Source organism: Allofournierella massiliensis, assembly GCF_004345265.1.
Taxonomy (GTDB): domain Bacteria; phylum Bacillota; class Clostridia; order Oscillospirales; family Ruminococcaceae; genus Allofournierella; species Allofournierella massiliensis.
Map to the genome: position 1 here is coordinate 1 of NZ_SLUM01000010.1, position 55,613 is coordinate 55,613.

55 protein-coding genes and 2 riboswitches (1 of these 57 running past the window's edge) are annotated in these 55,613 nt (G+C 60.6%); of the genes, 36 read left to right on the forward strand and 19 right to left on the reverse strand.

What is annotated here, in order from left to right:
* The first annotated feature begins 261 nt into the window (after window positions 1-261).
* The 3 genes from rfbD to EDD77_RS07070 all read left to right on the forward strand — a co-directional run bounded on the left by rfbD (window position 262) and on the right by EDD77_RS07070 (window position 3,152).
* Window positions 262-1,107, forward strand: a complete 846-nt coding sequence (gene rfbD / locus EDD77_RS07060; protein ID WP_058965188.1) for a dTDP-4-dehydrorhamnose reductase — start codon at window positions 262-264, stop codon at window positions 1,105-1,107.
* Window position 1,108: 1 nt separating this feature from the next.
* Complete coding sequence (locus tag EDD77_RS07065; protein ID WP_058965187.1) at window positions 1,109-2,389, forward strand: dicarboxylate/amino acid:cation symporter; 1,281 nt, start codon at window positions 1,109-1,111, stop codon at window positions 2,387-2,389.
* A gap of 79 nt (window positions 2,390-2,468) precedes the next feature.
* Entirely contained in the window at window positions 2,469-3,152 is a 684-nt protein-coding gene (locus EDD77_RS07070) for an HAD family hydrolase (RefSeq protein ID WP_058965186.1), read from the forward strand.
* 63 nt (window positions 3,153-3,215) lie between these two features.
* Here EDD77_RS07070 and EDD77_RS07075 read toward each other — a convergent pair whose 3' ends face one another.
* Entirely contained in the window at window positions 3,216-4,316 is a 1,101-nt protein-coding gene (locus EDD77_RS07075) for a mechanosensitive ion channel family protein (protein WP_058965185.1), read from the reverse strand.
* 171 nt (window positions 4,317-4,487) lie between these two features.
* Window positions 4,488-4,612: riboswitch (FMN riboswitch) on the forward strand.
* Between the two features lie 134 nt (window positions 4,613-4,746).
* On the opposite strand from EDD77_RS07075, the gene EDD77_RS07080 reads away from it, so the two are divergent.
* Window positions 4,747-5,382, forward strand: coding sequence for an ECF transporter S component (locus tag EDD77_RS07080; RefSeq protein ID WP_242868399.1), 636 nt, complete (start codon window positions 4,747-4,749; stop codon window positions 5,380-5,382).
* A gap of 58 nt (window positions 5,383-5,440) precedes the next feature.
* Window positions 5,441-5,536: riboswitch (SAM riboswitch) on the forward strand.
* A gap of 115 nt (window positions 5,537-5,651) precedes the next feature.
* Window positions 5,652-6,797: a methionine adenosyltransferase gene (metK, locus tag EDD77_RS07085; protein ID WP_058965184.1), complete on the forward strand. Its 1,146-nt coding sequence runs from the start codon at window positions 5,652-5,654 to the stop codon at window positions 6,795-6,797.
* Window positions 6,798-6,862: 65 nt separating this feature from the next.
* On the opposite strand, the gene EDD77_RS07090 is transcribed toward metK, so the two are convergent.
* On the reverse strand, window positions 6,863-7,762 hold the full coding sequence (locus EDD77_RS07090; protein WP_058965183.1) for a LysR family transcriptional regulator: 900 nt from the start codon (window positions 7,760-7,762) through the stop codon (window positions 6,863-6,865).
* A gap of 193 nt (window positions 7,763-7,955) precedes the next feature.
* On the opposite strand from EDD77_RS07090, the gene EDD77_RS07095 reads away from it, so the two are divergent.
* Window positions 7,956-8,972: a YeiH family protein gene (locus EDD77_RS07095; RefSeq protein ID WP_058965182.1), complete on the forward strand. Its 1,017-nt coding sequence runs from the start codon at window positions 7,956-7,958 to the stop codon at window positions 8,970-8,972.
* A gap of 118 nt (window positions 8,973-9,090) precedes the next feature.
* Here EDD77_RS07095 and EDD77_RS07100 read toward each other — a convergent pair whose 3' ends face one another.
* On the reverse strand, window positions 9,091-9,567 hold the full coding sequence (locus tag EDD77_RS07100; protein ID WP_058965181.1) for a pyridoxamine 5'-phosphate oxidase family protein: 477 nt from the start codon (window positions 9,565-9,567) through the stop codon (window positions 9,091-9,093).
* 288 nt (window positions 9,568-9,855) lie between these two features.
* Here EDD77_RS07100 and EDD77_RS07105 point away from each other — a divergent pair, with 288 nt between their 5' ends.
* From EDD77_RS07105 to EDD77_RS07155, 11 genes are all read left to right on the forward strand, one after another.
* Complete coding sequence (locus EDD77_RS07105; protein WP_058965326.1) at window positions 9,856-11,226, forward strand: MATE family efflux transporter; 1,371 nt, start codon at window positions 9,856-9,858, stop codon at window positions 11,224-11,226.
* A 54-nt stretch (window positions 11,227-11,280) separates the two neighbouring features.
* Window positions 11,281-13,494, forward strand: coding sequence for an SF1B family DNA helicase RecD2 (gene recD2, locus EDD77_RS07110; protein WP_058965180.1), 2,214 nt, complete (start codon window positions 11,281-11,283; stop codon window positions 13,492-13,494).
* Window positions 13,491-14,213, forward strand: coding sequence for a ComF family protein (locus EDD77_RS07115; RefSeq protein WP_058965179.1), 723 nt, complete (start codon window positions 13,491-13,493; stop codon window positions 14,211-14,213). Before recD2 ends, EDD77_RS07115 begins: the two co-directional genes overlap by 4 nt.
* A gap of 34 nt (window positions 14,214-14,247) precedes the next feature.
* Entirely contained in the window at window positions 14,248-15,270 is a 1,023-nt protein-coding gene (gene mreB / locus EDD77_RS07120; RefSeq protein ID WP_058965178.1) for a rod shape-determining protein, read from the forward strand.
* Between the two features lie 258 nt (window positions 15,271-15,528).
* The gene (locus tag EDD77_RS07125) at window positions 15,529-18,078 is read left to right on the forward strand and encodes an ATP-dependent helicase (RefSeq protein WP_132587354.1); all 2,550 of its coding nucleotides are present in this window, start codon (window positions 15,529-15,531) and stop codon (window positions 18,076-18,078) included.
* Window positions 18,079-18,095: 17 nt separating this feature from the next.
* Window positions 18,096-18,878, forward strand: coding sequence for an FAD-dependent thymidylate synthase (gene thyX / locus EDD77_RS07130; RefSeq protein ID WP_058965176.1), 783 nt, complete (start codon window positions 18,096-18,098; stop codon window positions 18,876-18,878).
* A complete protein-coding gene (locus tag EDD77_RS07135; RefSeq protein ID WP_058965175.1) occupies window positions 18,875-19,543 on the forward strand; it encodes a dTMP kinase in 669 nt (222 codons plus the stop codon). The genes thyX and EDD77_RS07135 overlap by 4 nt, the downstream gene beginning before the upstream one ends.
* Window positions 19,537-20,430, forward strand: coding sequence for a DUF2156 domain-containing protein (locus tag EDD77_RS07140; protein WP_058965174.1), 894 nt, complete (start codon window positions 19,537-19,539; stop codon window positions 20,428-20,430). The genes EDD77_RS07135 and EDD77_RS07140 overlap by 7 nt, the downstream gene beginning before the upstream one ends.
* Window positions 20,431-20,470: 40 nt before the next feature.
* Window positions 20,471-21,301: a GNAT family N-acetyltransferase gene (locus tag EDD77_RS07145; protein WP_132587355.1), complete on the forward strand. Its 831-nt coding sequence runs from the start codon at window positions 20,471-20,473 to the stop codon at window positions 21,299-21,301.
* A gap of 58 nt (window positions 21,302-21,359) precedes the next feature.
* Complete coding sequence (gene mltG / locus EDD77_RS07150) at window positions 21,360-22,493, forward strand: endolytic transglycosylase MltG (protein WP_058965172.1); 1,134 nt, start codon at window positions 21,360-21,362, stop codon at window positions 22,491-22,493.
* A gap of 84 nt (window positions 22,494-22,577) precedes the next feature.
* Entirely contained in the window at window positions 22,578-23,804 is a 1,227-nt protein-coding gene (locus EDD77_RS07155; RefSeq protein ID WP_058965171.1) for a peptidase U32 family protein, read from the forward strand.
* Between the two features lie 85 nt (window positions 23,805-23,889).
* Here EDD77_RS07155 and EDD77_RS07160 read toward each other — a convergent pair whose 3' ends face one another.
* Window positions 23,890-25,239, reverse strand: coding sequence for a hypothetical protein (locus EDD77_RS07160; protein ID WP_058965170.1), 1,350 nt, complete (start codon window positions 25,237-25,239; stop codon window positions 23,890-23,892).
* 137 nt (window positions 25,240-25,376) lie between these two features.
* Here EDD77_RS07160 and EDD77_RS07165 point away from each other — a divergent pair, with 137 nt between their 5' ends.
* Genes EDD77_RS07165 through EDD77_RS07180 form a run of 4 tightly spaced genes read left to right on the forward strand, consistent with a single transcriptional unit; the run spans window position 25,377 to window position 28,945 of the window.
* A complete protein-coding gene (locus EDD77_RS07165; protein WP_058965169.1) occupies window positions 25,377-26,252 on the forward strand; it encodes a carbohydrate ABC transporter permease in 876 nt (291 codons plus the stop codon).
* Window positions 26,249-27,100: a carbohydrate ABC transporter permease gene (locus tag EDD77_RS07170; RefSeq protein WP_058965168.1), complete on the forward strand. Its 852-nt coding sequence runs from the start codon at window positions 26,249-26,251 to the stop codon at window positions 27,098-27,100. The genes EDD77_RS07165 and EDD77_RS07170 overlap by 4 nt, the downstream gene beginning before the upstream one ends.
* A gap of 23 nt (window positions 27,101-27,123) precedes the next feature.
* Entirely contained in the window at window positions 27,124-27,825 is a 702-nt protein-coding gene (locus EDD77_RS07175; protein WP_058965167.1) for a hypothetical protein, read from the forward strand.
* Window positions 27,791-28,945, forward strand: a complete 1,155-nt coding sequence (locus tag EDD77_RS07180; RefSeq protein WP_132587356.1) for an ABC transporter permease — start codon at window positions 27,791-27,793, stop codon at window positions 28,943-28,945. Before EDD77_RS07175 ends, EDD77_RS07180 begins: the two co-directional genes overlap by 35 nt.
* Window positions 28,946-29,019: 74 nt before the next feature.
* On the opposite strand, the gene EDD77_RS07185 is transcribed toward EDD77_RS07180, so the two are convergent.
* Both EDD77_RS07185 and EDD77_RS07190 read right to left on the reverse strand, forming a co-directional pair.
* Window positions 29,020-30,015: an ABC transporter permease gene (locus EDD77_RS07185; RefSeq protein WP_058965165.1), complete on the reverse strand. Its 996-nt coding sequence runs from the start codon at window positions 30,013-30,015 to the stop codon at window positions 29,020-29,022.
* Window positions 30,016-30,067: 52 nt separating this feature from the next.
* Window positions 30,068-30,856 (reverse strand): efflux RND transporter periplasmic adaptor subunit, encoded by a 789-nt coding sequence (locus tag EDD77_RS07190; protein WP_058965164.1) that lies wholly within the window; start codon window positions 30,854-30,856, stop codon window positions 30,068-30,070.
* Between the two features lie 4 nt (window positions 30,857-30,860).
* On the opposite strand from EDD77_RS07190, the gene EDD77_RS07195 reads away from it, so the two are divergent.
* Window positions 30,861-31,145 (forward strand): sensor histidine kinase, encoded by a 285-nt coding sequence (locus EDD77_RS07195; protein WP_242868408.1) that lies wholly within the window; start codon window positions 30,861-30,863, stop codon window positions 31,143-31,145.
* 98 nt (window positions 31,146-31,243) lie between these two features.
* On the opposite strand, the gene msrB is transcribed toward EDD77_RS07195, so the two are convergent.
* The 3 genes from msrB to EDD77_RS07210 form a co-directional block, all read right to left on the reverse strand.
* Window positions 31,244-32,215, reverse strand: a complete 972-nt coding sequence (msrB, locus tag EDD77_RS07200; RefSeq protein WP_394326283.1) for a peptide-methionine (R)-S-oxide reductase MsrB — start codon at window positions 32,213-32,215, stop codon at window positions 31,244-31,246.
* Window positions 32,216-32,516: 301 nt separating this feature from the next.
* The gene (locus EDD77_RS07205; RefSeq protein ID WP_058965161.1) at window positions 32,517-34,862 is read right to left on the reverse strand and encodes an ATP-dependent DNA helicase; all 2,346 of its coding nucleotides are present in this window, start codon (window positions 34,860-34,862) and stop codon (window positions 32,517-32,519) included.
* A gap of 58 nt (window positions 34,863-34,920) precedes the next feature.
* A complete protein-coding gene (locus EDD77_RS07210; RefSeq protein WP_058965160.1) occupies window positions 34,921-35,988 on the reverse strand; it encodes a hypothetical protein in 1,068 nt (355 codons plus the stop codon).
* Between the two features lie 152 nt (window positions 35,989-36,140).
* Between EDD77_RS07210 and EDD77_RS07215 the strand changes: the two genes are divergently transcribed.
* Both EDD77_RS07215 and EDD77_RS07220 read left to right on the forward strand, forming a co-directional pair.
* Window positions 36,141-36,464: a hypothetical protein gene (locus EDD77_RS07215; RefSeq protein WP_058965159.1), complete on the forward strand. Its 324-nt coding sequence runs from the start codon at window positions 36,141-36,143 to the stop codon at window positions 36,462-36,464.
* 187 nt (window positions 36,465-36,651) lie between these two features.
* A complete protein-coding gene (locus EDD77_RS07220; RefSeq protein WP_058965158.1) occupies window positions 36,652-38,010 on the forward strand; it encodes an MATE family efflux transporter in 1,359 nt (452 codons plus the stop codon).
* Between the two features lie 89 nt (window positions 38,011-38,099).
* Here EDD77_RS07220 and EDD77_RS07225 read toward each other — a convergent pair whose 3' ends face one another.
* From EDD77_RS07225 to rpmB, 8 genes are all read right to left on the reverse strand, one after another.
* The gene (locus EDD77_RS07225; RefSeq protein ID WP_058965157.1) at window positions 38,100-38,471 is read right to left on the reverse strand and encodes a VOC family protein; all 372 of its coding nucleotides are present in this window, start codon (window positions 38,469-38,471) and stop codon (window positions 38,100-38,102) included.
* A gap of 43 nt (window positions 38,472-38,514) precedes the next feature.
* Window positions 38,515-39,183, reverse strand: a complete 669-nt coding sequence (locus tag EDD77_RS07230) for an MBL fold metallo-hydrolase (RefSeq protein WP_058965156.1) — start codon at window positions 39,181-39,183, stop codon at window positions 38,515-38,517.
* 34 nt (window positions 39,184-39,217) lie between these two features.
* Window positions 39,218-40,204, reverse strand: coding sequence for a diaminopimelate dehydrogenase (locus EDD77_RS07235; protein ID WP_058965155.1), 987 nt, complete (start codon window positions 40,202-40,204; stop codon window positions 39,218-39,220).
* A gap of 160 nt (window positions 40,205-40,364) precedes the next feature.
* Window positions 40,365-41,351 carry a YfjL-like protein gene (locus tag EDD77_RS07240; protein WP_058965154.1) on the reverse strand — a complete coding sequence of 329 codons (987 nt, stop codon included), beginning with the start codon at window positions 41,349-41,351 and terminating at the stop codon, window positions 40,365-40,367.
* Window positions 41,344-41,892, reverse strand: a complete 549-nt coding sequence (locus tag EDD77_RS07245; protein WP_058965153.1) for a zf-HC2 domain-containing protein — start codon at window positions 41,890-41,892, stop codon at window positions 41,344-41,346. Before EDD77_RS07245 ends, EDD77_RS07240 begins: the two co-directional genes overlap by 8 nt.
* Window positions 41,889-42,401, reverse strand: a complete 513-nt coding sequence (locus EDD77_RS07250; protein WP_058965152.1) for an RNA polymerase sigma factor — start codon at window positions 42,399-42,401, stop codon at window positions 41,889-41,891. Before EDD77_RS07250 ends, EDD77_RS07245 begins: the two co-directional genes overlap by 4 nt.
* Window positions 42,402-42,544: 143 nt before the next feature.
* Window positions 42,545-43,309, reverse strand: coding sequence for an esterase family protein (locus EDD77_RS07255; RefSeq protein WP_077138558.1), 765 nt, complete (start codon window positions 43,307-43,309; stop codon window positions 42,545-42,547).
* 149 nt (window positions 43,310-43,458) lie between these two features.
* Complete coding sequence (gene rpmB / locus EDD77_RS07260; RefSeq protein ID WP_077138557.1) at window positions 43,459-43,647, reverse strand: 50S ribosomal protein L28; 189 nt, start codon at window positions 43,645-43,647, stop codon at window positions 43,459-43,461.
* Window positions 43,648-43,908: 261 nt separating this feature from the next.
* On the opposite strand from rpmB, the gene EDD77_RS07265 reads away from it, so the two are divergent.
* The 6 genes from EDD77_RS07265 to EDD77_RS07290 all read left to right on the forward strand — a co-directional run bounded on the left by EDD77_RS07265 (window position 43,909) and on the right by EDD77_RS07290 (window position 48,164).
* On the forward strand, window positions 43,909-44,583 hold the full coding sequence (locus tag EDD77_RS07265) for a site-2 protease family protein (protein WP_058965151.1): 675 nt from the start codon (window positions 43,909-43,911) through the stop codon (window positions 44,581-44,583).
* Window positions 44,584-44,595: 12 nt separating this feature from the next.
* Window positions 44,596-45,315 (forward strand): segregation and condensation protein A, encoded by a 720-nt coding sequence (locus tag EDD77_RS07270; RefSeq protein WP_058965150.1) that lies wholly within the window; start codon window positions 44,596-44,598, stop codon window positions 45,313-45,315.
* Window positions 45,316-45,323: 8 nt separating this feature from the next.
* Complete coding sequence (gene scpB / locus EDD77_RS07275; RefSeq protein ID WP_058965149.1) at window positions 45,324-45,890, forward strand: SMC-Scp complex subunit ScpB; 567 nt, start codon at window positions 45,324-45,326, stop codon at window positions 45,888-45,890.
* A gap of 37 nt (window positions 45,891-45,927) precedes the next feature.
* Window positions 45,928-46,770, forward strand: coding sequence for a DUF2953 domain-containing protein (locus EDD77_RS07280; protein WP_058965148.1), 843 nt, complete (start codon window positions 45,928-45,930; stop codon window positions 46,768-46,770).
* Window positions 46,771-46,849: 79 nt separating this feature from the next.
* Window positions 46,850-47,245: a GerW family sporulation protein gene (ytfJ, locus tag EDD77_RS07285; RefSeq protein WP_058965147.1), complete on the forward strand. Its 396-nt coding sequence runs from the start codon at window positions 46,850-46,852 to the stop codon at window positions 47,243-47,245.
* 76 nt (window positions 47,246-47,321) lie between these two features.
* Complete coding sequence (locus tag EDD77_RS07290) at window positions 47,322-48,164, forward strand: pseudouridine synthase (protein ID WP_058965146.1); 843 nt, start codon at window positions 47,322-47,324, stop codon at window positions 48,162-48,164.
* A 101-nt stretch (window positions 48,165-48,265) separates the two neighbouring features.
* Here the strand turns inward: EDD77_RS07290 and EDD77_RS07295 are convergent, their stop codons facing one another.
* Both EDD77_RS07295 and EDD77_RS07300 read right to left on the reverse strand, forming a co-directional pair.
* The gene (locus tag EDD77_RS07295; protein ID WP_242868396.1) at window positions 48,266-49,663 is read right to left on the reverse strand and encodes a [FeFe] hydrogenase, group A; all 1,398 of its coding nucleotides are present in this window, start codon (window positions 49,661-49,663) and stop codon (window positions 48,266-48,268) included.
* A 218-nt stretch (window positions 49,664-49,881) separates the two neighbouring features.
* A complete protein-coding gene (locus tag EDD77_RS07300) occupies window positions 49,882-50,652 on the reverse strand; it encodes a heparan-alpha-glucosaminide N-acetyltransferase domain-containing protein (RefSeq protein ID WP_058965145.1) in 771 nt (256 codons plus the stop codon).
* Between the two features lie 261 nt (window positions 50,653-50,913).
* Between EDD77_RS07300 and EDD77_RS07305 the strand changes: the two genes are divergently transcribed.
* The 6 genes from EDD77_RS07305 to fmt all read left to right on the forward strand — a co-directional run.
* Complete coding sequence (locus EDD77_RS07305; RefSeq protein WP_058965144.1) at window positions 50,914-51,792, forward strand: YicC/YloC family endoribonuclease; 879 nt, start codon at window positions 50,914-50,916, stop codon at window positions 51,790-51,792.
* Between the two features lie 13 nt (window positions 51,793-51,805).
* Window positions 51,806-52,084 carry an extracellular matrix/biofilm regulator RemA gene (gene remA / locus EDD77_RS07310; protein WP_058965143.1) on the forward strand — a complete coding sequence of 93 codons (279 nt, stop codon included), beginning with the start codon at window positions 51,806-51,808 and terminating at the stop codon, window positions 52,082-52,084.
* Window positions 52,077-52,649 (forward strand): guanylate kinase, encoded by a 573-nt coding sequence (gene gmk / locus EDD77_RS07315; RefSeq protein WP_058965142.1) that lies wholly within the window; start codon window positions 52,077-52,079, stop codon window positions 52,647-52,649. The genes remA and gmk overlap by 8 nt, the downstream gene beginning before the upstream one ends.
* A gap of 34 nt (window positions 52,650-52,683) precedes the next feature.
* A complete protein-coding gene (gene priA / locus EDD77_RS07320) occupies window positions 52,684-54,936 on the forward strand; it encodes a replication restart helicase PriA (protein WP_058965141.1) in 2,253 nt (750 codons plus the stop codon).
* Window positions 54,937-55,009: 73 nt separating this feature from the next.
* A complete protein-coding gene (def, locus tag EDD77_RS07325; RefSeq protein WP_058965140.1) occupies window positions 55,010-55,540 on the forward strand; it encodes a peptide deformylase in 531 nt (176 codons plus the stop codon).
* Window positions 55,540-55,613: the 5' end (the start) of a methionyl-tRNA formyltransferase gene (gene fmt, locus EDD77_RS07330; RefSeq protein ID WP_058965139.1), read on the forward strand. 841 nt of this gene lie beyond the right edge of the window; 74 of the gene's 915 nt are visible here — the first part of the coding sequence; its start codon is at window positions 55,540-55,542; its stop codon lies off the right edge, out of view. Before def ends, fmt begins: the two co-directional genes overlap by 1 nt.

Genomic DNA, 55,613 nt, shown 5'->3' on the forward strand with positions numbered 1-55,613 from the left:
TACCAGCATTTTTATCCCCCCACACTATTATACCGCTTTCTTTTCCTCAATACGAGAAAAAGGCCACCTTTCGGTGACCTTTTTCGACAGGCTGAGAAGGAGCCCGCCGGTTAACGGCGGGCTCCTTCTGCCTGCAGTGTTGGAAAGCCTGATTTGACAGGAAGAAAGAACCGTTGCTATAATAAAAAGGATTGTATACGATAATTGTGTACAATAGGCGGACAGGCGGCCCGCATACCAAACAGCGAAAGGAGCTTAGCGATGCTGAAAGTATGGATCGCCGGTGCGGAAGGCCAGATCGGCACGGCGATAAACGAAATCCTGGATCCTCTGGAAATGGAGACCTTCAACACCGACCGGGCTGAACTGGATATTACCAATACTGACGAGGTGCTCAGCTTCGGCGAGATCAACCGGCCGGACGTGATCATCAACTGCGCGGCCATCACCGACATTGCCCTGTGTGAGCAGAACCCGGAGCTGGCCTATCGGGTCAACGCGCTGGGCGCGCGCAATCTGAGCCTGGTGGCCCGTAAGGTGGGTGCCAAGATGGTTCAGCTCTCCACCGACGATGTGTTCGACGGCCATGCCGAAAAGCCTTACAGTGAATTCGACGATACCAATCCCCAGACCGTATACGGTGCGTCCAAGCGGGCGGGCGAGAACTATGTGAAGGAGTTCACCCACAAGCATTTCATCCTCCGCAGCAGCTGGGTGTACGGAAAGGGCAACAACTTTGTGAACGGGGTGCTGGCCGCGGCCCGGCAGGGCGAAAGCCTGAGCGTGCCTCAGGATCAGTACGGCAGCCCCACCAGCGCAAAGGATCTGGCCCGGCTGATTCTGCATCTGATCCACACCAACGAGTACGGTACCTATCATGCCACCTGCAAGGGCGTGTGCAGCCGGTACGAGTTTGCCCGGGAGATCCTGCGTCAGGCAGGGCTGCAGGGGCAGCTGCGCGCCGCGGCCACCGGCGAGGCCGAGCATTATCTGGCCCGCCCGGCCTATGCTGTGCTGGACAATTTCATTTTGCGGATCATTGATCTGTACGAGATGCCCGACTGGCAGGCATCGCTGACGGAATATCTGAACGAAAGGGAGGGCTGAGATGGAGCGCGGCTTGAAGAAAACAAAAAAGATGGGTTTGACCACCCGCATTTTCATTGCACTGCTGGCGGGTGTTATCTTTGGCGTGGCACTGTGCTATCTGGTGCCGGACGGCTCCTTCAAGAATGATATTCTTGTGGAGGGCGTGCTGTATGTGGTGGGCCAGGGCTTCATCCGGCTGATGAAGATGCTGGTGGTGCCGCTGGTGTTCTGCTCCATCGTGTGCGGCAGCATGTCCATTGGTGACACCAAAAAGCTGGGTACCGTGGGTGTGCGCAGTCTGATCTTCTACCTGTGCACCACCGCCTGTGCGGTCACGGTGGCTCTGCTGGTGGGCAACCTGCTGAACCCCGGTGTGGGGCTGGATCTGAGCGTGCTGCAGAGCACCAATACCCAGGTGGAAAGCATGCAGGCCACATCGCTCACCGAGACGCTGCTCAACATCATTCCGGACAATCCCATCGGCGCGCTGGCCAAGGGCGAGATGCTGCAGATCATTCTGTTCGCCCTGATTGTGGGCGTGATTCTGGCGAAGCTGGGCGAGCGGGCCGAAACCGTGGGCAGCTTTTTCAGCCAGTTCAACGACGTGATGATGGAAATGACCATGATGGTTATGTCGCTGGCTCCGGTGGGCGTGTTCTGCCTGATCTCCCGCACCTTTGCCACCATCGGCTTCAGCGCCTTTCTGCCGCTGGCAAAATACATGGTGGCGGTGTTCCTGGCGCTGGGCATCCAGTGCTTTGTGGTCTACCTGAGCATGCTGAAGCTGTTCACCGGGCTGAACCCCATCAAGTTCATCAAGAACTTCTTCCCGGTCATGGCCTTTGCCTTCTCCACGGCCACCTCCAATGCCACCATTCCTCTGTCCATTGATACGCTGGCCAAAAAGATGGGTGTGTCCAAGCGAATCTCCTCCTTCACCATCCCTCTGGGTGCCACCATCAACATGGACGGCACCTCCATCATGCAGGGCGTGGCGGTGGTGTTCGCGGCCCAGGCCTTCGGCATCCATCTGGATATGATGGATTATATCACCGTGATCGGCACTGCCACCCTGGCGTCGGTGGGCACGGCGGGCGTGCCCAGCGTTGGTCTGGTTACCCTGACCATGGTGTTCAACTCGGTGGGTCTGCCGGTGGAGGCCATCGGCCTGATCATGGGCATCGACCGCATTCTGGATATGACCCGCACCGCGGTGAACATCACCGGCGACGCGGTGTGCACCACCATTGTGGCCCATCAGAACAAGGCGCTGGACAAATCCGTGTTTGAGCGTTCCTGAAAGCGGCGCGGGGCAGCCGGGGCTGCAAAGCAGTTTCGGCGCAGACTGGACGCGCTGAAAGCCGAAAGAGAGGTTTCGTATGATTCAGGCAATTTTTTGTGATTTTTACGGCACGCTTGTGCCGGAATACGGCCCCGCCTCTTACGAGGTGATCCGGCGCGTCTGCGAAAGCGGCAGCGAAAAGAACCCGAAGGCAGTGGTTGCCGCCTGGTGGAAACGCTACGGCGAAAAGCAGCAGGCGGCCTGGGGGGATACCTTCCGCACCCAGTATGAACTGGCGCTGGAAAGCTATCAGGAATTGCTGGAAGAGTATCATTCCAGCGAGGATGCGAAAGCGCTGTGCGATAAAATGGCCGAGCACTGGGCCGCGCCGGGCCTGTGTGAGGGCGCTGCGGAGTTTATGTCCGGGTGCGGTCTGCCGGTCTGGCTGGTGACCAACAGCGATACCGGATATGTGGAGCAGGCGGTGCGCCAGTGCGGTATTGTTCCGGCGGGCATCGTCACCAGCGAGATGGCCCGTTGCCCCAAGCCTCATCCGGGCATCTATCAGCTGGCGCTTGAGCTGTCGGGCCTTGCCCCGGATCAGGTGGTGCACATTGGCGATTCGCTGCAGGGCGACGCACTGGGCCCGGCGAAGCTGGGCATCCGTACCATCTGGCTGAATACCGAGGGCCGGCCGGTGCCGCAGGGCGTTACCGCGGCCGCAAGCCTTGCCGATGCGCTGGAGATTCTGCGCGGCTGGCAGCAGGCGGAAAAGCAGTAAAAAAGAATGCCTCCGGGCGGATTCCTAGTGTTGGGAAACCGCCCGGAGGCATTTGTTTTCCGGTCAGGCCCGAGGCGCGGAGGCCGGGGCTTTTTCGATGTAAACGCTGGTGGAGGGGAAGGCGAAGCTGCATCCGTTTTTGTATACCAGATCCATCAGATCCAGATTGATGGCTTCCTGAATCTTCAAAAACTCAGCCAGCGCGCCGGTGGTGGTGTAGAACTGAATCAGAATATCGATGCTGGAAGCGCCGAAGCCGGTCAGCTGCACCCGGATGGTGTCCTTGTGCACATCCTCCCGGGCGGCCAGCATGGCGCGGATGTCGGCCATCAGGCTCTCCAACTGGCTGCGGGTGGTATCGTAGGTGACGCCAAGGCTGAACTTGGCAAGCCGGCGGTTGATCTGGCTGTAGTTGATCATGGCATTGCTCACCAGAATGCTGTTGGGAATCACCAGAACCGAGTCGTTCAGCTGGCGAATACGGGTGGAACGGAAAGCAATATCCTCCACCTCGCCCTCACCGGCGGAGCACCAGATCCAGTCGCCAATGGCAAAGGGTTTTTCAAAAATAACCACAAGCCCGCCAAAGAAGTTGGTGGCATAATCCTTGGCTGCCAGAGAAAGAGTCAGGCCTACAATGCCCAGGCTGGTGATCAGGCTGCCCACCGGGAAGCCCAGCTCCTGCAGCAGCATCAGAATGGCGAATACCAGAATGGTGCCCTTGAGAACTTTGTTCAGAAAGTTGGCAACGGTGTTGTCCACATCCAGGTCCAGCTTGCCCCGCACATCGTGGAAGAGCACCGGCCCCAGGTCGCTGCTGCCGATCAGGCCCCAGGCCAGCAGGCAGATCATGGTTACCCGCAGCAGCTTGCTCATCAGGCTGGTCAGAGCGCCGCCCAGGTCTGCGGGCAGGGGAAGCAGAGCGCAGGCCAGGAAGATGCCAGTGGTCCATACCGCCACCGGTGCCGGGCGGGAAAAGCCCTTGGCCAGCACATAGGGGCCCTTCTTTTCCTTTTTGTTTAAAAGGTTCATCAGCCAGGGCATGATCTTGTGGCGCACAAGCCGACTGATCAGGTAAGATACAACGAACACAATCAGACTGATAACCAGCTGAAAGAGCGCGCCGTCGGTGTTCAGGATATATTCTGTGATTTTTTCGATCATAGCAGTGATCCGTCCTGTTGAATTTTTTATCCCGTGCAGATTGTCGAACACGGGTACATTCATAGTATATCACACACCCCGCTTTCAAAAAAGTTATATGCAGCTTTTGCAAAACAAAATTCACAAAACACTTGCATTTTTCAGCGGGCACGCATATAATAATGCTTAAGAAAGCAGTTTCAGGGCGGGGTGAAATTCCCCACCGGCGGTATAGCCCGCGACCATCCGGTGTTTCCGGGTGCTGATCTGGTGCAATTCCAGAGCCGACGGTATAGTCCGGATGAAAGAAACGGCAGCGTTTAGGTTTGTTGTTCGCCCTTTTGCAGGTGTATTCCATCTGCAAAGGGGCGTTTTGTTTTACCTGCCGGGCAACACACTGGGGCCGACTTTCCAAAATATGTTGGGCAATATGCCCGGGAGGAAAATGATTATGACAACCGCAAAAACCGCTGAACCCACCACCATGGCCCGCTCTACCCGGCGGGTACGCAACATGACCGTTACCGCCATGCTGTCTGCTGTGGCGGCCGTGCTCATGTTCTTTGATTTCAGCCTGCCCATGTTCATTCCCAGCTTCGTGAAGATGGATATTTCCGAGCTGCCCGCCCTGCTGGCCGCTTTCAGCATGGGCCCCGTGTCCGGCGTGGTGGTCTGCCTGGTGAAGAACATTCTGGCCGCCATCTTCCACGGCTCCACCGGCGGCATCGGCGAGGTGTGCAACTTTTTGCTGGGTGCAGCCTTTGTGGGCAGCGCCGGCGTGATCTACAAATACAAAAAGACCCGTATGGGCGCGGTAATCGCCGCTCTGGTGGGCTCTGTGGTCATGGCTGTGATCTCTGTGCCGGTGAACTACTTTTTGAGCTACCCGGTTTACAGCGCCATGTTCGGCGGCATCGACCTGATCATCGACGCTTACCGTGCCCTGCGCCCCAGCGTGAACGGCCTGCTGGAATGCCTGCTGATCTTCAACATGCCCTTTACTCTGGTCAAGGGACTGATCGTTTCGCTGATCACCTTCCTGATCTACAAGCCCCTCAGCCCGGTGCTGCACGGCCGTAACCGGTAAAGAAGTGCTTGACAGACCCTTTTGGGTGTGTTATAGTATGTCTCGAAAATTGAATAGCAACTTATCAAGAGTGACGGAGGGAACAGGCCCTGTGAAGTCCGGCAACCTGCATGATGCAAGGTGCCAAATCCTGCGGGAAACCGAAAGATAAGCGTAACGGCGCTCAAAGGCTTTCGGGCCTTTGGGCGCTTTTTGTTGCAGTTTCCGGCAAGTTGCTTTTCAGCCAAATCCTGCGCTTTGGGCGCATACAAACCAAGGAGGGCAACACCATGCCGAAATGTTTCTTTACTTCTGAATCCGTAACCGAGGGCCATCCCGACAAAATCTGCGACCAGATCAGTGACGCTGTGCTGGACGCCATTCTGGAAAAGGATCCCAATGCCCGCGTGGCCTGCGAGACCACCTGCTCCACCGACCTCGTGCATGTGATGGGCGAGATCACCACCAGCTGCTATGTGGATATTCAGACCATTGCCCGCAATGTGATCCGGGACATTGGCTACACCCGCGCCAAGTACGGCTTTGACGCCGACACCTGCGCCGTGCTGACCAACATCGACGAGCAGAGCCCGGACATTGCACTGGGCACCAACGATCAGGTGGGCGGCGCCGGCGATCAGGGCATGATGTTCGGTTATGCCTGCACCGAGACCCCCGAGCTGATGCCGCTGCCCATCAGTCTGGCCCACAAGCTGGCCAAGCGCCTGACCGAGGTGCGCAAGAACGGCCAGATGGCTTACCTGCGGCCGGACGGCAAGAGCCAGGTAACCGTGGAATACGACGACGGCAAGCCCGTGCGCGTGGATGCAGTGGTCATCTCCAGCCAGCACAGCCCGGATGTGGAGATGGAGCAGCTGCGCCGTGACGTGATGGAGCAGGTGATCCGCCCTGTGATTCCCGCTGAACTGCTGGACGAGAACACCAAGTATTACATCAACCCCACCGGCCGTTTCGTGGTGGGCGGCCCGCAGGGTGACTCCGGCCTGACCGGCCGCAAGATCATTGTGGATACCTACGGCGGCTATGCCCGCCATGGCGGCGGCGCCTTCAGCGGTAAGGATCCCAGCAAGGTGGACCGCAGCGCTGCCTATGCCGCCCGCTGGGTTGCCAAGAACATCGTGGCTGCCGGTCTGGCGGAAAAGTGCGAGGTCCAGCTGGCCTACGCCATTGGCGTGGCCGAGCCGGTGAGCATTCTGGTGGATACCTTCGGTACCGGCAAGTACAACAGCGAGGAGCTGGAAGCCGCGGTGCGCAAGGTGTTCGATCTGCGCCCCGCCGCCATCATCAGCGCGCTGGAGCTGCGCAAGCCCGGCTACCGTGCGGTGGCTGCCTATGGCCACATGGGTCGTGAGGATCTGGGTGTAACCTGGGAGCGCACTGACCGGGTGGAGGCCCTGAAAGTCGCTCTGGCCTGATTCAATCCATACGCATAAAGAACACCCGCCTGCCGGTAGTCTCCGGCGGGCGGGTGTCTTTTTAATTAAAGAGCTGCTCCGGCACAGGTTTCGGCGGCCTGTGTTACCGCCCGGGCCATCCGGGCCAGAAGCTCGGAGCGGGGGCTGCCCGGCAGGCAGACAAAGTGGAAGGGGCGCTCCAGCTGCAGATCCTCCAATTCCATCACCTGCAGCCGGTTCTGCGCCAGCAGGCTCCGGGCGGCGGCCTCGTAGGCAAAGGTGATGCCCTTGCCCGCGGCCACAAGGCCCAGCAGGGTGGGAATGTGTTCGATCTCACACAGGCTCACATAGTCGGTCACCGCCAGATTATGCGCCCGGCATTCCCCTTCAAAAATATCCCGGGTACCGCTGCCGCTCTCCCGCAGAATCAGCGGGGCCTGCAGGGTATCCCGCAGGCGGCGAAACACCCGGTAGGGGCTGGTGGGGCTGCACAGGCCCACAAAACGGCTCACGAAAAAGGGGGAGTAGTCGTAGCGGCGATGGTCAAAGTTGCCTTCAATAAGAGCGAAGTCCAGCAGCCCGTTTTCCAGCTGTTCCAGCAGGGCATGGGTGTTCTGCTCCACCATGTGGAACTGAATTTCCGGGAACTGATCCACCAGACGGGGCAGCACCGAGGGCATCAGTCCGTCCGCGATGGAAAGGGTGGCCCCGAAGCGCAGGGTGGGGGTGTCTGCCTGATGCATTTCCCGGGCAATCTGTTCATCCAGTGTGGCCAGACGGCGGCAAAGCTGGGCCAGACGCTGCCCCTGAGGGGTAAGAACAAGCCGCCGCCCTTCCTTCACGAACAGCTTCACACCGTAGGCTGTTTCCAGCGCCTTGATGTGCTGGCTTACAGCGGGCTGGGTCAGATGGAGCAGCTCGGCGCAGCGGGTTGTGCTCTGGCATTGCACCAGCAGCAAAAAGGTATGGAGCTTGGGATCCAGCATACAATCACACTTCCTATAAATATAACTTATGAATTGGCGATAAATACTAATTTGATTTTATATGAAATCGGCCGTATAATCAAGTGCGGGCAGAGAAATGTTGACATGCAAGGCAGCATTTCCCGGCGCCGGGCGGCGTGTAACAGCAGCCGCCTTCCGGAACCTGTAACTACGAAAGGAATGCGGCTATATTATGAAACAGTTCGTCACCAAACACGCTCCCGGCTTTCTGGTCTGCCTGGTACTGGCACTGATCGCCCAGGGCATCGCAAAGTTTTTCCCCAGCATTGGCGCGGCTCTGTTCGCCATCGGTCTGGGTATCCTGTGCGGAAACACTTTTTTGAACAAGCCCTGCTTTGATGCGGGTACCAAATTTTCCGAGCGGAATCTGCTGGAATATTCCATCGTGCTCACCGGCGCCAGCCTGCTGCTCAGCGATATTCTGGCTCTGGGTCTGAGTGGCCTGGCTTTCATCGCCTGCCAGATGGCGCTCACTGTTGCGGTGGCTTACCTGATCGGCCGCAAGATGGGCTTCGGCAAAAAGTTCAGCCTGCTGATGGGCGCGGGCAACGCGGTGTGCGGCTCCTCCGCCATTGCCACCGTGTCGCCGGTGGTCAAGGCTGACAGCAAGGATAAAGGCATCTCCATCACCATTGTGAACGTGACCGGCACCATTCTGATGGTGGTGCTGCCCATTCTCACCGGCGTGGTTTACCAGCACGAGGTGCTGCACACCTCCGCCATGATTGGCGGCACATTGCAGTCCATCGGTCAGGTAATCGCCTCCGCCCAGCTGGTGGGCGGCGAGGTGGTGGAGACCGCCACCATCTTCAAGATCATCCGCATCGTGTTCATTGTTCTGGTGGCACTGGTCTATTCCCGCATGAATGTGGAAACGGATGACGCCCCGCTGTTCTCCAAGTCCGAGGCGGGTGCCCACGGTGCGGTGAAGGCAGGCGTGCCCTGGTTCATCATCGGATTCTTCATCATGGCCATCCTGCACAGCGTGGGCGTGATTCCTCCGGTGGTCAGCCATGCGGCCAAGCTGGTGAGCCAGCAGTTCGAGATCATCGCTCTGGCTGCCATCGGCATGCGGGTGAAGTTCCGGGATCTTGCCGCCGAGGGCCCCCGTGCCATGCTCTACGGCGTGGGTGTGGGCGCCTGCCAGATTGTGTTCGCGCTGGTGCTGATCCGGGTATTCATTGGTTGATCGAATCGCCGGTAAAACAGAAAAAACGAAAGAAAACCGTCCGCCAAAGGGCCTTGAGGGCTTTTGGCGGGCGGTTTTCTTTTATTGCGGCGGGCGAAAAACGCTGATCGGCTGTGCCTCAGCGTTCCTGGATCTCCTTGCCGCTCAGGTGCTCGATCTCAATGGCGAACATTCGCACCGCTGCGCCGGATGCGGCGATTTCTCCGTCGGCGGTGGCTTCGTCCGGGTAATATTTCATGGCCATTTTCCGAACCAGACGCAGCGCTTCCTCCCGATCCTCCACCATATGGCACTGCCCGAACACCACGGCGCTCTGCACAAACGGCGCCCAGGGCTCGGCCTTTACCGTTTCGCTGCCCACCACGGTGAAGCAGACCTTGCTGCAGGCCCGCAGGGCGTCCGCCTTGTGGCCTGCGCCTGCGCCGTGGAACAGGATGCGCCGGGTTTCCTCCTCATACAGATAATTAACGGGAATGGCATAGGGGTAGCCCTCGTCGCCCTGAACGGCCAGCACGCCGATCCGGGCGCTGTGCAGCAGCTCCCGGGTTGCCTGCGGGTCAATCTCCTTGCTTTTTCTTCGCATCGGTCGGAACATTCTGTGTACCTCCTGGGGTGTTTTTGTGGTTCTGCTGCCATTGTACCACAGCGAGCGGCAGATGGTAAGAGGGGCTTGACCACACGGGCCGTCTGTAGCGGCTTGACCACACGGGCCGTCGGCGTTGAAAAAAGCCGGCCGCTGTGCTATGATAAAATGTATTGCGGCGGCGTTGCCTCCTTCTTGCCCTGCGGGGTGAAAGAAGGGGCGGCTGCCGAAATTTCGGATGTTGTCCAGAACGCCCCACGCCGGGAAAATGCTCCCGCCGCGACAGGCGGGGAGGGTATTATGCAGAGCGATCGCACCTATTTATTCGAACAGGCTCCGGTGTCAAAGGCTGTCCTTTCCATGGCCATGCCAACCATTGCCAGCTCTCTGGTTATGGTGCTGTATAATCTGGCGGATACCTACTTTGTGGGCATGCTCAATAACCCGGTGCAGAACGCGGCGGTCACACTGGCAGCGCCGGTGCTGCTGGCCTTTAATGCCATCAACAATCTGTTCGGCGTTGGATCCTCCAGCATGATGAGCCGGGCGCTGGGCCGGGGCGATAAACAAACCGCCCGCCAGAGTGCGTCCTTTGGCTTCTGGTGCTCACTGTTCTGCGGGGCGCTGATCTCGCTGCTTTTCCTCTTCTTTTCCGCTCCGGCTCTTCAGGTGCTGGGCGCCAGCGAGGAAAATGCGGCTGCCACACAGGCATATCTGTTCTGGACCACCTGCTGCGGTGCGGTGCCCGCGATTCTGAACGTGGTGCTTGCCTACATGGTGCGCAGCGAAGGCGCGGCACTGCATGCAAGCATCGGTACCATGAGCGGCTGTTTTTTGAATATTCTGCTGGATCCTGTGTTCATTCTGCCCTGGGGCTTTAACATGGGCGCAGCGGGTGCGGGCCTTGCCACCTTCCTGTCCAACTGTGTGGCATGCTGTTATTTTCTGGTGCTGATGGTGGTGCGGCGCAAGAGCAGCTGCATCAGTCTGCGGCCCTGTAAGCCGGACCGGCAGGTGGTGCTGGGCGTGTGCGGCGTGGGTATTCCCGCCGCCATTCAGAACCTTCTGAACGTGACCGGCATGACCGTGCTGAACAACTTCACTTCTGCGTACGGCTCCAACGCGGTCGCCGCCATGGGTATCGCCCAGAAGATCAATCAGGTGCCCTTCTATGTGGCGCTGGGTCTTTCGCAGGGGCTTATGCCGCTGGTCAGCTACAACTATGCTTCCGGCAACTACCGCCGCATGAAGCGGTGTTTCTTCTTTGCAGCACGGCTGGCGCTTTCCTTCCTGACAATGCTCAGTGTGCTGTACTGGTTCAACAGCGACCTGCTCATCACCCTGTTTATGGAGAACCCCGAGACCGTGGCCTACGGCTCCCGCTTTTTGCACGGCATGTGCCTGGCGCTGCCCTTCCTGTGCATGGATTTTCTGGCGGTGGGTGTGTTCCAGGCCTGTGGCATGGGGCGGCAGGCGCTGCTGTTCGCGGTGCTGCGTAAGATCGTGATGGAGATCCCCGCGCTGGTAATCCTGAACCTGATCTGGCCTCTGTATGGCCTTGCCTATGCGCAGACTGTGGCCGAGGTCATTCTGAGCATTGCGGCGGTGCTGGTGCTGCGGAGTATTTTCGAACATCTGGGCGACCCGCCGGAGAAAAAGGCGGAAGCCTGATCCATATTATAATAAGGAAAAAATGCCAGGGGCGGCGAAAGGAGGGCAGAGGCCATGGAACAGGAACAGCAGCTGCTGCGGATGGAAGGTACCATCGAGCATCTGATCTATGAAAACCGGGACACCGGCTATGTGGTGTTTGAGGTGAATGCCGGGGGCGAGCTGCATGTGGTCACCGGTGTGCTGGGCGAGGTGAATGTGGGCGAAAGCGTCACCCTCTACGGCCATTTTGAGAACCATCCCACCCATGGCCCCCAGTTCAAGGCCACTTCCTGCGAAGCCACCATGCCTCAGGACGAAGCCGCCACGCTGGCCTATCTTTCCAGCGGCGCGCTGCCCTACATCGGGCCGGCCACCGCCAAAAAGCTGGTGGAAACCTTCGGAGCGGACACGCTGGAGGTGATTGCCAACCAGCCGGAAAAGCTCACCGTACTGCGGGGCATCACCTCGGATAAGGCCATGGCCATCAGCAACGAGTTCCGCCGTATGTTCGGCGTGCGGGAGGCGGTGGCCTATCTCGGCCGGTTTGGCATCAGCCCGGTGCGGGCGGTGGAGGTTTACCGCCATCTGGGGCCGAACACCGTGGAGGCCATCCGGCAGAATCCGTATCTGTTGTGCGGCGAGCCCCTGCGGCTGAAATTTGCCCAGGTGGACGCCATCGCCGCCGAAATGCAGCTGGCGCAGGACGGCAGCCTGCGTCTCTGGGCGGGTATTCTGTATGTGCTGCGTCACAACGGGGGCAACGGTCATACCTGCCTGCCCCGGCCCCAGCTGCTGACCACCACCGCGAAGTTTCTGAAGATCGGCGAGGACGCCATCGACCGGGAGCTGGATGCGGCCATCGCTGAAGGCGAGGTGGCCCGCTACATCTGTGAGGGGCGGGAATATCTGTATCTGCCGGATCTTTTGCGGGCCGAGCAGGACATTGCCGCCCGCTTGTGGGAGCTGACCCGTTACCCGGCCACCCAGCCCCGGGATCTGGAGGCGAACATCCGGGCGCTGGAGCGGGCGCAGGGCTTTGCCTATGCGCCGGAGCAGCGCAAAGCCATCGAAACGGCACTGTGCAGCAACGTGATGGTGCTCACCGGCGGCCCCGGCACCGGCAAGACCACCACCGTGAATGCCATTCTGGCCCTGTTCCAGAATCAGGCGGACCGGGTGGCTCTGTGCGCCCCCACCGGCCGGGCCGCCAAACGGCTGAGCGAGCTCACCGGCCAGAAGGCCCAGACCATCCACCGGCTGCTGGAGGTGGACTATGACCCCCAGATTCATCTGCTGCGCTTCATCCACAACGAGAAAAACCTGCTCAAGTGCGATGTGGTGGTGCTGGATGAGATGAGTATGGTGGACGCCAAGCTCTTCCAGAGCCTGCTGGCAGCCCTGAAGCATGGCTGCCGTATTATCATGGTGGGCGACGCGGATCAGCTGCCCAGCGTGGGCCCGGGCAACATCCTCAGCGAGGTGATTCGCAGCGGGGTGGTGCCCACCGTCTGTTTGACCCGCATCTTCCGCCAGCAGAATCAGAGCATGATCGTGGAAAACGCCCACCGCATCGTGCACGGACTGGTGCCCCAGCGGGGCGACCGGAACAGCGACTTTTTCTTTTTACAGGCAAGCGGCCTGGCCTGCCAGCAGCTGGTGTGCGATCTGGTGGCCACCCGCCTGCCCAAAAGCTACGGCCTGGACCCCATCCGGGACATTCAGGTTCTTTGCCCCACCAAGATCGGCCCGGTGGGCACCGCAGCGCTGAACCAGCGCCTGCAGGAGATGCTCAATCCTCCCTCGCCGGACAAGCCCCAGCTGGAAATGGCGGGGCAGGTGTTCCGTCTGGGCGATAAGGTGATGCAGGTGCGCAACAATTACCTGATCCCCTACGAGCGGGACGGCGGCGAAGCGGGTGTGGGCGCTTTCAATGGCGACCTGGGCGTGATTCTGGGAGTAGACCCCGGCGAACGGGCGCTGCTGGTGCAGATGGACGACCGCAAGCTGGTGTACACCGCCGAGAATATCCCCGAGCTGGAGATCGCCTACGCGGTCACCGTGCACAAGAGCCAGGGCAGCGAGTTTGCCGCGGTGGTCATCCCGGTGAGCGATCTGCCGGAAAAGCTGTGCTACCGGAATCTTCTGTATACCGGTGTGACCCGTGCCAAGCGGCTGTGCATTCTGGCCGGTCGGCCGGATACCGTGGCCCGCATGACCGAGAACATCCGCCAGAATCTGCGGTATAGCTGCCTTGCAGACCTGTTGCGCAACGGGGCCAGCCTGTGAGGGGCGAATGGTGGCTGTGGGCCGAGCAGCTGCGGGTATTGGTTTTTCCCCGGCGCTGCCCCTTCTGCGGGCGGGTGCTGGGGTTCCTCACCCGCTGCCCGGACTGTGAGCCGGAGCTGAAACAGCTGAAGCTGATGATCCCGCGCCTGCCCGACAGCGAACATTGTATGGAGCATCTGAGCGGTGCGGCGGCGGTCTGCCGCTACGATGGCTGTGTGCGCGAGGCCATTCTGCGGATGAAAAACGGCGGTCAGGGCTACTGTGCCCGGGAGCTGGGCGTCTGGATGGCCGCCGAGATTTTTGGATGTACTTTCCGGCAGCAGCGTGGTATAATACGATTGGAACAGAGCCCGGTGCTGCGCCGGTTTGATCTGGTGGTTCCGGTGCCGGCATCCGGCAGGGAACGGGGGTACAACCTGCCGGATCTTCTGGCCCGTCAGCTGGCCTGGGCTCTGGACACTCCGCTGGACTGCGGCGCGCTGCAAAAGACCCGCCGCACCGAAAAGCAGGAGGGCAAAACCGCCAGCCAGCGGATGGAAAACGTGAAAAATGCCTACCGAGCCACCAATCCGGCTGCGGTGGAGGGCAGACGGGTGCTTCTGGTGGACGATGTGATCACCACCGGGGCCACCCTGTCCAACTGCGCCAAGGCGCTGCGCACCGCCGGTGCGCTGGACGTTTTTGCGGTCACATTGGCAGAGACACAATTTGCGCGATAGAATCGCGCTTTGCAGATAGAGAGGGAATGAAGATATGGCACAGTATGACATTGGCATCGACCTTGGCACCACCACCATCATCATCGCGGTGGAGGGCAAGGGTGTTATTTTGAATCAGCCCAGCGTGGTCGCGGTGGACAACCGCAAGGATCAGGTGCTGGCGGTGGGCGACGAGGCGCTGGCCATGGTGGGCCGTACCCCCAACTACATCTCGGCCATCCGCCCCCTGAAGGACGGCGTGATCTCCAACCACATGCTCACCCGTGAGCTGATCTGCCGCTTTGTGAACAAGGTTTACGATTCCCGCCTGATCAAGCCCCGGGTTGCGGTGTGCGTGCCCGCCGCCATTACCGGCATCGAGAGCGACGCCGTAGTGGAGGCCGTGGTGGCTGCAGGCGCCCGACAGGTGTTCCTGATCGACGAGCCCATGGCCGCGGCCATCGGTTCCGGCATCGACATCCGCGAGCCGACCGGCCACATGGTGGTGGACATCGGCGGCGGCACCACCGATATCGCTGTGATCAGCCTGGGCGGCAAGGTTCGGGCCACCAGCGTGAACGTGGCGGGCAACACCTTCGACGACGAGATCATGAAGTTCGTGCGCTCCAAGTTCAATGTGGCCATCGGCCTGCGTACCGCCGAGGAGCTGAAAAAGCAGGTGGCCTGCTGCAAGCCCAGCACCTTCACCTCCAGCATGGAAGTGAAGGGCCGCAGCCTGCTCACCGGTCTGCCCCAGAAGTTCACGGTTAAGACCGAGGATCTGTATGAGGCGGTGATGCCTCTGGTGGAGCAGATCACCGTGGCGGCTCATCAGGTGCTGGAGAAAACTCCCCCGGAGCTGGCGGGCGACATCTTCACCGACGGCATCATGCTCACCGGCGGCGGTTCCATGCTGAAGGGCCTGGACGAATACATGAGCCAGGAGCTGAAGGTGAAGGTTCGGGTTTCTCCCGATCCCGTGAACTGCGTGGCCCTGGGCACAGCCCACTGCCTGGTGATCGGTGAGGATCTGGAAACCGGCTTCCAGGACGCCACCCCCCGGCTGGGCCGGCGCTGAACCATTTGAATTTTGCGGCAGCCTTCTTTGTCCCGCACGTGGGGCAGAGGGCTGCCGTTTTGCGTGGGAAAAAAGGCTGTTGCCCCGGCCACAGACAGACGGCCTTTCCGGCTGGTATGCTGGTCGTCTGTGATCATGTCGCCGATTTCCCGGCAAACCCGTCTTTTGTTGGCGGGGGCTTTGTGCTATAATGTAAACCGATAGTGCATATCTGTGCGATTGGCCGGTTTTGCGGCCCGATCGGGACAAGGAGTTTCCATGAACGTGACCAACGAGTTTTTGAAATACCGCGACGCCTACATTGAAAAGCAGTTCGGCCGGCTGAACCCGGTGCAGAAAAAGGCCGTGTTTTCCACCGAGGGCCCGCTGCTCATTCTGGCGGGCGCGGGCAGCGGCAAGACCACGGTGCTGGTCAACCGCATCGCCAACATTATCCGCTTCGGCAAGGCCCACGGCTCCGACTGGCTGCCCGGGCCGGTGGGCGAAGGGGAGCTGGCCGCTCTGAAGGCTGCGGTGGAAACCGGAGCGCCCCTTGCCCCCGGGCTGGAACGGCTGCTGCGGTACGAGAACGCCCGCCCCTGGAACGTGCTCGCCATCACCTTCACCAACAAGGCGGCAGGGGAGCTGAAGGCTCGTCTGGCCGCCATGCTGGGCGAGGAGACGGGCGCGGACGTGAACGCCTCCACCTTTCACTCCGCCTGTGTGCGGATGCTGCGGCGGGACGCCGACCGGCTGGGCTTCCCCAAGAGCTTCACCATCTACGACACCAGCGACCAGGAACGGGCCATGAAAGAGGTCTACAAGGAGCTGCTGGTGGACGACAAGTTCCTGCCCATCAAGTCCGCCATGAGCCAGATCGGCCGGATGAAGGACCAGCTCATCAGCCCGGACGAGGCGATGGAAGCCCCGCAGGATACCAAGGCCGGTCTGCTGGCCAAGGTCTACCGCAATTACTCCGCCCGGCTGAAAAAGGCCGGCGCCATGGATTTTGACGATCTGATCTACTACACCGTACTTTTGCTGCGGGAAAATCCCGATGTGCTGGAGTATTATCAGCAGAAGTATCGTTATGTATTGGTAGACGAGTATCAGGATACCAGTGTGGCCCAGTTCCATCTGGTGCGTCTGCTGGCCGGCGGCTACAAGAACGTCTGCGTGGTGGGTGACGACGACCAGAGCATCTACCGGTTCCGCGGCGCCACCATCGAAAACATCCTGAACTTCGAGCAGCATTTCCCCGGCGCGCAGGTGATCCGGCTGGAGCAGAACTATCGTTCCACCTCCAACATTCTGGACGCTGCCAACTGCGTGATCAAGAACAATCAGGGCCGCAAGGGCAAGACACTGTGGACCGAGAACGGCGCAGGCGACCGGGTGCATCATTATCTGGCGGAAAGCGAGCAGGATGAGGCCTCCCACATCGCCACCGTGATCGGCCAGCACCTGAAGGAGGGCGCCCGCCTGCGGGATCATGCGGTGCTCTATCGCATGAATGCCCAGTCCGGCCCGGTGGAAACCTACTTCGCCCGGGCAGGCATCCCCTACAAGATCGTGGGCGGCCAGCGGTTCTACGACCGTAAGGAAGTGAAGGACATCATTTCCTATATGTCCATCGTGGCAAACCCCAACGATGACCTGCGTTTAAAGCGCATCATCAACGAGCCGGCCCGCAAAATCGGCGCCACCACGCTGGACAAGATGAGCGAGATCGCCGCCGGGCTGGGAGTCAACCTGCTGAGCGTGTGCGAAAACGCGAAGGATTACCCGGCCATCAGCCGGGCGGCCAGCGCGCTGAACGGCTTCTACGGCATCTATCTGAAGCTGGTACAGGCCAGCGAGACCCTGCCGCTGGACGAGTTTGTGAGCCGCCTGCTGGAAATCACCGGCTACAAGAAGATGCTGGAGGCCCAGGGCGACGAGGGCGCATCCCGTCTGGAAAACCTTGGCCAGCTGATTTCCAGCGTCAAGACCTACGCGGACCAGAAGGGTGAGGAGGCCACGCTGGCGGGCTTTCTGGAAGAGGTTGCCCTGATCTCGGATCTGGACAGCTACGACGAGGAAAACGACGTGGTGGTCATGATGACCATGCACTCTGCCAAGGGCCTGGAATACGACTATGTGTTTATTGTCGGTCTGGAGGAGGGCATCTTCCCCAGCGACATGTGCCGCTTCTCGGATGAGGAGCTGGAGGAGGAGCGCCGGCTGTGCTATGTGGGCATCACCCGGGCCAAAAAGGAGCTGTATCTCTCCTCCAGCCAGAGCCGGATGATCTTCGGGCGCACCCAGCGCAACCCGCCCTCCCGTTTCCTGGATGAGATCGACTCGGATCTGCTGGATATGGAGGAAAGCCCGGCGGTGTCCGGCGGGCGCTCCTGGGGCGGCGGCTTCGGCAGCTTCGGCGGTTTTGGCGGCGCATCCCGCGAGGGCGGCCATGGCTTTGGCTCCGGCGCGGGCTTCGGCGGTGGTGCTGCGGCTGCTCCCCGGCGGGAGTGGGGCGCGTCCGGCGGCTTCGGCGGCCGGAGTGCAGCAACATCCACGGGCGGCGGCAGCCGGTTCGGCGCTTCGCCCTCCGGCCGGTTCGGAACGTCCACTGTGGGCGCGGCGGCACCCGCCCGCCCGGCGGCAGCTGCCGGTGCTGGCTCCAAGAGCTTCAAGCCCGGCGACGTGGTGGAGCACAAGGTGTTCGGCCGGGGCGTGGTGCTCAAGGCGACCCCCGCTGCGGGCGACACCATCGTGGAAATCCGGTTTGAAAAGGCCGGCGTGAAAAAGACCATGGCGAACTACGCTCCCCTGACCCTGATCAAATAACCTTTGGAGGCAACCCAATGTTGAACGTATCTCTGATCGCATATACCCCGGAACCGGAAAAGGTGGTGGCCGCGGCGGCAAAGCTGTGCTACTCCAACGCCCGCATCGACGATCTGCTGGCGGGTCTGACCCCGGAGAAAAGCCGGGAGTTTGTGGAGCGGCTGGCAAAGCTGGGTCACGAAAGCCCCACCGAGCATGTGAGCTTCACCTTTGCCATTGAGGGTGTGTCCCGCAGCCTGCTGGCTCAGATCACCCGCCACCGCATCGCCAGCTACAGTGTGCAGAGCCAGCGTTATGTGCGGCTGGATCAGTTTGAATATGTGACCCCGCCCGAAATCGAGGCGGATCCGGCGGCGCTGGAGGAATTCCAGACCGCCATGGCGCAGGAGAACGAGAACTACAAGCGCATCGCCGCCCTTCTGAAGGACGGCCACATCCGTCGGCTGACCGCACAGGGTATGAGCGAGGCCGAGGCCGCCAAGAAGGCCGAGAAGATGGCCATTGAGGATGCCCGTTTCGTGCTGCCCAACGCCTGCGATACCAAGATGGTGGTGACCATGAACGCCCGCAGCCTGCAGAACTTCTTCCGGCACCGGTGCTGCAACCGGGCCCAGTGGGAGATTCGAGCGCTGGCGGACGAGATGCTGCGGCTGGTGTATCCCATCGCCCCGTCTCTGTTCCAGATGTCCGGCCCCGGCTGCGTGAAGGGCGCCTGCCCGGAAGGCGCCATGAGCTGCGGCGAAACTCTGGCCATGCGGGAAAAGTACGCCGCGCTGAAAAAGGAGGCGCTGGAGCGTTGAACGGCAAGCTGATCGTGATCGAAGGGCTGGACGGCAGCGGCAAGGCCACCCAGGCCCGGGCGCTGGCCGAAGCCCTTCAGGCCCAGGGCAGAAACGTGATGCAGATCACCTTTCCGGACTATGCCAGCGATTCCTCTGCTCTGGTCCGGATGTATCTGGGCGGGCAGTTCGGCAGCCATCCGGACGATGTGAACGCCTACGCGGCCTCCGCCTTCTATTCGGTGGACCGGTTCGCCAGCTACAAGATGAAGTGGGGCGAGTTCTACCGCGAAGGCGGCATTGTGATTGCCGACCGCTACACCACCAGCAATGCGGTGCACCAGTGCTCCAAGCTGCCGCCGGAGCAGTGGCAGGCGTTTCTGGATTGGCTGTTCGATTTTGAGTATAATAAAATAGGAATTCCCGCCCCGGATCGGGTAATCTATCTGGAAGTGGACCCGGCGGTGAGCCAGGCGCTGATGACCGGTCGCTATCAGGGCGACGAAGCAAAGAAAGACATACACGAAAAGGATACCGAGTATCTGGCACGCAGCCAGCGGGCGGCCAAGCATTGCGCCGCCGCGCTGGGCTGGGTGACCGTTGCCTGCTGTGAGGCAGGCGGGATGCGCACCATCCAGCAGATTCATGAGGATGTGCTGTGTGCGACCAAGGAGATTTTATGCTGACATTCAAACCCATCGAACCGCAGGATGCCCAGTGGGTGACCCCGCTGCTGCATGCCAGTGGTTATATGACCAGTACCTACGCCTTTGTGACCCTCTATCTGTGGAGCAGGGCGTACGACACCCAGGTGGCCCGCTTTGGCGATCATGTGATCGCCCGCAGCCACCGGGGCGGTATTTTCCATTATCTGTACCCCTCCGGCCACGGCGACGAAAAAGCCACCGTGGATGCCATCATCGAGGATGCCAGAGCCCAGAGCGAGCCCGCCTGGCTTTACGGCGTTTCAGTGGAGGCAAAACAGCGGCTGGAGCAGTGGTACCCGGGCCTGTTCACCATTGAAGCGGTCCGCGACGACTACGAATACATCTATGACCGGTCCGAGCTGGCCGATCTGCCGGGCAAAAAGTTCCAGAAAAAGCGCAACCATGTGTCCCGCTTTATCCGGGAAAACCCGGACTGGGAGTTCCATGCCATCACCGAGGAATCGCTGCCTCTGGTGCGGCAGTTCAACCGGGAGTGGGCCGCTTTGGCCGACAATAAGGATGACCCGGGCATCCAGATGGAGCACGAGGCCATCGAAATGGTATTCGACCATTACACCGAGCTGCCCATTGAGGGCGGTTATATCACCGCCGGTGGGCGCATTGTGGCCTACTCCTTCGGCAGCGCCATCAACGACCGCATCTTCGACACCAACGTGGAGAAGGCACTGTATGAGGTAAACGGCGCGTACAATATTATTAACCGGGAAATGGCCCGTCAGGTCTGCGCCGGTTATGAGATGATCAACCGGGAGGACGATGTGGGTTCGGAAGGCCTGCGCAAGGCAAAATTGTCCTACAATCCCATTATCATCGAGCCCAAGTACCGGGCGGTACTGAATAAATGACCTTCGCCGCGCATGCGGCCAGGGGGAGGGAAAAGAAGCCATGTTTCGTGTGGCAGAGAAAAGCGATGCAGCCCAGCTGACCGGGCTGTTTTCGGCGGTGTTCGGGGATCCGGAACCGGTTGCCGCCAATATTTTTGAAAAGTTTGCCGGGTATGAAAACGTTTTTCTGGCGGAAGAAGAGGGCCAGGTCATTGCCAGCCTGTGCGCAGTGCCCGTCACGCTGCAGGGCCGGAAAGGCGCCTACTACTACGGCGTGTGCACCCGGCCGGAGCAGCGGGGCAAGGGTGTGATGACCGAACTGATAGACTACGCCCGAAGCCAGCTGCTGCTGCGCGGATGGAGCTTCGCGGTGCTCATCCCCGCCAGTGCCAGCCTGTTTGATTTTTATGCCCAGCGGGGCTTTCAGAAGGCGTTCGGGCTGCGGGAATTCACCCGCCCCATCCGCCGCAATCTGTGGGCCCAGGCGGATTTTGATTCCGTCACCGCCAAGGGGCTGGAGGCGCTGCGCCGCCGCTTTGCGCCGGATGCGGTCTTTTTGAACAATGCGGGCTATATTCTGGTGCTCACCGATCTTTACACCTTGGGTGGAACCATTGTGTCCAGTGAGGACGGCTACGGCATTTATTTTAAAAAGGACGATCAGACGCTGGATTTTGTGGAGCTGTTTGCGGAGGGCGACCGGGCCGCGGAAAAACTGATGGAAGCCGCACGGGATAAAACCGGCGCGGAACAGGCCCACATTACCCTGGGCGCCCAGCAGAATCTGTTTCTGGGTGAGGGCGTGGCCCGGGATTACGGCATGATCCAGTTTTTTGATCGGCCCTTTGACGTGCAGGAAGGCTATATGCGCCTGATGCTGGACATGGAGTGAATCAGAGGGCGGCGCACCCCGCGCCGCTCAGGGAATAAGAAAGTGCAGGGAAGTTACTATGGCTAAATACCGTCGTGAAACCTACCAAAACCCGGATCAGCCCCCCAAACGCGGCCACAAAGGCTGCCTCGTGCTGGTTGTGCTGGTTGTTGTGCTGCTGGCTGCGGCCGCTTTTGGGGCCTTCAGCATCATGCAGGATGTGAACGGCCGCGACCAGCTTGGCGATGAGGTTCTGGTCACCGTGCAGCAGGGCGAAAACAGCGCGTCCATTGCCCGCAGCCTGAAGGATGCAGGCGTCATCAAATATCCCAACATCTTCCGTTACTACCTGAAGTACACCGGCAAGAGCGCCAATCTGCAATACGGCGACTTCACACTGGTGCAGGGCCAGAGCTACGATTCCATCATTGAGACCATGAGCCAGTATGCCAAGCGGGAAACCGTGAGTGTCACCTTCCCGGAGGGCATCACCGCCCAGCGGTTTGCCCAGCTGATGGAGGAAGCCGGCCTGTGCACCGCTGAGGAATTCCTGGATGTGGCCAACAACGGCGATTTCAGCCAGTATGAGTTCTGGAACGAGATTCCGGAGGATCCCAACCGCTTCATGAAGTGCGAGGGCTACCTGTTCCCGGATACCTACGAATTCTTTGTGGACGATACGGTCTATAACTATGTGGACAAGCTCTATGCCGAGTTCGACGCAAAGGTTACCCCGGAGATGCGCCAGCGGGCCAGCGAGCTGGGCATGACGCTGGAAGAGGTTGTCACCCTGGCCAGCTTTGTACAGGAGGAGGCCGGCAATTCTGAGGATACGCGGGTGTCCGCAGTGTTCCATAACCGGCTGGCGGAGGATTCCCCCTATCCCCGGCTGGAGAGCAATGCCAGCAGCTATGTGCAGAATCCGGATGACAACAACTACATCTACAACTGGATTGCCCCCTACTATGGTGGCTGGGATAACATTCCCGAAAATATCTACAATGCCTACAATACCTATGAGCTGAACGGCCTGCCCGCAGGCCCCATCTCCAACCCGGGCATTGATGCCATCCAGGCAGCCCTCTACCCGGATGCAGAGTATCTGGACGGCAAGTACTACTTCTTTGTGACCGATAAAAACGGCGTGTACTACTATGCCAAGACCAAAGCCGAGCACGACGCCAATGTGTCCAAGGCATTCAGCGTAAAGTAAACAAGGAAACAAAGCGGCGGGCGCGCGGGAGAAAAATTTCTCTGCGCGCCCGCCCGGCTGTGAAAACGAGAAAGGAAAACGATTATGCTTCCCATTCCGGAATTACTGGCCCCCGCGGGGGATCTGGAGCGACTGCAATATGCCATCCGCTACGGCGCGGACGCGGTGTACTGTGGTCTGACCGAGTTCGGCATGCGTGCCGCGCCCGGTAACTTCACCCCGGAGCAGCTGGCCGAAGGTGCCGCCTTCGCCCACGCCCGGGGCAAGAAGATCTATCTGACCATGAACACCCTGCCCACCAACGAGGAGCTGGAGCGCATCCCTGAAGCCATCCAGAACGCGGTGGCCGCCGGTGTGGATGCCTTCATCGTGGCCGATCTGGGCGTGCTGGCCATGGTCAAGCAGTATGCCCCGAACACCGAGATTCATCTTTCCACCCAGGCGGGTATCACCAACTGGGCCGCCGCCAAGGCCGCCTATGATCTGGGAGCCAAGCGGGTGGTGCTGGCCCGGGAGCTGGATCTGCGGGCCATTGCCGAGATCCGCGCCCATGTGCCCGACGATCTGGAGCTGGAAGCCTTCGTGCACGGCGCCATGTGCATGAGCGTGTCCGGCCGGTGCCTGCTCAGCCAGTACATGACCGGGCGGGACGCCAACCGGGGCCAGTGTGCCCAGCCCTGCCGCTGGAAGTATCATCTGGTGGAGGAATCCCGCCCCGGCCAGTTTATGGAAATCGGTGAGACCGAAGAGGGCAGCTATATCCTGAACGCCAACGATATGTGCACCGCCCCCTTCATCGACCTGATCTGCCAGGCCGGTGTGGACAGTCTGAAGATCGAGGGCCGGGCCAAGACCGCCTATTATGTGGCCAGCGTGACCAGCGCCTACCGCAAGGCATTGGACGCCTTCCTGCAGGACCCCACCGCCGAGGAATACACCTGCCCGGACGATGTGTTTGAAGAGCTGGATCGCACCAGCCACCGGCCCTACTCGCCGGGCTTCTACTTCGGCCGCCAACAGGCCAAGCAGGAGACCAGAAACGGCGGTTACCTGCGCCACTGGGAGTTTATCGGCGTGGTGGAAAGCTGGCAGGACGGCGTGGCTCAGTGCAGCCAGCGGGGCAAGTTCTGCCTGGGCGATACCATCGAAGCGCTCACCCCGCTGGGCGAACGCGTCACCCTGACCCCGGAATGGATCAAAAATGAGCTGGGTGAAGAGGTGGAGAGCACGCCCCACGCCACCATGAAATACACCATCCCCTGCGAAACTGCGCTGCCTGCTTACAGCCTGCTGCGCCGCCGCGTTCAGTAAAAGGTTCATCAGACAAAAAAGGCCCTCGCGGGATATTTCCCGCGGGGGCCTTTTTCTATGGGCTTATCTGATGCCTGTGAATAGGTCATTCGTCCGCGTAGATCACGAATTCCTGCTGCAATGCTTCCAGTGTGAGTTCTTCGCTCTGGGTGCCCGCAAAATAGGGGGCACAAATCGTGAGATACCGCTCGAACCGCCGATCCACCAGAGTGATATCGGTCACGCTGTTCTGAAACTCCTCATAGCGGGCAATGGTGGAATCGCTGATTTCTCCCCACACAAAGCCGCCGGAAGGGCCGTAACGGTTGCGATCCCGCAGCATGGCGGCCAGGGCGGTTTTGCACACCGGCAGGCCCTGATCGGCACTGCTCAGCTCCCGGTAACCGGGGTTGGGAAAGTTTGTTTCCCAGGTCTGGACGTGCTCGCTGAGCAGGGTCTGGATCAGCTCCCGGGCCTGATCCAGATGGGTGGAGTTGGCCCGAACTCCCACATAGCTGGTGGCCATGCCGGTGACGCCGCCCTCCAGATTGGGAACCGCCGCAAAATACGGTTCGCTGTTTTGTGCGGCCAGCAGGCTGGCCTGCTCCAGAAACGGGTCATACAAAGGCATGCCGGTCCAGCAAAGAAACTCTCCGCCGGTGAGCCCTTTTTTCAGCGACGAAATCATCGGCTGGCTGGCCGTGCCGGACTGCATCAGCTGCTTTTGCAGCCGGAGCAGCTCAACAAAATCCGCCCGGTCAATGGTTTCGCTCAGATCGCCGGTTCCGCCTGCCAGAGGCAGGGCCCGGGTCAGGCCGGAAAGCGCATCCTCGTTGGCCTGCCCGGCGGCATTGATAAGCTCCGGCAGATAATCCAGCAGGGGAGAAGTGCTCTGCGCCACCCGGGCAAAGGTGTCCGCAGTCTGATCGGTGTAGCTCACGGTGAGGGGCAGGTAGCCCAGAGGCAGCAGGTACAGCGGCTCATTGTTTGTTTTATACTGCTCCAGCGCCGGGATCAGGGCTGCAAAATCCGCTTCACTCAACAGCTCGGTCAGATTGCAGAACAGCCCGGCGGTCTGGGCCTTGTGCAGATCCTCAAACAGATATTCACTGGAATCCGAGGGATTCAGCAGACTGTCGGTACCGCGCAGCAGAAACACATCCGGCCCCTTGCCGGCCATAATCTGGGTGCGCAGTTGACGGATCAGCTGTTCGCGGCCTTCCGGATCCACCTGCGGGTCGGGCAGCCAGAGCATTTCAAACTGGGCGTTGGGGTAGTAGCGCACCGCGTAATAGTTCACGCCCTTCATCACATTGCGGTAGTCCCGCAGCTCGGCGCAGATGACCATCACATCCTCCTGCGTCGTTTCTTCTGCGGGCTGGGCCGTGCAGCCACAGCCAAGGCCCAAAAGCAGCCCTGCCGCCAGCAGGCAGCTTACGATGCGGGTTCGTAGCATAAATCGAATCCCTCCCGGCACATGCCCAGCCTTTACAAAATCTGGGTGGTGTGCTATGCTGAAATGTATAGTACACTACTATGATAAACACTCAAAGCGGTTTTGTCAAAAGAAACCCGCAAAGGAGGGAAAACGGGATGAAGGGGTACAGCCGATGGAAACGGCGCCGGGCGCTGACCGGCTATGCGCTGGCCGCCCCGGTTCTGCTGGGCACGCTGGTGTTTTTTGCTCTGCCGTTTGGGCTTACGTTCTGGTATTCCCTCACCTTTGGCCCCGGCGGGCAGACCTTTGTGGGGCTGGATAATTATGCCTATGTGCTGAGCACACGCAGCTTCCGTCTGGCAGCAGGCAACACCCTGCGCTTTCTGGGCCTGGGCGTGCCGTTGATTCTGGTGATAAGCATGCTGCTGGCGCTGGCATTGCAGAAGAAGTTCGCGGGCACAAAGCTGTTCCGCAATGTGCTGCTGTTTCCCATGGTGGTGCCGGTGGCAGGCATCGTGATGGTGGTGGATGTGTTCCTGGCCGAGCAGGGGGCGTTGAACGCGCTGCTGCAGGCCCTGGGCCTTTCCCCGGTGCGCTGGATGGAAAGCCCGGCAGCCTTCTGGGTGCTGATGGCTCTTTATGTGTGGAAGAACTGCGGCTACAATGTGATTTTGCTGCTGGCAGGGTTGAACATGATCCCGGAGGAGCTGTATCAGTGTGCCCGGCTGGAGGGGGCAAACGAGCGGCAGGTGTTCCGATACATCACCGCGCCCCTGATGCGGCCCACCGTATTCTTTGTGGTGGTGATCAGCGTGATCAACGCCTTCAAATCCTACCGGGAAGCCTTTCTGCTGGGCGGGGAGCATCCCCACACCAGCGTGTATTTTCTGCAGCATTACCTGAACAACAATTTCAATAACATGACCTATTCCCGGTTGTCGGTGGCGGCGATTCTGCTGTTTGCCGGCATGATGGTTCTGGTGGCCGTGCTGTACCGGATGCAGTCCGAGGACGGGGAGGCGGTTTTGTGAAACGAAAGCGAAAAAAGCGGGATCGGCTGCTGGCGGTGCTTTTTGCGGTGCTGTCGGTAATTGTGCTGTTCCCGGCGGTTTATGTGCTGTGTAACAGCTTCATGTCCCCACAGGAAGCGGTGCAGCGATACGGTGCACTGGCCTCCGGTTCGGGTACGCTGGATCTGAGCCTTCTGCCCGGAACCTTTTCCGTACAGGGGTATGTGCAGGTGTTTTTGCGCCGCACCGCGTACTGGCTGCGCTTCTGGCGCACGCTGGCTATATGCGGAGCAATCGTGGCCGGGCAGCTGCTGGTGAGCATTCTGGGCGGCTTTGCTTTTGCAAAATACTCCTTCCCGGGTCGGCGGTGGCTGTTTTACCTGTTGGTGGTGCTCATGCTCATGCCGGTGCAGGTGACGCTGGTGCCCAACTACATTGTGCTGGAACGGCTGAACCTGCTGGACAGCTACGGCGCGCTGATCCTTCCGGCAATGTTCCTGCCCTTCGGCACATTCCTGATGACTCAGATCTTCAAGTCTGTGCCGGATGAAGTGCTGCAGGCCGGCCAGATCGACGGAGCCGGAACCCTGACACTGCTGTTCCGGGTGCTGCTGCCTGCGGGCCGGGCGGGTGCGGTGAGCCTGTGTCTGCTCACCTTCATCGACGCATGGAATATGGTGGAGCAGCCGCTGGCCTTTTTGCGGGACAGTGAGATGTATCCCTTTTCGGTGTTCCTCGCCAGTACCAGCAGAGATGCGCTGGCCGTGGTCTTTCCCTGCGGCGTGCTGGCCATGCTGCCGGTGCTGCTGCTGTTCTGGTTCTTCAATGAGGAGCTGGTGGAGGGCATCGAGTTCACCGGCATCAAATAGGTGTCGCCCGGGAGGAAAACAGCATGAAACGAACAAAGAACAACAGGCGGCGTTTTGCCGTTTTTCTGGCGGTGGTGCTGGCGGCGGTGCTGTGCACCTCGGTCGCTTGGCTGGTGGAGTGGACGCTTGCGCCGCAGGTGGAGGCGGTATTTCCCACGCGGGGCAGTGTGAATGAGGAAAAATTCTTCACCGGAACGGTCTACCGCACCGAGGGCGAGCGCCCGGCACTGCGGATTCGTGTGCAGGCACAGGGCGAGGATGCGCAGATACTGCAAACAGCCTCTCTGCTGGCCTTCCCGCCGGAAAGCGAGATGAATCTGGTAGGTCTGGAGCTGGCCGGCGAGGAAGAGCAGACCGGCGACGGGGTGGTTCTGAAACAGAAAAACCCGCTGCCGGAACTGCCGGAGGGGCCGGTGACCATCCAGGCGAGAATTCTTACCGATGGCTGGTGTAAAATTCCCCTGTCCGCCATCCAGACGGGGGAGGATGGCTCCACCATGGTGATGAAGCTGGAGGAGCGATGGACCCCCTGGGGGAAGCAGAGTTATGCGTCGGCAGTGGCAGTAATGGTGACCGCCACCGACGCGCAGAGTGCGTTGGTGCAGCTTGGCGAAACCGGAGAGTTCCGGATTGCGGCTTTTGCGGCCGCGCCCATTCAGGATGGGGATTTGGTAAAGGTGGTGCTGCCGGGTGAATCGGATGAAAACGGGCAGGCGGAAAAGTAAAGGGGCGCTCATCCTGCGGGTGCTGGCCGTGCTGCTGGCGGCTTTTGCGGCAGTGTTTGCAAGGCAGGTTCTGCTGTGCCGCAGTGCGCTGTATTCCGTTCCCATGCTGCTGGAATACCCGGAGCTGGGCGAAAGCTCACCCCTCACGCTGGAGGTGCTCCAGCGCCGGGTGGGAGACAAGGCGGAAAACAGTGCCGCCTGGCAGGGAATGCTGGAAGCCGATCTTCCCGGCGGGTCACAGCAGCTTATTGCCCGGGTGGCCCTGTCCAACTGGGGGCAGGTGGCAGGTCTTGATTTTGTGAGTGGTGAGTTTTATCCGGCGCAGGCGGTATTGCTGCGGCAGTATCAGGCGGTGGTGCCGGAGGGGCTGGCCGCAGCAGGCGATACGTTCGCCGTGGAAAATGTGGAGTATACGGTATGCGGGGTGTACCGGCCGGAAGGGGAATCTGCACCGGTTTATCTGAGTACCCATCCCGAACAGCCGAATAGCAGCCTTACCCCCACCCGGATGCTGCTGGCCCAGAATGATCGCCTTCGCCTGTCGGTATTGTACGATTTGCAGACAAAGGCAAACGATACCCCCAAAACGGCAGGGGTGGATCTGGGCGTCTGGCGGCAGCTGCTGCGTCAGGAGGTATATGGGGTGATTTTCTGCTGCACGGTGCTGCTCTGTGCCTGTGTGCTGCTGCGGGGATATGTGGGCCTCGTGCGGCTGTATGGCCGGTGGAACGATATGCTGTACGGCCGCAAGAGGGCGCTTGCGCTGCATCTGACACAGATCATTCTGGCAGTGGCGGCGCTGAATCTGGCCATCTGCGGGGTGAATCTTCCCGCCGAGCTGCTGGCCGGCCCGGCCGAAACAAATCCTATGCAAATATTTTCTGCACTGGCAGGGCAGAGCGATTATCTGGCACAGGCGGCGCGGTCGGCAAAGGAACTGGCAGTGCTGGGCCTTGCAGCGGTGCTGTTGTTTGTCGGTGCGGTGATCCTCTGGCAGCTGGCAGGCCACATAAAGCGGCCTGACCGAAACAGGAAACAATCTGCTTTTCCGGAAAAAGAGCAGGCATCGGCTCGCTGGCGCTATCATGCCCCGACGTGCCCGAAGAAAACAACAGACTGACAAAAAGGGAGACCCTTGCAAACAGGGTCTCCCTTTTTAACGGAAAAGAAATCGCCAGAGAAAAACAGAGCACATCAAGTCTCGGTGGCAGCGGGTCTGTCGCATTGCCGGAGCATGCAGCGAAGTGCCTCACATAAAACACATTGCAGCAGTGCGATTCCAACCTGAGCGATCAGCCCGGACTTGATTGCCAGATCCCGCCCCATACCGGGCGCCAGAAGGAATGCTTCCAGCTGCAAAGAGAGCGTCTGCGCCGTTTGCGTCCACCAGGAAAAATCGCTCCAGCGGGAAGGGGTAAGCCAGGAGGGCCAGACGGACAGAAGCAAAGGCAATGCCGATGCGGTGGTCAGAAGAACCGAGAACAGCGCAATGTCCCGGGCAGGAAAGGGCCAGTGGACGACGGCTTTCGCTCCGTGCAGAATCAGAACCAGAGCGGCAAATGCCAGCGGAAGCCAGGCCAGCCCGCGGCCAAGGGCGGCGCATAGCCCGGTGAAAAGCTGCCAGTCCGGCTCCGGCAGGCCGCTTTCTGTCAGCTGTGTATTGACCCAGGTGGCGGGAGACTGGCGAAAATCCTCCGTAAAAGGCAGCTCCACCGCCGTGAACCCGGCATCCTCGCAAGGGATCAGAGCCAGTGACCGGTTGCTTGAAAAAATGCCGCGCACGGTGTATTCTCCGGTTTCCAGCGTAACGCTGAGCCCCAGCACATCCTCACTGCCGAAGAGATCGTCCGCAAGGGCGGTGGAAATTGCACAGCCGGAAAAATCCAGCGGAGCGGGTGGCTCGCCTGCACAATATTCTGCCCCCATAACCAGAAGCGCATCGCCCTGATAGTACAGCGCCGTGCACTGCGTCTGATGCAGGCTTGTGCAAAGCAGGCAACTGCTTTCTGCCCAGAAGGTAAGGCCGGGCTGCTTGTCCCGGGCGGTGCGAACCGTTTCGGCGGTGAGGGCCTGGCGATAGCGCAGGCTGACGCTTTGGCAGTTTTGAGCAAGTGCGTCGGCGTGGTTCATGCTGGTGGTAGACGCAACCAGAAGAGCCAGCATCAGCAGCCCGATGATCACCCGCCTCATTGCGCAATCCTCACGGAGGAGCCGGGGCTGACAGCCTGGTCAGAAGAAGCGATCACGCTGCCGCCGATGGTGCCCTCCACGGCGGCGTACTGTCCGTCGCTGCCCACTTCCAGTACGGTAACGGGAACCCGCCGGGCCGTGTAGCTGATTCCAAAGGTGCTCCGGTTTTCTTCCACGGTGAGAACGAAGCTGCCCTGCGTATCCTGCCGGATGGCAGATACGGGCAGGCAGGTGCCATAGGAGGTGCGGGAAAAATCAGTTCGGCCTGTGCTGTGCCGGCCCGGAATCCGGCGGCATCTTCCGGAAGTACTGCAGTGACCTGAAACGCTCCGCTTTCGGTATCCTCAACAGCTGTGCGCACAGTCGCTTCGGTGCGGGCGGATCCCTGTACAATGGTTACCGATTGCCCGGCAGCAAGATTTTCCGCCTGCGCGGCAGGCAGAGAAAAGGCTGCAACCAGCTCGCTGTCCTCGCGGGCAATCCGCAGTCCGCCGGATTCCGGGCAGGGCTGCCCTTCCTTCAGATCACAGGTCAGCAGCTGTGTGTCCCGTTCGGCACAGATGAGACCATCGGTTTCCATGCAGGCAGTGAACAGTGCGATACACTTCTCTGTGGAAGCAATCTCCAGCTGCAGCTGCTGTTCCTGCGCCGCATTGCTCTGCGCAGTCAGTGCGGCGGAGCTTTGCGCCTGCGTATAGTCGGATTCAGCCTGTGTCAGTGCGGTTTGCGCATCCTCCAGATTCCGCTGAGCGGAAAGCAGCGAATCCTCCCGGGCGTTCTGCGCCTGCTCCAGTGTCTGCCGGGCGGAGCTCGGCCAGATTCTGGAAATATTTCTGGACAATGCGCTGCGGTATTCCCCGGAGGGCAAGGCCGTTGAGCTGTACTGTGCCACACAGGGCCGAAAAATGATCTGGGAGGTGTGCGATCACGGGCCGGGGGTTCCGGATCAGGCAAAGGAAGCGGTGTTCCGGCGATTCTGGCGTGCCGATGCCAGCCGGTCCAGCCGGGAACATTTCGGGCTTGGCCTTTCGGTGGCGCAGGAACTGGCCGGGCGCTGCGGGCTGCAGCTGGGTGTGAGCGATACCCCCGGCGGCGGGGCTACGTTTCGCGTGGAAGTGGCTCGCTCATAGCAATCAGGTGGTTGTTCGGCTGTTTGAACGATCAAGTAAAAAGAATGCCCCGGCTCTTGAAAAAGATCCGGGGCATTTTTGCGGGCAGGCAAACCTGCTTATTCTTCAAACAGATCCAGCAGATAGCCGTAGCCTTCCGCTTCCATTTTGGCGTATGGGATGAAGCGCAGCGAGGCGCTGTTGATGCAGTAGCGCACCCCGTTGGGAGATTCCGGGTCGCCGGTGAATACATGGCCCAGATGGGAGTCGCCGGAGCGGCTGCGCACCTCGGTGCGGTGCATGCCGTGGCTGTCGTCCGGCAGTTCCACCACGGCGGGCTCCTCGATGGGCCTGGAGAAGGCGGGCCAGCCGCAGCCGCTCTCGAATTTATCGGTGGAGGAGAACAGCGGTTCGCCGGTGACCACGTCCACGTAAATGCCCTTTTCAAACTGGTTCCAGAACTCGTTGGCAAAGGGATGCTCGGTGCCGTTTTGCTGGGTGACCCGGTACTGCTCACTGGTCAGCTTGTCCCGAATGGCTTCCGCCGCAGGCTTCTGGTAATCGCCCGGGTCGATGCGCAGGCTGGAAAACAGCTTCATTTCCGCAAGGGGGATGTGGCAGTAACCGTTGGGATTCTTTTCCAGATAATCCTGATGATACTCTTCGGCAGGGTAGAAGTTCACCAGCGGGCCGATCTCCACCTTGAACTGGCTGCTGCGGCTGCGCTCGATCTCCGCGATGCGCTCCACCGTCTCCTTTGCCCTGTTGTTTGTGTAGTAAACGCCGGTCTGGTACTGGGTGCCCACATCGTTGCCCTGCCGGTTTTCCACCGTGGGGTCGATCACATAGAAGTAGGCCAGCAGCAGTGCGTCCAGGCTCACCTGTTCCGAGTCATATTCCACCCGCACCGTTTCCCGGAAACCGGTTTTCCCGGTGGATACGGTGGGGTAGTTGGCGTCGGCCTCGCCGGAGCCGTTGGCGTAACCGCTTTTGGCGTCGATCACGCCGGGGATGGACTGCATCAGCTGTTCGATGCCCCAGAAACAGCCCCCGGCCAGATAAATCACGTTTTCGGTGGATTCCATTTTCATAACCTCCTGTTCCGGTTCGCTTTGCGGCGAGCCGTTTTCACTGTTTGCGGGCTGCACTGCGGCTTCCGCCGGACGGCTGCAGCCGCTCAGCAGCAATGCTGCGGCAAGCAGGCTTGCCAATACCCTTCGGTGCATGGCAGGATCTCCTTTCCTTCCGGCGCGGTCGAAAGCGAATACACCGCTCCTGTACCGGGATGAATGAGATAATTATACTATAATGGTAGGAAAAAGAAAAGCCCCCTCTTTTCGTGATCCGCGGGGCAAAACCGCGCAGAAATCGCGAAAAGAGGAGGTTGGTTCATCAAACCGTCTCCCAGAAATCCTTCAATTGATCTGCCAGCTGGGCCGGGCCGTAAAGCCAGCGGCAGTGGGCCCAGTGGCTGGGGAAGAGCTGCCGGTATTCCGCCCGGCCAAAACGGCTGTCGATCAGCAGCACCACCCCCTTGTCCTTCGGGGTACGGATGACCCGCCCTGCCGCCTGCAGCACCTTGTTGAACCCCGGGTACTGGTAGGCGTAGGCAAAGCCGCTGCCCCGGCTCTCCTCAAAATAATCCCGCAGGATCTCCTGCCGGGGGTTCACCTGGGGCAGGCCCACCCCCACGATGGCGGTGCCGATCAGCCTCTCGCCCGCCAGATCCACGCCTTCGCCAAACACGCCGCCCATCACGCCGAAGCCCAGAAGGGTCTCGGTGGCATCCGGCTGGAAGGCATCCAGAAATTCTCTGCGGGCCTGCTCATCCATGCCGGGCTGTTGCACCAGCGTACGCATCTCAGGAAACAATTCCTCGAACCGCTCCAGCACCTGGGTCAGATAGCTGTAGCTGGGGAAAAAGGCCATATAGTTGCCGGTGCGGCCCCGGCACATTTCATAGAGGTACCGGGCCACCGGTTCGATGCTCTGCTGCCGGTCTTTATAGCGGGTGCTCACGTCCGCTGCGCAGAAGAGGCCAAGATTTTCGGTGGGGAAGGGGCTGGGAAGGGCGGCACAGCGGGCTTCGGTGCAGCCCAGAATGTCCCGGTAGTAGTCCATGGGGGAAAGGGTGGCGCTGAACAGCACCGCGCCCCGGCCGCTGGAAAAACTCTGATCCAGGAAGGCGCTGGGATCCAGGCACAGCTGGCTGATGCGCACGTCGGTGCCAAAGGCCGCCATCTGGGTCACATAGTGGTCGTCGTACCGCTCGGCCACCCGCAGATAGGCCCGCAGCTCGAAGTAAAGGGCAAGGATCAGGTCGTGGGCCGTGCCCTCCCGGTGCTCGGTGAGCCATTCCTCCATGGGGCCGGTCACCCGGCCGATCACCCGGTTCAGGCCGGTGCGGGCCCCCTTTTCAAAGAAGGTGCGGTTTTCCGCCTCGTCGCACTGGCGGCGCAGCTCCACGAACTCGTCATTCAGATTGCCCAGAGCGGTTTTCAGCTTGCTTTTGCCCTTGCCCAGCGCCTTGCGGGCCTCCAGTACCTGACTTTTCAACAGGCTGGCCGAGTGCATCTCCCGGGCCCGGTCCGGCAGATTGTGGGCTTCGTCCACCAGAAACAGGTAATCGCCGCCACTCTCGAAGAAGCGTTTCAGGCTGACCACCGGATCGAACAGATAGTTGTAATCTCCCACGATCACATCGCACCAGAGCGAGAGATCAAGCCCCAGCTCAAAGGGGCAGACCGTGAACCGCCGGGCCAGATCTTCCAGTGCGGCGCGGGTGAACTCGTTTTCGTCCAGTGCCTGCCACAGGGCGTCCCGGATGCGGTCGTAATAGCCGTTGGCGTAGGGGCAGGCCTCCGGGGTGCATTCCCGCTGTTCCAGCATGCAGATGGTGTCCTTGGCGGTGAGGGTAATGCTTTTCAGGGCAAGGCCGGGCTGGTTTTTGCGTAGCAGTGCCAGCGCATCCTCCGCTGCCTGCCGGGTGGTGGTGCGGGCGGTGAGATAAAACACCCGCTCACCGCAGCCCTCGCCCATGGCTTTCAGGGCAGGGAACAGGGTGCTCATGGTCTTGCCGATGCCGGTGGGCGCCTGACAGAGCAGGCGGCCCTTGTCCCGCAGGGTTCGATACACCGCGCCCGCCAGCGCGTACTGGCCCGCCCGGTATTCCGAAAAGGGGAATTGCAGCGCCCGCAAAGCTTCGCCCCGGGTCAACTGCCAGGCGGCGGCCCGCTTGGCCCAGGGGGCATACCGGGTCAGCAGATCCAGCACAAAATCTTCCAGCTGACGGGCAGTGAATTCCCGGCGGAAATCCACCACCACCTCGTCGTCTACCTGGAAATAGGTCAGCCGTACCGCAATGGCGTCCAGCCCGTGCTGCCGGGCATAAATGGCCGCGTAAACCTGCCCCTGTGCCCAGTGTACCGGGTTCATGTCCTCGTGGATCTGGTCGCTGGGGGTGGTCACGGTCTTGATTTCATCCACCACGGTCAGGCCGTCCTCATCGGTGAAGATGCCGTCCGCCCGGCCATCCACCAGATAGTCCACCTCGGCTGCGGTGTATTCCTGCTTCAGGTAGACCTCGGCCTCGTAGCCGGGCCCGGCCTGCTTTTGCAGCCGCCGGTGGATGCGCGCGCCCTCGTTCGCCCGGTCAAAGCCGGAAAAGCGGCTGTCGATGCTGCCGGTCTGCAGAAGAAACTCCACCAGCTGCCGCACCGAAAGATGGATCTGTTCCATGAAAATGCCCCTCTCGTGATACAGACTGCATCTATTGTATCACAAAAGGGGCGTCCGGTCACGCAAACAGGGTCTCGGTCAGCCGGGCGGCGATCCCGTCCAGCTGGGAGAAATCCGCCGCCGTGCGGTAGTAGCTTTCCAGTTCATCGTGGCTTGCCTTGGCCTGCCGCTGGGCCTCGCTGGCAAGCTCCAGCAGCTCGGCCGCTGCCCGCCGGTCGAACCGCAGCCGGGCTCGCTGGCCGCGCAGTGCGCCCTTTTCCAGAAAACGGGTGCAGTGCACGTTCTGCCGGCCGTCCAGATTCATGGGGTGCCAGGAATTGCCGGTCAAAAAGGCAAGGCGCAGCTCGGGAATGAACAGATGATCGATCACGCCCTCCCGCAGCGGGCAGGGGCAGGTAATGATGGAGTAGCCCCGTTCCAGCGCCATTTCCCGCAGCAGGGCCAGCGCCATCGGAGCCGCCGCGCCCTGCTCGTCGTGCAGCACGATGAATTCGCCGGCCAGCGCTTTTACCGTGTTCAAAAAGACCATCCGGCCCTTGGGGGTCACCGCGCTCAGCAGGCGAATGCTCTCGCTGCCGGGGTGATCGGTGCGGGGCAGTATCCGGGCTCCCAGCCGGCGGGCCCAGCCCAGCAGCTTTTCCTCGTTCACCAGCGGCGCGGTGATGCGGCGGCTGTCCTCCAGAAGAGCAGCGGCCGCCCGGATGGATCGGCCCGCCTGCTCCTGCAAAGCGGAACACCGGCGGAACAGGGCCACGATCTCGCCCCGGTGGGCAGTCAGATAGTCGTTATCCAGCACATGGTGCAGATCCACCACCTTCTGCACTGCGCCGGGGTAGGCAGGCTCCACGGTATGGGGAGCGGTGGCATCAATAATGGCTGCCCGGGGCTGAGAGAAGATCACACCGTCTAGGCTGTCCGGGTCGGAGGAGCAGTGAATCCGCTCCACCGGCAGAGGGCTGGCCTGCGCCAGACGATTCATCAGAGTACTTTTGCCGCAGCCGGGGCCTGCCTTGATCAGATACAGCGGCACCTGTTCCCGGGTATCCAGCCAGTCGAAGTAGCCCTGGAAGCCCTTTGGCCCCAGTGCGCCCATAAAGAAATCCACATGGTTTGAAAGCTTTTTCATCCCGCAACACCTCACTTTTTGGCCCATCCTATGCGGCAAAGGGCAGGGGTGTGCGGCCGCCGGCGTTGCAAAGTGTTCTTCGGGCTGGTATAATCAGAAAGAACAATTTGTCGAAACGGCGCAAAAGCCGATTTTCAAAATGAGGTGGATTTATGGATCGTAAAGCAACGAACATTGTGGCATACATCACGCTGGTGGGCTGGCTGCTGGCTTATTTTGTGGGCGACCGGTACAATTCCCGGTTTCATCTGAATCAGGCGCTGGTGCTGAACCTGTTTTTCCTGGTGCTGCGGGTGGTTTCGTCGGTGGTGAGCTGGGTTCTGGGCTGGATTCCGCTGGTGGGCTGGATCGTAATGCTGGCGGTAAATGTGGTAAGCCTGCTGGGGCTGGTGCTCTGGATTCTGGGTCTGGTTTATGCCGTGCAGGACAAGGAGCAGCCGGTTCCTCTGCTGGGCTACATTCATCTGCTGCGCTGAGAAAAATTCCGGGAATTCCCTCTTGACAAGCAGCCGGGTGGGGTGCTATTATAATACCCGCCGAAACGCCGGGGATTTTTGACCGGCAATTAAATATGCGAAAAACCGCAGGGCTATAAATTTTCCTGTTTCTGATTCACAAACAGGGGATTGTAGCCCTGTTTTTTTATGCCAAGGAGGAACCGGAATGACCGAACGAATCAACCAGAATCCCATGGGCAGCCGGCCGGTGCTACCGCTGCTGGTGAGCATGTCGCTGCCGCCCATTTTGTCCATGCTGATCCAGTCGCTGTATAACGTGGTGGACAGTATCTTTGTGGCCCGCCTGAGCAGCGACGCGCTTACCGCTGTTTCGCTGGCCTATCCGCTGCAGAATCTGGTGCTGGCAGTGGCAGTGGGCTATGGCGTGGGCTCCAATGCCTTTGTGGCCCGCAGCCTGGGCCAGGGCGATCAGCGCAGTGTGGACAAGGCCGCCTCCATGGGCATGGTGTTCACCGGCATTCACGCGCTGGCTTTTCTTTTGATCGGCCTGTTCGGCAGCGAGCCCTTCCTGCGGCTGTTCACCACCGATGAGCAGGTGCTGAGCATGAGCCTGGTGTACACCCGCATCGTGATCTGCCTTGCCTTCGGCAGCCTGTTCCATATTTACATCGAAAAGCTGCTGCAGTCGGTGGGTGACATGTTTGTGCCCATGATTCTGCAGGGCGTGGGCGCCATCGTGAACATCGTGCTGGACCCCATCCTGATCTTCGGTCTGCTGGGCGCCCCCCGCATGGGCGTGGCCGGTGCGGCTGTGGCCACCGTGGCCGGTCAGCTGACCGCCTGCACCATGGCAATGATTTACTTCTTCCGGGCAAAGACCGGTATGCACATCACCCGCAGAGACATGAAGGTGGACTGGAACATTGCCCGCAAGATTTATGGCGTGGGCGTTCCTTCCTGCCTGATGACTGCCATGCCCAGCCTGCTGGTGGGCGTGTTGAATGCCCTGCTGGTGGAGCTGCACGAACTGGCGGTGGCGGTGTTTGGCCTGTATTTCAAGCTGCAAACCTTTGTGTACATGCCCGCCAACGGCCTGATTCAGGGCATGCGCCCCATTGTGAGCTACAACTACGGTGCGCGCCAGAAGCAGCGGATGCATTCCACCATCCGCTGGAGCCTGACCCTCACCGCCGTGATCATGGCGCTGGGCACCCTGATCGCCTGGCTGCTGCCGGAGCAGATCATGGCCCTCTTCGATGCAAACAGCGCCATGGTGGCCATCGGTGTGCCCATGCTGCGCATCACCAGCCTGGGCTTTCTGGTGTCCACCTTCGGCACCGTGCTGGCCGGCTGCTTTGAGGCTCTGGGCAAGGGCATGCAGTCGCTGGCGGTGTCGCTCATCCGGCAGCTGGTGGTCATTCCGCCGCTGGCACTGGTGTTTTCCCGTTTCTGGGAGCTGAACGGCGTATGGGCCTCCTTCCCGGTGGCGGAGACGCTGGCCGCGCTGGCTGCGGTGGCCTTCTACCGGGGCATGATGCGCCGCATCGACGGGACTATGGAATAAAGCAAAATACAAACAAAGAGCGCCCGCGCGGCTGCCGGTTCGGCAGCTTGCGCGGGCGCTTTTCTATGCCCTGAAAACAGATTTTCCGCTTACTTCTTTTCGGGTACAATCTCCAGCCAGTAGCCGTCCGGGTCCTGAATGAAGTAGATGCCCATGGCTTCGTTCTCAAAGCAGATGCAGCCCATCTCCTTATGCAGGGCGTGAGCGGCGTCAAAATCCTCCACCTGGAAGGCCAGATGAAACTCGCAGTCGCCCAGGTTGTAGGGGCGGTCCATGTCACGCATCCAGGTCAGCTCCAGCTGGAAGTCGCTTTCCTCGTTGGCCAGATACACGATGATAAAGGAGCCGTCCGGCGCGGTGATGCGCCGCACTTCCGCAAGGCCCAGAGCCTTCTCATAAAAGGCTTTGGAGCGGTTCAGATCAAAGACGTTGTAGTTTTCGTGGATCATTTTAAACTTCATTGTGAAAAATTCCTTTCTGGAATGGATTGATAAGAACAGCTGCTCAGCCCTGCCAGACCTCTTCCGCGTGAATGCGGGCAAGATAGGGCGCAAGCTCCGGCCGCTTCAGATAGGCCAGCATTCCGGCACGGTTGTCGAAGCAGTGCATGGGGAACACATTGTCGCAGCGGCAGGCATTTAAAAAGTCCACAAAGCCCCACCAGGCGTTTCCCTCCTGCCGGGGATCCAGCGGAACAAAGGCCGCGTCGAAAAAGCGGCCCCGGATGCGTTCCAGCTCCTCGTGGAAGGCCTTGTCGTGCCAGGCGTTCTGTTCGTCCGGCTCACCCTCCCAGTGCCACCAGTTCAGATCGCCCGCATGGTAGAACCAGAGCCCCTCGGCCTGTACCAGAAAGGCGCAGCCCTCGTCGGTGGAGCGCAGAGTCTCGATGCAAAGACCCTGCCAGTCGTACCGGCTGCGGGGCGCGGCGGGCAGCACATTGGCTGAGCGCCGGGCGGGAATGTTCTCGTCCAGCACATAAAACACATTGGGGTGGCTCTCGCTCAGCTCCCACACAGCGGGGGAGTAGTGGTCGTGATGCCGGTGGGAGGAAAAGACGAACAGCGCCTTTTCCGAATCCAGCACAGGCAGCGGGCCCTGAAAGTAGTCGAACAGCAGCAGTGTGTGTGAAAGCTCTACCAGAAAGCAGCTGTGGCAGATGTGAGTGATCTTCATAAAAACTCCTTGGATATGGGGTTCGCGCTCCGGCTTACAGCAGCTGGCGGCGCAGCTCCTCGCCGCTCAGGGGGCTGAGCAGTGCGGGGGGAACGTCCAGAATGGTTTTGCAGCCGGTCTGCCCGGCGGTATGCATCCGGTGTACGGCACGGGCGCAGGCGGCCAGTACGCTGGCGGTGAATTCCGGGTTGGAATCCAGCTTCAGGCTGTATTCCACTGTGGCGGTGTGCTCCTCGTTCCAGCCGGTCAGGCCGCTGCGCAGCACACTGCCGCCGTGGGGCAGGCCGCTGTGCTCGGCGTGCAGCTGCTCCAGACTCACAAAGGTGACGGTGGTGTCGTAGTCTGCAAAATAGTTGGGCATGGTCTTGATTTCCTGCTCGATGCGGGCAAGATCTGCCCCCGGCTTTGCGGCCACATAGCATTCCCGGGTGTGCTTCTGCCGGGTGGTCAGGGTGGGGCGCTGCCCGGCACGCACCTGCTCCAGCGCCTCGGGCACCGGTACGGTGTACTGGCGGGCATCCTCCACGCCTTCAATGCGGCGGATGGCGTCGGAATGGCCCTGACTCACGCCCTTGCCCCAGAAGGTGTAGGTTCCGCCCTGGGGCAGAATGGCTTCGGCATACACCCGGTTCAGCGAGAACAGGCCCGGGTCCCAGCCGCCGCTGATCAGGGCAGTGGTGCCCGCGGCTTTGGCGGCGGCGTCCACCGCAGCAAAGTGCTCGGGGATTTTGGCGTGGGTGTCGAAGCTGTCCACCAGATTAAACCAGCGGGCCAGCTCGGGGGTCTGCACCGGCAGGTCAGTGGCGCTGCCGCCGCACAGGATCATCACATCAATCTTACCGGCCCAGTCAGCAGCATCCTTTGCCGCCACAACCGGCACGCCCTCGGTCAGGGGAGAAATGCTGGCCGGATCCCGCCGGGTAAAAATCGCAGCCAGCTCCAGATCCGGGTTCTGGCGCACCGCACACTCGGTGCCCCGGCCCAGATTGCCGTAACCAAAAATACCAATCCGAATCGCCATAAGTAAGCTCCCTCCATTGGTTTTATCAAATATTGGTTCTATTATACCATGAACCGGCGGAAGTTGAGAAGTAAGAGAAGCCGGAGAAACAGAAAAGCCCTGTGCGCCATAGAACGGCACACAGGGCGACTGCGTGTTTCAAAGAGAATCCGCAGCGCGGTTACAACGGCTGAAAACAGCTGTCCTCACGGTACAGCAGGGCAAACCGCTGATCGCTCAGGCTGCGGGCGCTGTTTGCGGGGGAAGCGTCTGCAACGGTGGGCGAAGTCTGCCCGTTCTGCGTGATACGGTCCTGCAACAGGGCCACCAGTGCGTCAAAGCTGCCCTCTGCCGGCGTCTCGCCTGCGGATTCTTCTGCGGCGGGCTGGGGTTCCCCGGCGGCAGTCTCATCCGGCAGCTGATCCGGAATGGCTTCGGTGGGCACATCCAGCAGCAGCCAGGTGATGTTCCGGCCATAGACGGTGGCAGAGTAGTAATCAAAGGCGAGCCCCTGATTGGCGGCGGCCTGCTTCAGCGCCACCAGATAGGAAGCGGCTTTTTCCAGCGTGACCTCAGGTGGTTCCCGGTCTGCACTGTGGAAGCCCGTATACAGTACGGTGGGCAGGGGAAGGCTATCGGCGGAAAACTCCATTCCAACCCGGAACAGAGGATTTTGTGAATCGAATACCCGGTCGTTATCTTCCGGGTAGAAGGTGAGGGTGGTTTCGTAGGGGGAGCGGCCCTTCAGATCCCGGCACAGCCGGTTGGTATCCAGCTGGTCGGCCAGCTCATTGCGCAGCCGGTTGGAGGTGTTCAGACCGCTGTCCACCGTCAGGGCGCGATTGGTATAAACCTGGCCGCTGCTCACATAGGCGGAAAAGCCCACGTCCTCCTCTCCGGTCTGGTATACCGGGCAGACATAGCGGCGCTTGCCGTCCGCGCAGGTGTAGCGGGCATTGCCCACCACATAGCCCTCACCGGGGTATTTGGCCTGTAAAGCGTCATTGATGGTGTGCACCGTCCACCGGGCGGATATGGGGTTGCCCACCTGCCGTTCCACCACCAGCACCAGACCGGCGATGAGCACCAGTGCGAGCAGGGCGGCGGCAATCCGGGTGAGCGGGGTCTGCCGGATTTTGGGAAGAGCCGGCCATTTGATTTTATTCATCCAAAGATTCCTCCTTTGGGTCGGATTGGCCCCGGCGCAGCCCGCCGAAGGCGAAGTGCAGCAGTTTGGCGATGAGCGCGCCCACCAGCAGGGCGGACAGATACAGCCCGGCCTGCATCAGGGAAGTGCGGTTCGGTGTGCTGACCAGCAGCACCAGCGCCATGGGAATGGCGCTGATGATGGCTGCGAACCAGACACTGCGGCGCAGGAATACATAGCCCAGTGCACCCAGCGCAGGCAGGCCCCAGGCCAGGAACGGCCCGTTTGCCAGCGCAAGGCATACCACAAATCCGGCCACCGCCATCAGGGCACTTTGGGCCAGCAGCTTGCGCTGGATGCGCCCCAGCACCCGGGCAGCGTCCGGTTCCGGTGCGGGCAGCTGGATGCCGCCGGAATCCAGATACGCCTGGCAGGCAGGGCAGTGGGCCACATGGGCGTGTACCAGAGCTTCACTGTCCTCACTGGCGACGCCGTCGGCCACCAGCGGAATCAGATCCCTGCACACGTCGCAGGAAATGTCTGACACGATGCCTTTGTTCATTGCATCGATCCCTCCTCTTGTTTCAGTTGATCCCGCAGCCAGTTGCGGGTGCGGAAACTCAGCATCCGGGCGGAATTCTCCGTGATGCCGCATGCCTGGGCGATTTCGGCAAAGGAATAGCCCTGGGCCCGCATTAAAAGAACGGTGCGGGCATTCGGTTTGCACGTCTCCAACAGCTGGCGTGCCCGGCGAGCCAGATCCCGGGTGTCGCATTCCTCCTCCAGGCCGCGGGGGTCCGGCATGTCCTGCTCCAGATAGCCCGCCAGCATATCGTCGTAGGAAAGGGTGGGCCGTTTGCGGCGCAGTGCATCCACCCACACGTTGCGTGCAATGGTGAACAGCCAGGTTTTTATGCTGCTGCGTCCCTCGAAGCGGCCGAAGGCACGCACCGCCTTTAAAAAGGTTTCACTGAGCAGGTCCTCCGCCCAGACAGGGTCATGGGTGAGCCCGCAGAGATAGCGATAGATGTCCGGGCTGTAAAGCTGATACAGTTCTTCCAGGTCCTGCAAGCGCACCCCTCCTTTCCGATCTGCCCCTTTTTCGGGCAATGAATGTAAAACAGCCGTTTCGCTCTATTAGACGGCTGTATCGACCGTCCGTTACAGAAAACACAAAAAAATTCCGCCGGGCCCGGAAAGCTCGGCGGAATGGGTTATGCAGTGGGTTTTGCCTTGCTGTTCAGCTGCTGCAGCAGCTGGGGTAAAAAGTAAACGGCCTGCTTTGCCCACCAGGGCCAGTCGTGGCTCACATCCTCGCCCCAGTAATCCACAAAGGCAGGCATGCGCCGGTCGGTCAACGCCTGGGCCATGGCCCGGGTGTCGGCCAGAAAATCATCCTCGTAGGGGCCGCGGCCGCAGCACAAAAACAGGGGAGCCAGCCGGGTGGAGGGCAGGCCCTCGGTGTGCAGCAGGGGCAGATATTCCAGCGGGCTGTTGCGCAGGGTCAGATCGTCGTGATAGGGGCCAAACCAGGTGGCGGCAGAATAGCTGCCGGACAGGCAGATTGCACCGCATACCAGCTCCGGCCGCCGCAGATACAGGTTCAGCGCATGACCCGCACCCAGGCTGCAGCCCAGCAGAGCTACCCGTGTATGGGTACCGCCGTTCAGCGCCAGTACCCGGGGAATCAGTTCGCCCGCCAGATAGTTGAACCAGCGTTCCTGCGTCTCGCTGCGGGCCCGGCCCTCGCCGCTGCCCATCCAGCTTTCCGCGTCCACACTGTCTGCACAGAACAACTGGATGCGGCCTGCGTCGATCAGCGGAGCCAGCGCGGCTACCATGCCGTGATCCTCCCAATCGTAAAAACGGCCTCCCTCGCAGGCGAAGGCAAGGCAGGGAAGGCCGGAATGGCCGAACACCTTGAACTCCATCTCCCGCTTTAAAAAGCGGCTGGGTTCCTTGTAATACTGGATCTCCAAGCAAAATCCCTCCCAAGCAGTGAAAAGTCACCGCGAATTGCATTACCTTCATTATAGAATGGCCGGGCGAACCGGTCAAGCAGGGCAGAAGAGCAGAACACAAAAAAGCCGGTCATCCGAAGATGACCGGCAGTTTTTGCGTTGAAAAATCAAACAGCGCGGGTAACCTTGCCCGAGCGCAGGCAGCGGGTGCAGGCGTAGATGTACTTGGGAGAACCGTCTACAATAGCCTTAACACGCTTCACGTTCGCCTTCCAGGTGCGGTTAGACCGACGATGAGAGTGGGAAACCTGGATGCCGAAGGAAACGCCCTTGCCACAACAATTGCACTTTGCCATTTGCTGCACCTCCTCGATTTAATTTAAGTCGCTAGAATATAATAGCAAGCCGGAAGGGAAAAATCAAGGGTTTTTTTAAAATATCTTTGAAAAACTCTGAAAAAGTCCCATTTTGCTTGTGAACGGCCCCAAAAAACGCTATAATAAAAAGCAAACTGCCAGATACGCCCTGCATTTGCGCCGGGCAGCGTGCAGTGATTGCTGAAAGACATTCTACCTTATTTTATATAAGGCGTCAAACGAAGAAAAAGGGAGAGTTTTATGGGTCTGATCAGTCCTGCCCAGCTGCTTGTCTGGGTGATGCGCGGGCTTGCCATGCTGCTGGCCATTCCGGTGCACGAGTCCGCCCACGCCTGGGCAAGCGCCAAGCTGGGTGATCCCACCGCAAAAAATATGGGTCGGCTTTCGCTGAATCCCATGGCGCACTTCGATTTGTTGGGTGCAGTGTGTATGATTGTGGCCGGTATCGGCTGGGCCAAACCGGTTCCGGTGTATCCCCAGCGGTACAAAAACCCCAAGCTGGGCATGGCCCTCAGCGCGGCGGCCGGGCCGCTTTCCAATCTGGTGCTGGCGTATCTGTCTATGATGCTGTATAAGCTGGCATACTATTTCCTGCCGGCAGGCATGGCGGCGGAGCTGGTGCTCTACTTCCTTTATTATATGGTGGCAATCAATGTGTCGCTGGCGGTATTCAATCTGCTGCCGGTGCCGCCCTTCGACGGCAGCCGCATCCTGCTGCTGGTGCTGCCCCGGCATCTGTATTTCAAGGTGATGCAGTACGAGCGGCAGATCTTTATCGGCATGTTCCTTTTGCTGATGTTTGGCGTGTTTGATGTTCCCCTCTACTGGTTGAACAACGGCATGTGGGGTATTCTGAACAATGCCACCGCCTTCATCGACCGGGCGGTCTACATGGCCGCGGGTGTTGCGGTGTAAGGAGGGGAAAGTATGGAGACTTTGACCTTCCATCTGGAGGAATTCGACGGCCCGCTGGACGTGCTGCTCTATCTTGTGAGCAAAAACAAGATGAATATCTACGACATCCCCATTCTGGAGCTGATCGACCAGTACACCAGCCTGATCAACGGCCTGCAGGAAAACCGGATGGAGGTGGCCAGCGAGTTTATCGAGATGGCTGCCCGTCTGGTGCAGATGAAGAGCTTTCTGCTTCTGCCCCGCAGCGAGGAAGCGGAGCGGATGAAGGAAGAGCTCACCGGCCAGCTGATCGAATACAGCGCCTGCAAGGAGGTGGCCCGCCAGTTGGGCGAACAGGCTGCCTGCCATTGCAGCTTTGTGCGCCCGCCCATGGAGCTGGAGCAGGATAACACCTACCGCCTGACCCATGAAGCGACCCTTCTGGCCCAGGCCATGGAGCTGCTGTTGGGCAGAAGCCGGCGCCGCAAGGCCGCGCCCAACCAGCAGAGCTTTGAGCCGCTGGTTACTGCGCCGTTTGTATCGGTGGCCAGCCGAGTGGTGCATGTGCTGCGCAGCATTGTTACAGGCCGGGTGGCAAGCCTGCGGGGGTTGTTCAATCGGGGCGGAAGCCGCAGCCAGACGGTGGCAACCTTTCTGGCGGTGCTGGAGCTGATCCGTGCGGGACGCATCGAGATCGACGATCAGGAAACCCTCACCGTGCGCCGGGGCCGGATGAAGAAACAGGAGAGTTGACAAAAGGCATGACACAGAAGGAAAAGGAATATAAGGCGGCTGTGGAGGCCGTCCTGTTCGCCCATGGCGATGCCATCGGAGCGGACAAGATTGCCGAGGCGCTGGAGATCCCGAAGGATCAGACGGTGGCCATTCTGGAGCAGTTGCAAAAGGAATATGAAAAGGCGGACCGGGGCCTGTGCATCCTGCCCCTGGGCGACAAATGGCAGATGGCCACCAAAACCGCCGTGCAGGAACCGGTGAAGCGGGTACTGGACAACCGGCGCAACACGCCGCTTTCTCAGGCGGCGCTGGAGGTGCTGGCCATCATCGCCTACAATCAGCCGGTATCCCGCGGCTTTGTGGAGCAGGTGCGCGGCGTGGACTCCTCGTCCACCATCGCAAAGCTGATGGAAAAGGGGCTGGTGGAGGAAGCCGGACGGCTGGATCTGCCCGGCCGGCCCATCAGCCTGTGTACCACCGAGGTGTTTCTGCGCACCTTCGGTCTGGCCACACTGGAACAGCTGCCCCCGCTGCATGAAGGCGACGGCGTCCAGCTGGAGATGGCAGGCAGCACAGGCGAAGCGCAGGCCTGATTTATCTACACGCAACAACGGGTAAGGAGGCGAGCCGATGGCCGTTGTATGGCTGATTCTGAAGGGAATCGGTTGGATTCTGCTGGTGCTTCTGGCGCTGCTCATCGCCGCGCTTCTGGTTCCGGTGACCGCTGAGCTCTGCTATGAACAGGGCAAATTCACTGCCGCGCTGCGGGTGCTGGCGGTGAGGGTGCGGCTGTATCCCCGCCCGGAGAAACCGGAAAAGCCGAAAAAACAAAAGAAGCCCCGAAAGCCGAAACAGGAAAAAACCGGGCCGGTGCAACCAAAGCCGACGCAGGCGGCGGTTAAACCGGCGGAGGAAAAATTGGCAGCTCCGGCGGAAAAACCGGTGGAACCGGTAGCTTCTTCCGTGCAGGCGGAGCAGAAAACAGAGCCCGCACAAAAAGAGGGAACGCCTCAGCCCGCCGCCCGGCAGACCGGAAAAGTCGCCGCCCAGCCGCCGCAGCGCAAGGCGGACAAGACCCCGCCAAAGCAGGAAGCTCCGAAAAAAACGGAAAAAACCCTGCAGGAAACCGTAGACTGGGTGCTCACCTGGGTGCGCACCGGCGGCCAGATTCTGCGCCGCCTGCTGGAAGGCTTCAAGATCCACCATATCCGGATCTATCTGCCCGTGCACCGGGAAAACGCCGCATCCACCGCACTGGCTGTGGGCGCGGTGCACGCGGGCCTTGGCGCCAGCTTCGGTATGCTGCAGAACTTTCTGGATCTGCGCATGGAGCAGCTGGTCATCGAGCCGGATTACACCGGCGAACATCAGGGGCAGGAACATTTCTCTTGTAAAATCACGTCCCATCTGATTATAATGGTAATAACAGGAGTCTGGGCGCTGCTTCGCCTTCGCAAGGAGAAGCTGATCTGACGGCCGCCCGGCTCAGACAGAACCACAACGAAACACCCCGGCTTTGCAAGGCCGGTTGCATCACAGGAGGAAAACGACTATGGCTGAACGTCCGCTTGAGGGTATGATGAGCGTTACCCTGGACAAGGTCCGCGAGATGGTTGGCTCCAACACCATCATCGGCGAACCCATCACACTGGAAGGCACCACCATTCTGCCGGTGTCCAAGGTCACCTTTGGCTTTGCGTCCGGCGGTTCCGACTTTGGCGCAAAGACCACCAAGGAGCTGTTCGGCGGCGGAAGCGGCGCGGGCGTGTCGGTCACCCCGGTGGCCTTCCTGGTCATCAAGGACGGCAACGTGCGCACCATCCAGCTGGCGGATCACAACAGCACGGTGGACCGGGCGCTGAACATGGTGCCTGAGCTGGTGGACAAGCTCACCGGCCTGCTGAACAAGGGCGAGGCCGCCGCGGCCGACCCGGAACAGAAACAGTAAACCAGGTCGGGCGGCATGTTCAATCTGCCGCCCGCTTTTTCTCCAATCAACCAACAGAGAATATGAGGAACGGATTATGGCATTGGAACGAGTACAAAAGGTAATGGCCGAGCAGGGCATGTGCTCCCGCCGCGCGGCGGAACAGATCATTCTGGAGGGCCGGGTGAAGGTGAACGGCCACCCGGTGAATCTGGGCGATAAGATGGATGTGAATCGCGATACCCTGAGCATCGACGGTCAGCGCATCCGACTGGAGAAAAAGCAGGAATATCACTACCTGATGCTGCACAAGCCCCGTGGCTTTGTGACCACCACCAGCGACGAGCGGGGCCGCAAGACCGTGATGGATCTGCTGGCCGATTACCCGGTGCGGGTATTCCCGGTGGGCCGTCTGGATAAGGACAGCGAGGGCCTGCTGCTGCTCACCAACGACGGCGGCTTCGCCAACCTGATGATGCACCCCTCCCATGGTGTGAGCAAGCTCTACCGGGTTACCGTGCGTCCCCGCGCAGACGAGAGCCAGGTCATTGCCCTGAGCAAGGGCGTTACTCTGGACGACGGCAGCGTGACCCAGCCTGCGGTGATCAACGTGGTGGTGGATGAGCCGGGCCGTACCGTGATGGAAATGACCATCAAGGAGGGCAAGAACCGGCAGATCCGCCGCATGTGCGAGGCAGTGGGCCTGGAAGTGATCCGCCTGCGCCGCAGCGCCATGGGCGCGGTGAAGCTGGGCATGCTTCAGCCCGGCCAGTACCGGGAGCTGACCAAGAGCGAGGTGGCCGCCCTGCGCGCCGCCGCTCAGAAGGGCAAGGCCCGCTCCCAGACCCAGCGTGCTCAGGAGGCTGCCGAGCAGCGCCGTGAGCACCAGAAAAAGCGCACCACCGCCCCCTCCCGGCCCAGCCGGCCCCGGCGCGGCTGATCGCACCCTGAATCCATTAAAAAAAGGCCCCCGGTCCGCCGCGTTCTGCGGCAGGCCGGGGGCCTTTGCTGTGCTTGCTGTTCTGTGGGCAGAAAAGAGGGTTATTCGCCGGAAACGGGCTGGCCTTTCAGCAGACCGCTGCAATCCCGGTAGCTGGTGTGCAGCATCTGCTCGGCCATCTCGCTGAGGGGCTGACCGTAGAATTCCTCGTAGACATGCTTGATCTCCGGGTTTTCGTGGCTGGTGCGCAGCTCCATGGAGCCGTCCCGCCGGTAAAGGGCGGCGATGCGCTGTTTGCGGGTTTCGTCCGCATCCCGCATGATGTTCTTGGGCTGACCGCCGCCGCCGATGCAGCCGCCGGGGCAGGCCATGACCTCCACGAAATGGTACTGCCTGCCGCTTTCCTTCATGCGCTGCAGGAAGGCCCGGGCGTTGGCAGTGCCGTAAACCACCGCAACCTGAAGCGTCTGGTCGCCGATTGCCACCTGAGCCTCCCGCACGCCCTCGTACCCGCGAACCGGGGTCAGGTTTAGCAGGCTCTGAGGGGCGCTTTCGCCGGTGATGTAGGCGTAGGCGGTGCGCAGGGCAGCCTCCATTACACCGCCGGTGTTGCCGAAGATCACGCCCGCGCCGGAGGCCTGACCCATCAGGGAGTCGTAGGCGGAATCCTCCAGCGCGTTCCAGTCCACACCTTCGGCCTTTGCCCAGCGGGCCAGCTCCCGGGTGGTGATTACCTGATCGGTGTCCCGCAGGCCGGGAATGCCCAGATGATCCGCGGCGCCGTGCAGCTCTCCGCGGCGGATTTCAAACTTCTTGGCGGTGCAGGGGGTGAGGGCCACATGCACGATTTTTTCCGGATCCAGTCCCATCTTTTTTGCAAAATAGGTTTTCACCGTGGGGCCCTGCATGCCGATGGGGCTTTTTGCGGTGGACAGATGGGGCAGCAGCTCGGGGGCATACATCTCGGCAAAGTGTACCCAGCCGGGGCAGCAGCTGGTGAACTGGGGCAGGGGGCGATCCTTTTCGGTGATGCGGCGGATCAGCTCGCTGGCCTCCTCCACAATGGTCAGGTCGGCGGCGAAGTTGGTGTCCAGCACATAGTCGGCCCCCAGTGCGCGCAGCAGCGCCACCATTTTGCCTTCCACAAAGGCGCCGGGCTCCATGCCGAATTCTTCGCCCAGCGCGGCGCGAACCGAGGGCGAGGTGCTGACCACCAGCACCCGGTCGGGGTCGGCGGCTGCCTGACGAACCTGGGGGCATTCATCCCGTTCCACAATGCTGTCTACCGGGCAAACGTTGGCGCACTGGCCGCAGTAGATGCAGATGGCGCGGTTGCCGGTTTCTTCCAGCGTGTAGCTGCCGTGCACCCCCATCAGGTTGGTACAGGCCTCCTTGCACATGCCACACCGGATGCAGGCATCTTCATGGCGCAGGATGCTGGGATTGTCCTCCTCAATGGGGACGCGGACGGATAAGGGCAGGTGGTTCAGTTTCCTCACATTCCTTTCTTTATAATAGGTTATGTATTCTTCCTTCCAAAATCCGGAAATAGCCGGGTCTTAATTATAGTAATAATTATTAATAATATCAACTGACAAAGCAAACAAAATGTTTTTCTTTGTTTTGGCAGGTTCGCACATAAGTGGACAGAAGGTGGCCCCGGACGCAAAAACAGCGCCCTTTTTGTTTGGAAAAGAGCGCCGCGGAAAAACAAAATTCAGTTTACAAGGCAGAACGGTGATGCAGGCGAAAGAAACACCATGCACACCGCCATGCACAAAGGCTGGTGTACCAGATAGACCGGCAGGCTTTTGCGGCCCAGCCAATCCAGCAGAGGAAGCCGCAGCCGGGCCATTTTTTTTACCTGCTCATTGGCGAACAGCAACGGCCGGGCGAAGTAGCCGGCCAGGAAGAGAAAATACCAGGGCAGAATGGAAAAATAGTCGCTGGAGGAAAAGCCCGCAAAGGGGAAGCCCAGCACCGTGAGCAGCCGGGAATGGTAAAGCGCGTCCGGCAGCTGCCAGAGCTGCAATGCGCCAAAGCCCAGCCAGCCCCGGTTTACCGGCCAGAACACCGCCAGCAGCACAAGGCTCACCGCAAGGCCGGCTACGGCCCATCGGCCCTGCAGCAGCCGGTCCACCGGGATGGTGAGCAATGTGGCACAGCCCAGAAAGGTGAGCACCCCGCACCACACCGCCTGCTCCGGAACGGCGACCAGAGTAACGGCGGTAATCAGTAGCCCGCAGCCGTTGAGCACAAGGCCACGGCGCAGTGCGTGCCGCCTGCCCCAGTGCCAGCACAGGCCACTGATGAAGATGAAGGAGCAGCAGATGCACCGCTCCCACACCCGAACCGGCCAGCGGGCAGGCCAAAGCGGGTCAAAGCCCCAGATCACATAGACATCAAATAAAAGGTGATACAGCACCATGTTGGCCAGTGCCAGGCCCCGCAGCCCGTCGATCAGATGCCAGCGTTCCCTCGTCTGCATGAAACCCCTCCCCCAAAAGCCGGAAAATCAACGCATCCATTGTAATATAAGGCGGCGGGCAAAACAAGGGCAGGAGGGTCAGGAATGATAAAAAACTTGCAATGAAGCGCCAAACCGAGTAGAATAATAGCATGTATATTTAAATGGGGAAATGTGTCTGCGGCCGGATCAGCAGCGCGCGCAGAGCCATGCCGGCCGCTTTCGGCGGCATCCCCGAACAATCCAAGGAGCGATCCAACAGGGAACGAGGTGCCTTTATCAATGGCTTTGAGCATGACCGGCTACGGCCGCGGCGAAGCGATCCTGAACGGGCGGGATATCACCGTCGAGATCAAAAGCGTAAACTCCCGTTATTTTGAGTATTCCTCCCGCATCCCCCGCAGCTGTGCCTTTCTGGACGACAAGCTGAAAAAGCTGCTCAGCGAAAGCATCAGCCGGGGCAAGGTGGAACTGAGCCTGCAGATGCAGAGCGTGGGCAGCCAGGATGTGGCGGTGGAGGTTGACCTGCCGCTGGCAAAAAGCTACGCCGACGCGCTGGCCAAGCTGGCCGATCAGCTGGGCGTGAAGAACGACGCCACCGCCGGGCTCATCGCCCGCTACCCGGATGTTCTGAGCGTGCGCCACGCGGATGTGGACGAGGAGCAGCTGTGGCAGGATGTGAGCACGGTCTGCCGCACCGCGCTGGAAAACTTCGTGGCTATGCGGGCGAAGGAGGGCGAAAAGCTGAAGGCGGACGTGATGAGCCGCCTGGCCACCATCGAGGCCAACGTGGGCAAGGTGGAGGAAGGCAGCGCCGAGCGGGTGCAGGCCTACACCCAGAAGCTGTACACCCGGCTGCAGACCATTCTGCAGGATCAGAACATCGACGAGGCCCGCATCCTCACCGAGGCCGCCATCTTCGGCGATAAAACCGCCGTGGATGAGGAAACGGTGCGCCTGCGCAGCCACATCGCCCAGTACCGTGAGATTCTGGAAAGCGACGGCCCGGTGGGCCGCAAGCTGGACTTTTTGACCCAGGAGCTGAACCGGGAGACCAACACCATCGGCTCCAAGTGCCAGGACATTGCCATCACCCGCATTGTGGTGGACACCAAGGCCGAGATCGAAAAGATCCGCGAGCAGATCCAGAACATCGAATAAGGAGAGCCAGAGCATGAAACTGATCAACATCGGCTTCGGCAACATGGTCAGCGCCAACCGGCTGATCGCCATCGTGAGCCCGGAGTCCGCGCCCATCAAGCGCATTGTGCAGGAAGCGCGGGACAAGGGCGCACTGATCGACGCCACCTACGGCCGCCGCACCCGCGCGGTGATCATCATGGATTCCGACCATGTGATCCTGTCCGCCGTGCAGCCGGAGACCGTGGCCAACCGCCTGAACGACAACGACGATGCCGACGATGAAATGGAGGACGAGCTGGACAATGAATAAAGAACGCCATCTGATCGTGATCTCCGGGCCTTCCGGCTCCGGCAAGGACACGGTGGTCAAGCGGCTGATGGAGCTGCACCCGGAGATCGAGGTTTCGGTTTCCGCCACCACTCGTGAGATCCGCCCCGGCGAAAAGGACGGGGTGAACTATGTTTACCTGACCCGTGAGGAGTTCGAGCGCCGCATTCAGGCGGGCGAAATTCTGGAGTATGCCGAATACTGCGGCAACTACTACGGCACCCCCAAGTCCGAGGTGGATAAGCGCATCAACAACGGCACCACCGTGATTCTGGTCATCGAGGTGATCGGCGCGGGCAACGTGAAGCGCATCTATCCCGGCGCGGTGACCATCTTTGTGCGGCCGCCGAGCTATGGCGAGCTGGAAGAGCGGCTGCGCGGCCGCGGCACCGAGAGCGAGGAGGACATCAAGAAGCGTCTGGCCCGCGCGGTGGAGGAGATGGAGTACGCGGTGGATTACAACGAGGTTGTGATCAACGACACCGTGGACGAGTGCGCCGAGGAAATCTACGGCCTGATTCAGAAGTATCAGCAGGAAGAAGAGTGACCCGCCCCCGGCGGGCGGAAGGGAGCGCGGCACGGTGCTGCAAACAGTCCAGGTGGCAGTAAGCGGCGCCACGTTTCATTTTGACAAGCTCTATACCTATCTTGTGCCCCCCACACTGGCCCATCCGGTGGTTCCGGGGGGCATGGTGCTGGTGCCCTTTGGCCGGGGCAATAAGCCCCGCATGGGCGTGGTGCTGGCCACCGGCCAGCAGGAGGAAGCCGGCCGCTGCAAGGAACTGTTCGATGCAGCGCCGGAAAACGCCCGCCTCACCGACGAGCTGCTGGGTCTGGTGCGCTTTTTGAAGGAGCGCACCTTCTGCACCTGGTACGAGGCGGTGAAGGCCATCATCCCCTATGGGGCACAATATAAACCGGTGGAAACCGAGAATGGCCCCCGACTGCAAAAGCAGCTGGTGCGCCACACCGAACCGGAATATTCCCTCGTGGGCACTCTGCCCGAAAAACCAAAGCCCACCGCCAAGCAGCAGGCAGCGGTGGCGGCGCTGCAAAACGGCCCGTTACCCCAGAGCGCGCTGGCCCAGCTGGGCCTGAGCCGTGCGGTGCTGGATAACCTGTGCGAAAAGGGTGTGCTGGAAAAACGGCAGGTGGACAAGGTTCTGGACCTGTTCAGCCATATCCCGCAGACAAACGACCCGATCGTCCTCAGTGAGGAGCAGCAGCAGGTGTACAACGGCCTGTGCGCCCAGATGGACGGAAACAAGCCCAGCGCCGCCCTGCTTTACGGGGTGACCGCCAGCGGCAAAACGCTGGTGTTTCTGAAGCTGATCCAGCATACGCTGGAACTGGGCAAAACCGCTCTGGTGCTGGTGCCGGAGATCAGCCTGACCCCCCAGATGATCCGCCGCCTGAAGCAGACCTTCGGCGGGCGGGTGGCGGTGCAGCACTCGGCGCTCAACCACACCGAGCGCCTTCTGCAATGGCAGATGATCCAGTCCGGCGGGGCCGACATCGTGGTGGGAACCCGCAGCGCGGTGTTCGCGCCGCTGAAAAACATCGGCCTGATCGTGCTGGATGAGGAGCAGGAGCACACCTACCGGTCGGAAAGTGCACCACGCTTTGACGCCCGGGAGGTGGCCAAGCGCCGGGCCGTGGATCACGGCGCGCTGGTGCTGTTTGCATCGGCCACCCCCAGTGTGGAAAGCTATCAGGCCGCGCTGGAGGGGCGCTATACCCTGTATAAACTCACCCGGCGCTATGCGGGCCAGCCGCTGCCCGCGGTGGAAATGGTGGATATGCGGGCTGAGCTGGCCGCCGGCAACTCCGGCAGCATCAGCACTGCGCTGGCCGGGCGTATCCGCCAGACACTGGCCCGGGGCGAGCAGGCGATTCTGCTGCTCAACCGACGGGGCTACAAGACCGTGGGTATGTGCTCCGGCTGCGGGCAGGTGATCAAATGCTCCAGCTGCAGCGTTCCCATGGTGTATCATAAATCGGAAAACAAGCTGCTTTGCCACTATTGCGGCAAGGCGATTTCGCCGGTGCCCACCGTCTGCCCGGAATGCGGCGGAAAGGTGCGCTATACCGGCTTTGGCACCCAGCGGGTGGAGGAGGAACTGGCGGAGCTGTTCCCGAACGCCCGGGTGCTTCGCATGGATCAGGATTCCACCAGCCAGAAAAACGCCCACGAAAACATGCTGGCTGCCTTTGCCCGGGGCGAATACGACATCATGCTGGGCACCCAGATGGTGGCCAAGGGCCTTGATTTTGAAAAGGTGACGCTGGTGGGCGTGCTGGGCATCGACTCGCTGCTCTTTTCGCAAGGGTTCCGGGCGGTGGAGAACGTGTTCTCGCTGGTGACCCAGGTGATCGGCCGCTCCGGCCGGGCCGGGGCCGCAGGCCGGGCGCTGATCCAGACCATGGACCCGGAGAATTCCACTTTGAATCTGGCGGCGGCCCAGAACTACGAGGCGTTTTTCGATCAGGAGATCATGTTCCGCAAGATCTGCCTGTATCCGCCTTTTTGCAGCGTCTGCATTGCCGCCTTCAGCGGCGCGGACGAAAACCGCACCATGCAGGCGGCCGCCCGCTTTGCCCGGCTGCTGGGCATCGAGGCAAGCGCTCATCCGGGCATGCCGCTGCGGATTTTAGGCCCCGCACCCATGAACATTGTCATGGTCAAGGACCGCTATCGCTACAAGCTCACCATCAAATGCCGCAACGACCGGGCGTTCCGTCAGGTGCTGGGCAGGGTGCTGGCGGCTTACAGCGACGAGGGCCTGCCGTCCAAAGCGTCGGTGACGCTGGACTTCAATTCCGACGGCGACTGACCCATCGGGCACATTTCATCAACCAATCTCGCCGGCCCTTCCCGCCGGCTCATTTTAAGGAGGATAAACTTCTATGGCTCTGCGTACCATCGTGCAGGACGGCGATCCCATTCTGAAAAAGGTCTGCCGCCCCGTGACCAATTTTGACGACCGTCTGGCAACCCTGCTGGACGACATGAAGGAAACCCTGATTGACGCGGGCGGTCTGGGCCTGGCCGGCCCTCAGGTGGGCGTGATGCGCCGCCTGTTCATCGCTCTGGACGAGCGCGACCTGCCGGAGGATGGCACCATGCCCGAGGGCTACGAGCCCAAGTTCATCGAGTGCATCAACCCGGAGATTCTGGAGGAGTCTGAGGATGAGGTAACTCTGTACGAGGGCTGCCTGTCCTTCCCGGGCCACAACGGCGCCATCAGCCGCCCCCGCAAGGTGAAAATCCGCGCTCAGGATCGCCACGGCGAGACCTTTGAAATGGAAGCCGAGGAGATGCTGGCCCGCTGCTTCTGCCACGAGACCAACCATCTGGACGGCATCACCATCATGGATCTGGCCGATCATTTCTATGAGGACGATTACCCGGACGAGATCGAAGAGGACGAGGAATAATGCGCATTCTGTTTATGGGCACGCCGGACATTGCCGCCGCCAGCCTGGCTGCCGTTCTGGAAGCGGGGCATGA

What these genes read in the sequence shown, in the direction of transcription:
- EDD77_RS07235 (WP_058965155.1), bottom strand. Translation starts at nt 40,204, where the DNA reads ATGGCGATTCGGATTGGTATTTTTGGTTACGGCAATCTGGGCCGGGGC.
- msrB (WP_394326283.1), bottom strand. Translation starts at nt 32,215, where the DNA reads ATGAAAATGGAATCCACCGAAAACGTGATTTATCTGGCCGGGGGCTGT.
- EDD77_RS07280 (WP_058965148.1), top strand. Translation starts at nt 45,928, where the DNA reads ATGGCCGTTGTATGGCTGATTCTGAAGGGAATCGGTTGGATTCTGCTG.
- metK (WP_058965184.1), top strand. Translation starts at nt 5,652, where the DNA reads ATGCCGAAATGTTTCTTTACTTCTGAATCCGTAACCGAGGGCCATCCC.
- EDD77_RS07145 (WP_132587355.1), top strand. Translation starts at nt 20,471, where the DNA reads ATGTTTCGTGTGGCAGAGAAAAGCGATGCAGCCCAGCTGACCGGGCTG.
- EDD77_RS07300 (WP_058965145.1), bottom strand. Translation starts at nt 50,652, where the DNA reads ATGCAGACGAGGGAACGCTGGCATCTGATCGACGGGCTGCGGGGCCTG.
- EDD77_RS07100 (WP_058965181.1), bottom strand. Translation starts at nt 9,567, where the DNA reads ATGTTCCGACCGATGCGAAGAAAAAGCAAGGAGATTGACCCGCAGGCA.
- rfbD (WP_058965188.1), top strand. Translation starts at nt 262, where the DNA reads ATGCTGAAAGTATGGATCGCCGGTGCGGAAGGCCAGATCGGCACGGCG.
- EDD77_RS07125 (WP_132587354.1), top strand. Translation starts at nt 15,529, where the DNA reads ATGAACGTGACCAACGAGTTTTTGAAATACCGCGACGCCTACATTGAA.
- rpmB (WP_077138557.1), bottom strand. Translation starts at nt 43,647, where the DNA reads ATGGCAAAGTGCAATTGTTGTGGCAAGGGCGTTTCCTTCGGCATCCAG.
- EDD77_RS07225 (WP_058965157.1), bottom strand. Translation starts at nt 38,471, where the DNA reads ATGAAGTTTAAAATGATCCACGAAAACTACAACGTCTTTGATCTGAAC.
- EDD77_RS07175 (WP_058965167.1), top strand. Translation starts at nt 27,124, where the DNA reads ATGAAACGAACAAAGAACAACAGGCGGCGTTTTGCCGTTTTTCTGGCG.
- EDD77_RS07305 (WP_058965144.1), top strand. Translation starts at nt 50,914, where the DNA reads ATGGCTTTGAGCATGACCGGCTACGGCCGCGGCGAAGCGATCCTGAAC.
- remA (WP_058965143.1), top strand. Translation starts at nt 51,806, where the DNA reads ATGAAACTGATCAACATCGGCTTCGGCAACATGGTCAGCGCCAACCGG.
- EDD77_RS07105 (WP_058965326.1), top strand. Translation starts at nt 9,856, where the DNA reads ATGCAGAGCGATCGCACCTATTTATTCGAACAGGCTCCGGTGTCAAAG.
- EDD77_RS07165 (WP_058965169.1), top strand. Translation starts at nt 25,377, where the DNA reads ATGAAGGGGTACAGCCGATGGAAACGGCGCCGGGCGCTGACCGGCTAT.
- recD2 (WP_058965180.1), top strand. Translation starts at nt 11,281, where the DNA reads ATGGAACAGGAACAGCAGCTGCTGCGGATGGAAGGTACCATCGAGCAT.
- ytfJ (WP_058965147.1), top strand. Translation starts at nt 46,850, where the DNA reads ATGGCTGAACGTCCGCTTGAGGGTATGATGAGCGTTACCCTGGACAAG.
- EDD77_RS07290 (WP_058965146.1), top strand. Translation starts at nt 47,322, where the DNA reads ATGGCATTGGAACGAGTACAAAAGGTAATGGCCGAGCAGGGCATGTGC.
- EDD77_RS07245 (WP_058965153.1), bottom strand. Translation starts at nt 41,892, where the DNA reads ATGAACAAAGGCATCGTGTCAGACATTTCCTGCGACGTGTGCAGGGAT.
- mreB (WP_058965178.1), top strand. Translation starts at nt 14,248, where the DNA reads ATGGCACAGTATGACATTGGCATCGACCTTGGCACCACCACCATCATC.
- EDD77_RS07155 (WP_058965171.1), top strand. Translation starts at nt 22,578, where the DNA reads ATGCTTCCCATTCCGGAATTACTGGCCCCCGCGGGGGATCTGGAGCGA.
- EDD77_RS07210 (WP_058965160.1), bottom strand. Translation starts at nt 35,988, where the DNA reads ATGAAAAAGCTTTCAAACCATGTGGATTTCTTTATGGGCGCACTGGGG.
- EDD77_RS07095 (WP_058965182.1), top strand. Translation starts at nt 7,956, where the DNA reads ATGAAACAGTTCGTCACCAAACACGCTCCCGGCTTTCTGGTCTGCCTG.
- EDD77_RS07065 (WP_058965187.1), top strand. Translation starts at nt 1,109, where the DNA reads ATGGAGCGCGGCTTGAAGAAAACAAAAAAGATGGGTTTGACCACCCGC.
- EDD77_RS07230 (WP_058965156.1), bottom strand. Translation starts at nt 39,183, where the DNA reads ATGAAGATCACTCACATCTGCCACAGCTGCTTTCTGGTAGAGCTTTCA.
- thyX (WP_058965176.1), top strand. Translation starts at nt 18,096, where the DNA reads ATGTTGAACGTATCTCTGATCGCATATACCCCGGAACCGGAAAAGGTG.
- EDD77_RS07270 (WP_058965150.1), top strand. Translation starts at nt 44,596, where the DNA reads ATGGAGACTTTGACCTTCCATCTGGAGGAATTCGACGGCCCGCTGGAC.
- EDD77_RS07215 (WP_058965159.1), top strand. Translation starts at nt 36,141, where the DNA reads ATGGATCGTAAAGCAACGAACATTGTGGCATACATCACGCTGGTGGGC.
- EDD77_RS07080 (WP_242868399.1), top strand. Translation starts at nt 4,747, where the DNA reads ATGACAACCGCAAAAACCGCTGAACCCACCACCATGGCCCGCTCTACC.
- EDD77_RS07240 (WP_058965154.1), bottom strand. Translation starts at nt 41,351, where the DNA reads ATGAATAAAATCAAATGGCCGGCTCTTCCCAAAATCCGGCAGACCCCG.
- EDD77_RS07090 (WP_058965183.1), bottom strand. Translation starts at nt 7,762, where the DNA reads ATGCTGGATCCCAAGCTCCATACCTTTTTGCTGCTGGTGCAATGCCAG.
- EDD77_RS07070 (WP_058965186.1), top strand. Translation starts at nt 2,469, where the DNA reads ATGATTCAGGCAATTTTTTGTGATTTTTACGGCACGCTTGTGCCGGAA.
- EDD77_RS07185 (WP_058965165.1), bottom strand. Translation starts at nt 30,015, where the DNA reads ATGAGGCGGGTGATCATCGGGCTGCTGATGCTGGCTCTTCTGGTTGCG.
- EDD77_RS07220 (WP_058965158.1), top strand. Translation starts at nt 36,652, where the DNA reads ATGACCGAACGAATCAACCAGAATCCCATGGGCAGCCGGCCGGTGCTA.
- EDD77_RS07160 (WP_058965170.1), bottom strand. Translation starts at nt 25,239, where the DNA reads ATGCTACGAACCCGCATCGTAAGCTGCCTGCTGGCGGCAGGGCTGCTT.
- EDD77_RS07140 (WP_058965174.1), top strand. Translation starts at nt 19,537, where the DNA reads ATGCTGACATTCAAACCCATCGAACCGCAGGATGCCCAGTGGGTGACC.
- EDD77_RS07205 (WP_058965161.1), bottom strand. Translation starts at nt 34,862, where the DNA reads ATGGAACAGATCCATCTTTCGGTGCGGCAGCTGGTGGAGTTTCTTCTG.
- EDD77_RS07265 (WP_058965151.1), top strand. Translation starts at nt 43,909, where the DNA reads ATGGGTCTGATCAGTCCTGCCCAGCTGCTTGTCTGGGTGATGCGCGGG.
- EDD77_RS07075 (WP_058965185.1), bottom strand. Translation starts at nt 4,316, where the DNA reads ATGATCGAAAAAATCACAGAATATATCCTGAACACCGACGGCGCGCTC.
- gmk (WP_058965142.1), top strand. Translation starts at nt 52,077, where the DNA reads ATGAATAAAGAACGCCATCTGATCGTGATCTCCGGGCCTTCCGGCTCC.
- def (WP_058965140.1), top strand. Translation starts at nt 55,010, where the DNA reads ATGGCTCTGCGTACCATCGTGCAGGACGGCGATCCCATTCTGAAAAAG.
- mltG (WP_058965172.1), top strand. Translation starts at nt 21,360, where the DNA reads ATGGCTAAATACCGTCGTGAAACCTACCAAAACCCGGATCAGCCCCCC.
- scpB (WP_058965149.1), top strand. Translation starts at nt 45,324, where the DNA reads ATGACACAGAAGGAAAAGGAATATAAGGCGGCTGTGGAGGCCGTCCTG.